The 57671-nt window shown below is 71.7% G+C and carries 51 protein-coding genes and 1 riboswitch (1 of these 52 cut by a window edge); of the genes, 34 read left to right on the top strand and 17 right to left on the bottom strand.

The window, feature by feature from the left end:
* On the top strand, positions 1 to 904 hold the 3' portion of the coding sequence (locus AB0937_RS05725; protein WP_366709685.1) for a 6-phosphofructokinase. Its footprint begins 125 nt before the window's first position; 904 of the gene's 1029 nt are visible here — the last part of the coding sequence; its start codon lies beyond the left edge, outside the window; the stop codon is at positions 902 to 904.
* 64 nt (positions 905 to 968) lie between these two features.
* Here AB0937_RS05725 and AB0937_RS05720 read toward each other — a convergent pair whose 3' ends face one another.
* Together AB0937_RS05720 and AB0937_RS05715 are read right to left on the bottom strand one after the other, a co-directional pair.
* Positions 969 to 2834: an anthranilate synthase family protein gene (locus tag AB0937_RS05720; RefSeq protein ID WP_366709684.1), complete on the bottom strand. Its 1866-nt coding sequence runs from the start codon at positions 2832 to 2834 to the stop codon at positions 969 to 971.
* A 96-nt stretch (positions 2835 to 2930) separates the two neighbouring features.
* The gene (locus AB0937_RS05715; RefSeq protein WP_078625594.1) at positions 2931 to 2987 is read right to left on the bottom strand and encodes a trp operon leader peptide; all 57 of its coding nucleotides are present in this window, start codon (positions 2985 to 2987) and stop codon (positions 2931 to 2933) included.
* Positions 2988 to 3083: 96 nt separating this feature from the next.
* Here AB0937_RS05715 and AB0937_RS05710 point away from each other — a divergent pair, with 96 nt between their 5' ends.
* The gene (locus AB0937_RS05710) at positions 3084 to 4436 is read left to right on the top strand and encodes a class II 3-deoxy-7-phosphoheptulonate synthase (protein WP_366709682.1); all 1353 of its coding nucleotides are present in this window, start codon (positions 3084 to 3086) and stop codon (positions 4434 to 4436) included.
* 165 nt (positions 4437 to 4601) lie between these two features.
* A complete protein-coding gene (locus AB0937_RS05705; protein WP_234750469.1) occupies positions 4602 to 4835 on the top strand; it encodes a bacterioferritin-associated ferredoxin in 234 nt (77 codons plus the stop codon).
* Positions 4836 to 4862: 27 nt separating this feature from the next.
* Here AB0937_RS05705 and bfr read toward each other — a convergent pair whose 3' ends face one another.
* Positions 4863 to 5339, bottom strand: coding sequence for a bacterioferritin (gene bfr, locus AB0937_RS05700; RefSeq protein ID WP_366709680.1), 477 nt, complete (start codon positions 5337 to 5339; stop codon positions 4863 to 4865).
* Between the two features lie 176 nt (positions 5340 to 5515).
* Between bfr and AB0937_RS05695 the strand changes: the two genes are divergently transcribed.
* On the top strand, positions 5516 to 6166 hold the full coding sequence (locus AB0937_RS05695) for a sulfite oxidase-like oxidoreductase (RefSeq protein ID WP_366709678.1): 651 nt from the start codon (positions 5516 to 5518) through the stop codon (positions 6164 to 6166).
* A 4-nt stretch (positions 6167 to 6170) separates the two neighbouring features.
* On the opposite strand, the gene AB0937_RS05690 is transcribed toward AB0937_RS05695, so the two are convergent.
* The 5 genes from AB0937_RS05690 to thiO all read right to left on the bottom strand — a co-directional run bounded on the left by AB0937_RS05690 (position 6171) and on the right by thiO (position 11336).
* Positions 6171 to 7049 (bottom strand): deoxyribonuclease IV, encoded by an 879-nt coding sequence (locus tag AB0937_RS05690; RefSeq protein WP_344457171.1) that lies wholly within the window; start codon positions 7047 to 7049, stop codon positions 6171 to 6173.
* 58 nt (positions 7050 to 7107) lie between these two features.
* Positions 7108 to 9042, bottom strand: coding sequence for a Stk1 family PASTA domain-containing Ser/Thr kinase (gene pknB / locus AB0937_RS05685; protein ID WP_366709677.1), 1935 nt, complete (start codon positions 9040 to 9042; stop codon positions 7108 to 7110).
* A 112-nt stretch (positions 9043 to 9154) separates the two neighbouring features.
* Positions 9155 to 9952 carry a thiazole synthase gene (locus AB0937_RS05680; protein WP_366709676.1) on the bottom strand — a complete coding sequence of 266 codons (798 nt, stop codon included), beginning with the start codon at positions 9950 to 9952 and terminating at the stop codon, positions 9155 to 9157.
* A 2-nt stretch (positions 9953 to 9954) separates the two neighbouring features.
* On the bottom strand, positions 9955 to 10155 hold the full coding sequence (gene thiS, locus AB0937_RS05675; protein ID WP_366709674.1) for a sulfur carrier protein ThiS: 201 nt from the start codon (positions 10153 to 10155) through the stop codon (positions 9955 to 9957).
* A complete protein-coding gene (gene thiO, locus AB0937_RS05670; RefSeq protein ID WP_366709672.1) occupies positions 10152 to 11336 on the bottom strand; it encodes a glycine oxidase ThiO in 1185 nt (394 codons plus the stop codon). Before thiO ends, thiS begins: the two co-directional genes overlap by 4 nt.
* Positions 11334 to 11445, bottom strand: a riboswitch (TPP riboswitch). (Overlaps the previous gene by 3 nt.)
* Positions 11446 to 11497: 52 nt before the next feature.
* Here thiO and AB0937_RS05665 point away from each other — a divergent pair.
* The 6 genes from AB0937_RS05665 to AB0937_RS05640 all read left to right on the top strand — a co-directional run bounded on the left by AB0937_RS05665 (position 11498) and on the right by AB0937_RS05640 (position 16691).
* A complete protein-coding gene (locus AB0937_RS05665) occupies positions 11498 to 11848 on the top strand; it encodes a hypothetical protein (protein WP_366709671.1) in 351 nt (116 codons plus the stop codon).
* A 32-nt stretch (positions 11849 to 11880) separates the two neighbouring features.
* Positions 11881 to 13122 (top strand): FAD-dependent oxidoreductase, encoded by a 1242-nt coding sequence (locus tag AB0937_RS05660; RefSeq protein WP_366709670.1) that lies wholly within the window; start codon positions 11881 to 11883, stop codon positions 13120 to 13122.
* A 110-nt stretch (positions 13123 to 13232) separates the two neighbouring features.
* A complete protein-coding gene (locus tag AB0937_RS05655; protein WP_366709669.1) occupies positions 13233 to 13598 on the top strand; it encodes an Rv2175c family DNA-binding protein in 366 nt (121 codons plus the stop codon).
* A gap of 422 nt (positions 13599 to 14020) precedes the next feature.
* A complete protein-coding gene (gene thiE / locus AB0937_RS05650; RefSeq protein ID WP_366709668.1) occupies positions 14021 to 14677 on the top strand; it encodes a thiamine phosphate synthase in 657 nt (218 codons plus the stop codon).
* A 98-nt stretch (positions 14678 to 14775) separates the two neighbouring features.
* Positions 14776 to 15699 (top strand): methylenetetrahydrofolate reductase [NAD(P)H], encoded by a 924-nt coding sequence (gene metF / locus AB0937_RS05645; RefSeq protein ID WP_366709666.1) that lies wholly within the window; start codon positions 14776 to 14778, stop codon positions 15697 to 15699.
* Positions 15700 to 15755: 56 nt separating this feature from the next.
* On the top strand, positions 15756 to 16691 hold the full coding sequence (locus AB0937_RS05640; protein ID WP_366709664.1) for a hypothetical protein: 936 nt from the start codon (positions 15756 to 15758) through the stop codon (positions 16689 to 16691).
* A gap of 31 nt (positions 16692 to 16722) precedes the next feature.
* Here AB0937_RS05640 and AB0937_RS05635 read toward each other — a convergent pair whose 3' ends face one another.
* From AB0937_RS05635 to AB0937_RS05620, 4 genes are all read right to left on the bottom strand, one after another.
* The gene (locus AB0937_RS05635; protein ID WP_366709663.1) at positions 16723 to 18213 is read right to left on the bottom strand and encodes an NAD(P)/FAD-dependent oxidoreductase; all 1491 of its coding nucleotides are present in this window, start codon (positions 18211 to 18213) and stop codon (positions 16723 to 16725) included.
* Positions 18214 to 18686: 473 nt separating this feature from the next.
* Complete coding sequence (locus AB0937_RS05630; protein ID WP_366709661.1) at positions 18687 to 19316, bottom strand: TetR/AcrR family transcriptional regulator; 630 nt, start codon at positions 19314 to 19316, stop codon at positions 18687 to 18689.
* Between the two features lie 47 nt (positions 19317 to 19363).
* Positions 19364 to 21448, bottom strand: coding sequence for a YhgE/Pip domain-containing protein (locus AB0937_RS05625; RefSeq protein WP_366709660.1), 2085 nt, complete (start codon positions 21446 to 21448; stop codon positions 19364 to 19366).
* Positions 21420 to 22310 (bottom strand): ATP-binding cassette domain-containing protein, encoded by an 891-nt coding sequence (locus tag AB0937_RS05620; protein ID WP_366709659.1) that lies wholly within the window; start codon positions 22308 to 22310, stop codon positions 21420 to 21422. Before AB0937_RS05620 ends, AB0937_RS05625 begins: the two co-directional genes overlap by 29 nt.
* Positions 22311 to 22477: 167 nt before the next feature.
* Between AB0937_RS05620 and AB0937_RS05615 the strand changes: the two genes are divergently transcribed.
* From AB0937_RS05615 to AB0937_RS05605, 3 genes are all read left to right on the top strand, one after another.
* Positions 22478 to 23041: an SAV_6107 family HEPN domain-containing protein gene (locus tag AB0937_RS05615; RefSeq protein ID WP_366709657.1), complete on the top strand. Its 564-nt coding sequence runs from the start codon at positions 22478 to 22480 to the stop codon at positions 23039 to 23041.
* A 179-nt stretch (positions 23042 to 23220) separates the two neighbouring features.
* A complete protein-coding gene (locus AB0937_RS05610) occupies positions 23221 to 24036 on the top strand; it encodes a methyltransferase (protein WP_366709655.1) in 816 nt (271 codons plus the stop codon).
* A gap of 279 nt (positions 24037 to 24315) precedes the next feature.
* The gene (locus AB0937_RS05605) at positions 24316 to 24714 is read left to right on the top strand and encodes a DUF3040 domain-containing protein (RefSeq protein WP_102912203.1); all 399 of its coding nucleotides are present in this window, start codon (positions 24316 to 24318) and stop codon (positions 24712 to 24714) included.
* Between the two features lie 132 nt (positions 24715 to 24846).
* Here the strand turns inward: AB0937_RS05605 and AB0937_RS05600 are convergent, their stop codons facing one another.
* The 4 genes from AB0937_RS05600 to AB0937_RS05585 all read right to left on the bottom strand — a co-directional run bounded on the left by AB0937_RS05600 (position 24847) and on the right by AB0937_RS05585 (position 30530).
* The gene (locus AB0937_RS05600) at positions 24847 to 27240 is read right to left on the bottom strand and encodes a DUF3488 and transglutaminase-like domain-containing protein (RefSeq protein ID WP_366709653.1); all 2394 of its coding nucleotides are present in this window, start codon (positions 27238 to 27240) and stop codon (positions 24847 to 24849) included.
* Complete coding sequence (locus AB0937_RS05595; RefSeq protein ID WP_366709652.1) at positions 27240 to 28601, bottom strand: DUF58 domain-containing protein; 1362 nt, start codon at positions 28599 to 28601, stop codon at positions 27240 to 27242. The genes AB0937_RS05600 and AB0937_RS05595 overlap by 1 nt, the downstream gene beginning before the upstream one ends.
* Positions 28601 to 29617 (bottom strand): MoxR family ATPase, encoded by a 1017-nt coding sequence (locus AB0937_RS05590; RefSeq protein WP_366709651.1) that lies wholly within the window; start codon positions 29615 to 29617, stop codon positions 28601 to 28603. The genes AB0937_RS05595 and AB0937_RS05590 overlap by 1 nt, the downstream gene beginning before the upstream one ends.
* Positions 29618 to 29978: 361 nt before the next feature.
* A complete protein-coding gene (locus AB0937_RS05585; RefSeq protein WP_366709650.1) occupies positions 29979 to 30530 on the bottom strand; it encodes a carbonic anhydrase in 552 nt (183 codons plus the stop codon).
* Positions 30531 to 30916: 386 nt separating this feature from the next.
* Here AB0937_RS05585 and rsmH point away from each other — a divergent pair, with 386 nt between their 5' ends.
* From rsmH to AB0937_RS05505, 16 genes are all read left to right on the top strand, one after another.
* A complete protein-coding gene (gene rsmH, locus AB0937_RS05580) occupies positions 30917 to 31873 on the top strand; it encodes a 16S rRNA (cytosine(1402)-N(4))-methyltransferase RsmH (RefSeq protein ID WP_366709648.1) in 957 nt (318 codons plus the stop codon).
* A gap of 31 nt (positions 31874 to 31904) precedes the next feature.
* Positions 31905 to 32354 carry a hypothetical protein gene (locus tag AB0937_RS05575; RefSeq protein WP_366709646.1) on the top strand — a complete coding sequence of 150 codons (450 nt, stop codon included), beginning with the start codon at positions 31905 to 31907 and terminating at the stop codon, positions 32352 to 32354.
* A 5-nt stretch (positions 32355 to 32359) separates the two neighbouring features.
* A complete protein-coding gene (locus AB0937_RS05570; RefSeq protein WP_366709644.1) occupies positions 32360 to 34318 on the top strand; it encodes a penicillin-binding protein 2 in 1959 nt (652 codons plus the stop codon).
* A 193-nt stretch (positions 34319 to 34511) separates the two neighbouring features.
* On the top strand, positions 34512 to 36032 hold the full coding sequence (locus AB0937_RS05565) for a UDP-N-acetylmuramoyl-L-alanyl-D-glutamate--2,6-diaminopimelate ligase (protein ID WP_366709643.1): 1521 nt from the start codon (positions 34512 to 34514) through the stop codon (positions 36030 to 36032).
* A 28-nt stretch (positions 36033 to 36060) separates the two neighbouring features.
* Positions 36061 to 37476: a UDP-N-acetylmuramoyl-tripeptide--D-alanyl-D-alanine ligase gene (murF, locus tag AB0937_RS05560; protein ID WP_366709641.1), complete on the top strand. Its 1416-nt coding sequence runs from the start codon at positions 36061 to 36063 to the stop codon at positions 37474 to 37476.
* The gene (mraY, locus tag AB0937_RS05555) at positions 37476 to 38567 is read left to right on the top strand and encodes a phospho-N-acetylmuramoyl-pentapeptide-transferase (protein ID WP_234845052.1); all 1092 of its coding nucleotides are present in this window, start codon (positions 37476 to 37478) and stop codon (positions 38565 to 38567) included. Before murF ends, mraY begins: the two co-directional genes overlap by 1 nt.
* A complete protein-coding gene (murD, locus tag AB0937_RS05550; RefSeq protein WP_366709639.1) occupies positions 38549 to 40000 on the top strand; it encodes a UDP-N-acetylmuramoyl-L-alanine--D-glutamate ligase in 1452 nt (483 codons plus the stop codon). The genes mraY and murD overlap by 19 nt, the downstream gene beginning before the upstream one ends.
* Before the next feature lie 135 nt (positions 40001 to 40135).
* Positions 40136 to 41500 (top strand): putative lipid II flippase FtsW, encoded by a 1365-nt coding sequence (gene ftsW, locus AB0937_RS05545; protein ID WP_366709637.1) that lies wholly within the window; start codon positions 40136 to 40138, stop codon positions 41498 to 41500.
* 6 nt (positions 41501 to 41506) lie between these two features.
* Positions 41507 to 42604 carry an undecaprenyldiphospho-muramoylpentapeptide beta-N-acetylglucosaminyltransferase gene (murG, locus tag AB0937_RS05540; protein ID WP_366709636.1) on the top strand — a complete coding sequence of 366 codons (1098 nt, stop codon included), beginning with the start codon at positions 41507 to 41509 and terminating at the stop codon, positions 42602 to 42604.
* A gap of 25 nt (positions 42605 to 42629) precedes the next feature.
* Positions 42630 to 43424 carry an FtsQ-type POTRA domain-containing protein gene (locus AB0937_RS05535; RefSeq protein WP_366709634.1) on the top strand — a complete coding sequence of 265 codons (795 nt, stop codon included), beginning with the start codon at positions 42630 to 42632 and terminating at the stop codon, positions 43422 to 43424.
* A 288-nt stretch (positions 43425 to 43712) separates the two neighbouring features.
* A complete protein-coding gene (gene ftsZ, locus AB0937_RS05530) occupies positions 43713 to 44906 on the top strand; it encodes a cell division protein FtsZ (RefSeq protein WP_030848227.1) in 1194 nt (397 codons plus the stop codon).
* Between the two features lie 10 nt (positions 44907 to 44916).
* Positions 44917 to 45648 carry a peptidoglycan editing factor PgeF gene (gene pgeF, locus AB0937_RS05525; RefSeq protein ID WP_366709633.1) on the top strand — a complete coding sequence of 244 codons (732 nt, stop codon included), beginning with the start codon at positions 44917 to 44919 and terminating at the stop codon, positions 45646 to 45648.
* Positions 45649 to 45654: 6 nt separating this feature from the next.
* The gene (locus tag AB0937_RS05520) at positions 45655 to 46374 is read left to right on the top strand and encodes a YggS family pyridoxal phosphate-dependent enzyme (RefSeq protein ID WP_366709632.1); all 720 of its coding nucleotides are present in this window, start codon (positions 45655 to 45657) and stop codon (positions 46372 to 46374) included.
* 129 nt (positions 46375 to 46503) lie between these two features.
* Positions 46504 to 47145, top strand: coding sequence for a cell division protein SepF (sepF, locus tag AB0937_RS05515; RefSeq protein ID WP_366709630.1), 642 nt, complete (start codon positions 46504 to 46506; stop codon positions 47143 to 47145).
* A 59-nt stretch (positions 47146 to 47204) separates the two neighbouring features.
* The gene (locus AB0937_RS05510) at positions 47205 to 47489 is read left to right on the top strand and encodes a YggT family protein (protein WP_030248691.1); all 285 of its coding nucleotides are present in this window, start codon (positions 47205 to 47207) and stop codon (positions 47487 to 47489) included.
* Between the two features lie 56 nt (positions 47490 to 47545).
* Positions 47546 to 48667, top strand: coding sequence for a DivIVA domain-containing protein (locus tag AB0937_RS05505; RefSeq protein ID WP_366709628.1), 1122 nt, complete (start codon positions 47546 to 47548; stop codon positions 48665 to 48667).
* Positions 48668 to 48853: 186 nt separating this feature from the next.
* Here AB0937_RS05505 and ileS read toward each other — a convergent pair whose 3' ends face one another.
* On the bottom strand, positions 48854 to 51997 hold the full coding sequence (gene ileS, locus AB0937_RS05500) for an isoleucine--tRNA ligase (protein WP_366709627.1): 3144 nt from the start codon (positions 51995 to 51997) through the stop codon (positions 48854 to 48856).
* Between the two features lie 611 nt (positions 51998 to 52608).
* On the opposite strand from ileS, the gene AB0937_RS05495 reads away from it, so the two are divergent.
* The 5 genes from AB0937_RS05495 to AB0937_RS05475 all read left to right on the top strand — a co-directional run bounded on the left by AB0937_RS05495 (position 52609) and on the right by AB0937_RS05475 (position 57484).
* On the top strand, positions 52609 to 53592 hold the full coding sequence (locus AB0937_RS05495) for a TraR/DksA family transcriptional regulator (protein WP_366709625.1): 984 nt from the start codon (positions 52609 to 52611) through the stop codon (positions 53590 to 53592).
* 89 nt (positions 53593 to 53681) lie between these two features.
* Positions 53682 to 54350, top strand: coding sequence for a signal peptidase II (lspA, locus tag AB0937_RS05490; protein WP_366709623.1), 669 nt, complete (start codon positions 53682 to 53684; stop codon positions 54348 to 54350).
* A 43-nt stretch (positions 54351 to 54393) separates the two neighbouring features.
* Positions 54394 to 55338 carry an RluA family pseudouridine synthase gene (locus tag AB0937_RS05485; RefSeq protein WP_366709622.1) on the top strand — a complete coding sequence of 315 codons (945 nt, stop codon included), beginning with the start codon at positions 54394 to 54396 and terminating at the stop codon, positions 55336 to 55338.
* The gene (locus AB0937_RS05480; protein ID WP_366709621.1) at positions 55335 to 55802 is read left to right on the top strand and encodes a GNAT family N-acetyltransferase; all 468 of its coding nucleotides are present in this window, start codon (positions 55335 to 55337) and stop codon (positions 55800 to 55802) included. Before AB0937_RS05485 ends, AB0937_RS05480 begins: the two co-directional genes overlap by 4 nt.
* A gap of 95 nt (positions 55803 to 55897) precedes the next feature.
* Entirely contained in the window at positions 55898 to 57484 is a 1587-nt protein-coding gene (locus AB0937_RS05475) for a Na+/H+ antiporter (RefSeq protein WP_366709619.1), read from the top strand.
* Positions 57485 to 57671: the final 187 nt, after the last annotated feature.

Genomic DNA, 57671 nt, shown 5'->3' with positions numbered 1-57671 from the left:
AGGAGTCATGGAAGGCGACACCGTCCGGCTCGACATCCCCGCCGTACGCGGCATCCTGCCCCGCGGCGGCACGATCCTCGGCTCCTCGCGGACCAATCCGCTGAAGGCGCGAAACGGCATTGGCCGCATCGGGGAGACCCTGGCCGGGCTGGAGGTGGAGGCGCTCATCGCCATCGGCGGCGAGGACACCCTGGGCGTGGCCGCCCGCCTGTCCGACGAACACGGCGTGCCCTGCGTGGGCGTGCCGAAGACCATCGACAACGACCTGTCCGCCACCGACTACACCTTCGGCTTCGACACCGCCGTCGGCATCGCCACCGAGGCCATCGACCGGCTGCACACCACCGCCGAGTCCCACATGCGGGTCCTGGTCGTCGAGGTGATGGGCCGGCACGCCGGCTGGATCGCCCTCCACTCGGGCCTGGCCGGCGGCGCCAACGTCATCCTCATCCCCGAGCAGCGCTTCGACGTCGAGCAGGTGTGCGCCTGGGTGACCTCCCGTTTCCGGGCGTCGTACGCGCCGATCGTGGTCGTCGCCGAGGGCGCGATGCCGAAGGACGGAGACATGGTCCTCAAGGACCAGTCCCTGGACTCCTTCGGGCACGTCCGGCTGTCCGGGGTCGGGGAGTGGCTCGCCAAGGAGATCGAGAAGCGCACGGGCAACGAGGCCCGCACCACGGTCCTGGGACACGTCCAGCGCGGCGGCACCCCCAGCGCCTTCGACCGCTGGCTCGCCACCCGCTTCGGCCTGCACGCCATCGACTGCGTCCACGACCGCGACTTCGGCCGGATGGTCGCCCTGCGCGGCACCGACATCGTCCGCGTCCCCATCGCCGACGCCACCGCCCGGCTGAAGACGGTCGACCCCGCGCTGTACGAGGAGGTCGGGGTCTTCTTCGGCTGAGTTCTCCGGCTGACCACCGGGCAGCCGCTGCCGGCCGGGGCCGTACGACCCCGGCCGACCCGCACTACACCGACGGCGCGTTCGTCCCCCGCAGCTGCCGCACCAGCTCCCGCACGATCGCGGCCCCGTTCAGCGTCAGCACCGACTCCGGGTGGAACTGGACCCCGGCGAAGCGCGGGCCGCGCAGCGCGTGCACCTCACCGTTCTCGGCGCGCGAGACCTCGACGCCGTGCGCCGACAGCTCGGTCGCCGCCTCGTCGTCGCAGCGCGCCACGAAGCTGTTGTAGAACCCGACGGTCTCCCGCCGCCCGAACAGCTCGATCTCCGTCTGCGCCCCCTGGTACGGCACGTCCTTGCGCACGATGTCCAGCCCCAGCTCGGCCGCGATCAGCTCGTGCCCCAGGCAGACGCCCAGCACGCCCTGCCGTTCACCCCTGATCACCTCGGTGGTGAGGGAGCGCAGGAACCGCATCTTCGGATCCGCCAGGTCGGACGGGTCTCCGGGCCCGGGCCCCAGCACCACCGGACCGTCGTGCCCGAGCACCACCTCCCGCAGCCCCGGCTCGTCGTACCGCCGCACGCTCACCGCCAGTCCGCCGGCTCGCAGCAGGTGCGCGAGCATCGCCGTGAAGGTGTCCTCGCCGTCGACGACCAGGGCGTGTCCCGCCGGTTCCGGCGAACGCTCCTGCATCCGCAGCCAGAAGGGCGCGAGCGAGGCCCGGCGTCCGTCCAGCGCCGCCCGCACCCGAGGGTCGTCGGCGAGGCGCGGCCGCGTCCGCTCCGCACGCGGCCGGGACGGCCCCACCCCCAGAGCCGCCAGCACACCCGCCGCCTTGGCGTGGGTCTCGGCCACCTCGCTCGCCGGGTCGGAGCCGCGCACCAGCGTCGCGCCGACCGGCACCCGCAGCCGTCCGCCCGCGTCGACGTCGGCGGTGCGGATCAGGATGGGGGAGTCCAGGGTCTGGAGCCCGCCCGCGTCCCGGCCGATCAGGGCCAGGGCCCCCGCGTAGTACCCGCGCCCTCCGCTCTCGTGCCGTTCGATCACCCGGCAGGCGTTCTGCACCGGCGAGCCGGTGACGGTCGCCGCGAACATGGTCTCCTTCAGCACCTCCCGCACGTCCAGGGTCGACCTGCCGCGCAGCTCGTACTCGGTGTGCGCGAGGTGCGCCATCTCCTTCAGCCGGGGGCCGACGACCACTCCGCCCATGTCGCCGACGGTGCACATCATCTTGAGCTCCTCGTCGACGACCATCGACAGCTCCTCGATCTCCTTGCCGTCGGCGAGGAAGTCCAGCAGGTGCTCGGGCGTCGGCCCCTCGGCGGGGTAGCGGTAGGTGCCGCTGATCGGGTTCATGACGACCGTGCCGCCGGACATCCGCACGTGCACCTCGGGGCTGGCCCCGATCAGCGTGCGGTCCCCGGTGTGCACGACGAACGTCCAGTACGCCCCGCGCTCGCCCTCCAGCAGCCGCCGGAACAGCGCCAGCGCGTCGGCCCGGCCGAAGCCGGGGATCTCGCCCGCGTACGTCCGGCGGATCACGAAGTTCGCACCCGCGCCCTGCCCGATCTCCTCGCGCAGCACGCGCCCGACGATCTGCGCGTACTCCTCGTCGGCGACGTCGAAACCACCGCCCTCGACGCGTACCTCGTGCGCCGGGAGCTGCGCCAGGGCGTCAACCAGCGGGACGCCGTACGACTCCTCGGGTGTGAGTGCCAGCAGGGGCGTGCCGTCGTCGCGGACGTCGAAGCCGCGCTCGCGGATCTGCCGGAAGGGCACCAGCGCCAGGCTCCGGTCGGGGAGGTCGGCGAGCCGGTCGTACGAGGCGACCGGGCCGATCAGGACCTCGACCACATCGTGGTCGTGGCCCGGGGTGCGGCGGCGCAGCAGGGCGAACGGACGGGAGTCGTCCGGCAGGCCGAGCAGGTTCATGGGTCCGTACTCCATCTCGGTGGGAGAGGAACGGACCCCGGGAAACACCGAAGGCCGCCCCTCGGGCGGCCTTCGCGAAGTCTTGAGTACGCGCAGTCAGCGGGCCGCCGGATGAGCGGTCCACCACCAGGTCTGGGTCGAATGCGCGAACATGCGACGCACCCTACCCCATGTCCGAGGGGTGTTCGGGGTGTCTCACTTGCTGGGCATGGGTCAGGACGCCCGACACGACCCCGTAGTGTTGGTGGCGTGACCGTGAACGCTAAGACCAGCGCGAGTGCTGGCAACACCTGGCGAAACCTGCCCGCGGCGCAGCAGCCCGAGTACCCCGACCCCGAGGCTCTGCGCGCAGTCGTTGCGGACCTCGAGTCGTATCCGCCGCTCGTCTTCGCGGGCGAGTGCGATCAGCTGCGCGCCCGGATGGCTGCCGTCGCCAAGGGAGAGGCGTTCCTCCTCCAGGGCGGCGACTGCGCCGAGGCCTTCGACGCGGTGTCCGCCGACCACATCCGCAACAAGCTCAAGACCCTGCTGCAGATGGGCGCCGTGCTGACGTACGCCGCGTCCGTGCCGGTGGTCAAGGTCGGGCGCATCGCCGGCCAGTACTCCAAGCCGCGCTCCAAGCCGACCGAGACCCGCGACGGCGTGACGCTGCCGACCTACCGCGGTGACTCCGTCAACGGCTTCGACTTCACCGAAGAGGCCCGCGTCCCGGACCCCGAGCGGCTGAAGCGGATGTACCACGCCTCCGCCTCCACGCTGAACCTGGTGCGCGCCTTCACCACCGGCGGCTACGCCGACCTGCGCCAGGTGCACGCCTGGAACCAGGACTTCGTGAAGTCGTCCCCGTCGGGGCAGCGCTACGAGCAGCTGGCGCGCGAGATCGACAACGCGCTGAACTTCATGCACGCCTGCGGGACCGACCCGGAGGAGTTCAAGACGGTCGAGTTCTACGCCTCGCACGAGGCGCTGCTGCTCGACTACGAGTCCGCGCTGACCAGGGTCGACTCGCGCACCGGGCAGCTGTACGACGTCTCCGGCCACATGGTGTGGATCGGTGAGCGCACCCGGCAGCTGGACCACGCGCACATCGAGTTCGCCTCGAAGATCCGCAACCCGATCGGCATCAAGCTGGGTCCGACGACGACGGCCGAGGACGCGCTGCAGTACATCGAGCGCCTCGACCCCGAGCGTGAGCCGGGCCGGCTGACCTTCATCGTCCGCATGGGCGCCGACAAGGTCCGCGACAAGCTCCCCGAGCTGGTGGAGAAGGTCACCGCCTCGGGCGCGACCGTGGCCTGGGTGACGGACCCGATGCACGGCAACACCTTCGAGGCGGCCTCCGGGCACAAGACCCGCCGCTTCGACGACGTGCTCGACGAGGTCAAGGGGTTCTTCGAGGTCCACAAGGCCCTCGGCACCCACCCGGGCGGCATCCATGTGGAGCTCACCGGCGACGACGTCACGGAATGCGTGGGCGGCGGCGACGAGATCTTCGTCGACGACCTGCACCAGCGCTACGAGACGGCCTGCGACCCCCGGCTCAACCGCAGCCAGTCGCTCGACCTGGCGTTCCTCGTGGCCGAGATGTACAGGGACCAGTGATGTACAGGGGCCAGTGACGGGTCCGCCTGTTACCGGGGCAAGGACTGGGGCGCGGATCACACGATCCGCGCCCCGCTCCACTTTTGTGCTCCGGACCCGACGGGTAAGGTTAGGTTAGCCTCACCGATCAACGGGGACGGCAGCACAGATCAACCCCGTCGGGAGGTGAACCGCGTGTACGTCTGCAGTTGCTTCGGGATCACCGAGCAGCAGGTCAAGCAGCACGCGGACGGCGGTGCCTGCACTCCCCGCCAGATCGCCTCCGCCTGCAAGGCGGGTACGGACTGCGGCTCCTGTGTGCGCCGTATCCAGGCGATCCTCGGCAGGGGTTCCTGCCCGCGCCGCGATCTGGCCGACCGCGGTGAGCCGGTCCTCGCGGAACTGGACGACGCCGCCTGACGGCAGCCGGGACTCTGCGGACACGACCTAGCTCGGCTGCTCGATCTGCTGCGCGATGTACAGCGCCTCGCCGAGCTTCTCGATCAGGTCCAGCTGTGTGTCCAGGTAGTCGATGTGGTGCTCCTCGTCCGCGAGGATGTCCTCGAAGAGGTTCGCGGACGTGATGTCGCCCTTGGTGCGCATCACCTCGATCCCGCGCTTGAGCCGGTCGATCGCCTCGACCTCGACCTGCCGGTCCGCCTGGAACATCTCGGTGACCGTCTGGCCGACACGTACGTGGAAGAGGCGCTGGTAGTTCGGCAGGCCGTCCAGCATGAGGATGCGCTCGGTGATCCTGTCCGCGTGCTTCATCTCGTCGATGGATTCTTCACGCGTGTACTTGGCGAGTTTGGTCCAGCCGTTGTTGTCCTGGATCCGGTAGTGCAGCCAGTACTGGTTGATCGCCGTCAGCTCGCCGGTCAACTGCTCGTTGAGGAATTCGAGGACCTCGGGGTCGCCCTGCATCGCAGAGGCTCCTTCCGCGCGGGGGGAACTGGCAGGTTGCGCCGCATGATTCCACTGGCGGAGAAGATCGTCCAGTAAGTGTTCACTTAGTAAGTAAGGGCATGCTTAGTCCATTTTGTGCAGCTCTGGGATGGCCTCGGTCAGGGGCACCACCCCGGGTCTGTCAGGATGGAGTCATGGGTCAGCCGCTGGAACACGAATCGGGAGAAGGGCGCGATCCAGCAGGAGCGACGCAGCCGGAGCTGCCCCCGGGACAGCGGTTGCAACGCGGCTGGCCGGTCACGCACTACGGGCCCGTGCCCAAGTTCCGGCCCGAGCGCTGGGAGTTCCGCGTCTTCGGCGCCACCGCCGACGGCGGCAAGCACTGCTGGAGCCACGAGGAGTTCACGGCCCTGCCGCACACCACCGTCGTGGCCGACCTGCACTGCGTCACGAAGTTCAGCATGCTGGGCGCCGAGTGGGGCGGCATCCCCGCGCGCACGCTGCTGGACCTCGCACCGCCCGCTGACGATGTCACCCATGTGATGGTGTGGGCCGAGTACGGATTCAGCTCCAACCTCCGGCTGTCCGACTTCGCCGACGAACGTGTCCTGTTCGCCACCCACAAGGACGGCGAACTGCTCACCGCCGAGCACGGCTTCCCGCTGCGCCTGATCGTCCCTCACCTCTACGCCTGGAAAGGACCGAAGTGGGTCCGCGGCGTGGAGTACATGACCGCCGACCGGCGGGGTTTCTGGGAGGAGCGCGGCTACCACAACATCGGCGACCCCTGGCGGGAACAGCGCTACTCCTACCAGGAGGAGCCCGGGGACGGCCCCGACCTCTGAGGCGTCAGCCGTCGCGCAGCTTCTTCAGCCGTTCCACGTCGGCCGCGTGCCCCTGCTTACCGCCCGGCGTCTCGATGATCAGCGGCACGCCCGCGGTCGCGGGGTGCGTCATCAGCGCCCGGAACGGGTCCTCACCGATGTGGCCGACGCCGATGTTCTCGTGCCGGTCCTTGTGCGCGCCCACCACGTCCTTGGAGTCGTTGGCGTGGATCAGCTTCAGCCGGCCCTCGCCGACCGTGTCCACCAGCAGGTCCAGCGTCTGGTGCATACCGCTCGGGCCGGTCAGGTCGTGCCCGGCGGCGTAGATGTGGCAGGTGTCCAGGCACACGCCCAGCATCGGATGGGCGTCCAGCGCCTCGAAGTACGGGCCGAAGTCCCACGTCCGCGAGCACAGCGAGGCGCCCTGGCCCGCCGTCGACTCCAGCAGCAGGAACGGGTCGTCGTCATGGGTCAGCTCGTCCAGCAGCGGCAGCAGGTGCTCCCGTACCTGCTTCAGCGCCACCGACCGCTCCCGGCCGCCGGTCGCGCTGCCGGTGTGCACGACCACGCCCAGCGCCCCGATCTCCCGCCCGCGCCGCAGGGAGTGCCGCAGCGACTCCACCGACCGCTCCACGGTCGCCTCGGTGTGCGAACCGAAGTTGATCAGATAGGGGGCGTGCACGTACGCCGGGATCGACCCGTCCGCGCACGCCGCGCGGAACGCCTCGTCCTGCTTCGGGTTCCCGGTCGGTGTGGCCCAGCCCCGCGGGTTGGCGACGAAGACCTGGACGGCCTCCGCCTCCAGATCACGGGCGTACGACAGACCGACGGAGTGGAGCCCACCGGCGACGGGGACGTGGCCGCCCACCGGGTTGCGGGAGGGGCCGGACAGCTGACTGTTCACCCGTTCAGGGTGTCATGCGTCCGGCCCTGCCCCGTCCACGGGCTCCCGCCCGCCGTCGTCACCTGATCTTGATGGTGATCGTGGAGCCCTTGGGCGCGGTCTGACCGCCCTCGACGGACTGGCTCTTGACCTCGTCGCCGAAGATGCCGAGCAGGCCGCGGTCCTCGTCGACCTCGAACCCGGCGCCCTCCAGCGCCTGCCTGGCGTCGTCGACGCTGTCACCGACCACGTCCGGGACCTCGATCATCTCGGGACCCTTCGACAGCGTCAGCGTCACCGTGTCGCCCTCGGCCGCGGTGCCGGACGCCGGTGTCTGCCGGACCACCTGGCCCTTGTCGTACTCGGAGGAGTTGACCCGCTCGGTGGCGATCTTCACCTTGAGGCCGGCCTCCGTCAGCTCGGTCCGCGCGTCGGCCTCGTCGGAGCCGGTGACGTCGGGGATGTCGATGGGGGCGCCCTTGCTGACGACCAGCTCGACGGCCGTGCCCGCGCGCACCTTCGTGCCGTCGGCCGGGCGCGCGGAGACCACCGAGCCGCGCGGTACGTCTTCGCTGAACCGCCGGGTGACCATGCCCGGCTCCAGCCCGCCCTCCCTCAGCTGGTCCTGCGCCTTGTCCAGCTTCTGGCCGGCCAGCGCGGGCACGCGCACGGTCTCGGGACCGTCGGAGATGGTGAACGACACGGAATCGTTGACGCGGATCCGGGCGCCCGGCTCGGGGTTGGTGCTGATGATCGTGCCGCGCTTGACGGTGTCGCTGTGGGCGTGGCTGACCTTGCCGACCTCCAGACCCGCGTCCTGCAGCCGGTCCTCGGCCTCGTCCTGGGTCTTCGCCAGCAGCGGCGGGACCTTGGTGAACTGGCCGGAGTTGATGTACCAGACGCCGGCGCCGAGGCCGAGCACGAGCAGGACGGCGACGACGATCGCCGCCGGGCCGCGCCGGATGCCCGGGCGGCGCCGGGACGGCGGGGGCGGCGGCGGGGACGCGAAGCGGCTGGTGCGGTTGAGGGCGGGCCCGGAAGCGTCGTCCTCCCCGTCGGCCGGCAGCGGGCGCGGCGTCGTCAGGGCGCGCGGGATCACGGTCGTCCGGTCGTCGCCGTTGTCGTGGTCCACCGCGAGCGCCTGGGGCGGCACCGCGTCCAGCTGGTCCTCGTCCAGCCGGGCGCGCCCGTCCCGGACCTGCGCGAGCAGCGCCACCGCGTCGTGCGGGCGCACGGCCGGGGTGCGGGCCGTCGCCGAGGCCACCATCGCGTCCAGCTCGTACGCCATACCGGGCACGGTCGCCGACGGCGGGGGCACGTCCTCGTGCAGGTGCTTGTAGAGGATCACGGCGGGGGAGTCCCCGTCGTGCGGCTTGTCGCCGGTCAGCATCTCGTACAGCATCACGCCGCACGCGTACACGTCGACGCGGGGATCGGCGGTGCCGTTCTCTATCTGCTCCGGGGCGAGGTACGAGACCGTGCCGAGCACGGTGCCGGTGGTGTTCGTCACCGTGTCGACGGCCCGGACGAGCCCGAAGTCGGCGACCTTCACCCGGCCGTCGTCCCCGATCAGGACGTTCTCGGGCTTCATGTCGCGGTGCACGAACCCGGCGCGGTGCGCCGCGCCCAGTGCGGCCAGCACCGGCTCCAGGATGTCCAGGGCGGCCCGCGGCTGCAGGGCCCCGCGCTCGCGCAGCACGTCCCGCAGGGTGCAGCCCGCGACGTACTCCATCGCCAGGTACACGTACGAGCCGTCGGTGCCCTGGTCGAAGACCTGCACCACATTCGGATGGGCCAGCCGGGCCACGGACTTCGCCTCGCGGATGAACCGCTCGACGAACGAGGCGTCGACCGCGAGCGAGGGGTGCATCACCTTGAGCGCGAGGACCCGGTCGAGCCGGGTGTCCACGGCCCGGTAGACCGTGGCCATCCCGCCGACCGCGATCCGCGCGTCGATGCGATACCGGCCGTCGAGCACCTGCCCGACCAAGGGGTCCTGAAGGGTCGTGTCCACGCAGGCGAGTGTACGAGCCACGACCGACAGCCCCGTCCCCCCGGCGGATTCCGGGGCGGGACTGCAGCCGACCTGTGACGTGTCTCCCGGGCCTTGTGACGTGCCCCCGGCCCTACCGGAAGGCGGGCCGCTCCGGATCCAGCACGGCCATGCCCTCGGCCGGCGACGACGCCTCGGCGAAATGCCGCCGGGGGATCCGCCCCGCCCGGTACGCCAGCCGCCCCGCCTCCACCGCGTGCCGCATGGCGTCGGCCATCAGCACGGGTTCCTGCGCCCGCGTCACCGCCGAGGCGAGCATCACACCCGCGCAGCCCAGCTCCATCGCCAGCGCCGCGTCCGAAGCCGTCCCGGCCCCCGCGTCCAGGATCACCGGCACGCGCGCGTGCTCCACGATCAGCTGGAAGTTGTGCGGGTTGCGGATGCCGAGCCCGGAGCCGATCGGGGAGCCGAGCGGCATGATCGCCGCGCAGCCCACGTCCTCCAGCTTCCGCGCCAGCACCGGGTCGTCGTTGGTGTACGGCAGCACCGTGAACCCGTCGTCGACGAGGGTCTCGGCCGCCTCCAGCGTCTCGATCGGGTCCGGCAGCAGCGTGCGCTCGTCGGCGATGACCTCCAGTTTGACGAGGCCGGTGCCGAGGGCCTCGCGCGCGAGGCGGGCCGTGAGGACGGCCTCGCCGGCGGTGAAGCAGCCCGCCGTGTTGGGCAGCACCCGGATGCCGAGCTTGTCCAGGACGGACAGCACCGAGCCGTGCACCGAGGCGTTCACCCGGCGCATCGCGACCGTCGTCAGCTCGGTCCCGGACGCGGCCAGCGACCGCTCCAGCACATCGAGGCTGGGCGCCCCGCCGGTGCCCATGATCAGACGGGACGTGAAGGACGTACCACCGAGGACGAACGGATCGTCGGCCATGGTCAGCCTCCTTGGACGGCGGTGAGGACTTCCACGCGGTCTCCCTCGGAAAGGGGCGTGGAGGGCCACTGGGTGCGCGGGACGACCGTTTCGTTGAGGGCGGCGGCCACGCCCGAGGGCGAGGCGGTGAGCGACCTCACGACGGTGTCGAGAGCCGTGCCGGGCCGGACGTCCCGGGGCTCCCCGTTGACGGAGATGTTCATGCGGGCTGCTCCGAGAGTGCGGTCGCGGGACTGAAGCGCTCCGGGGTGAAGGGGCGGGCCTCCTCGGGGAGTTCGCCCGTCGCCAGGACGTGGGCCAGGGCGTCGCCGGTCACGGGTGTGAGCAGGACGCCGTTGCGGTAGTGCCCGGTCGCCAGCAGCAGGCCCTCCAGACCGGTCGGGCCGAGCAGGGGCGCGTTGTCGGGGGACCCGGGCCGAAGGCCGGCCCGGGTCTCGGTGAGCGGCAGCTCGGTGATGCCCGGGACCAGCTCGTGCGCGTCCCGCAGCAGCTCGTACACGCCGCCCGCGGTCACGGTGGTGTCCCAGCCCAGCTCCTCGCTGGTGGCCCCGACGACGAGCTCGCCGCTCGCGCGCGGCACCAGGTAGACGTGGCTGCCGCGCACGACCGCGCGCACGGTCCGGCTCAGGAACGGCTGGTGCCGCTGCGGCATGGTCAGCCGCAGGACCTGCCCCTTCACCGGCCGCACGGGAGGCAGCACGTCCTGCGGGACGCCCGCGAGCCGCCCGCTGAGGCTGCCCCCGGCGAGCACCACCTGCCCGGCCGTCGCCTCCGTTCCGTCGGCCAGGACGGCGCCCGCGGCCCGGTCCCGGACGACGGCGAGCCGCTCCGCCCACGTCCGGTGGAAGACCACGCCCGTCCGCTCGCACGCGGCGACCAGCGCCCCGGCCAGCCGCCGGGGGTCGATCTGGTGATCGCCGTCGACCCGCAGCCCCCCGCGCACCCCTGGCGCGAGCATCGGCTCCAGGCGCCGGCACTCGCGCCCCGACAGCCACTGCGACTGAAGCCCCGACTGCTGCTGCAGGGCGTGCAGTTCGCGCAGGTGGGCCCGGTCGTCGGCGTCCAGCGCCACGGCGAGCGTGCCGCAGCGGCGGTAGCCGAGGTCCCGGCCGGTCAGCTCGGTGAGCTCGGCGGCGAAGTCCGGGTAGCGCCGGGCGGAGGCGAGGTTCAGGCCGAGCAGGGTCTGCTCGCCGTAGTGCAGTTCCGTGACGGCGGCCAGCATCCCGGCGGCCACCTGTGCGGCTCCGCCGCCCGGCTCGGGGTCCACGACGGCCGTGGCGAACCCGCGTTGCGCGGCCCGCCAGGCCGTGACCAGGCCGATGATCCCGCCCCCGATGACCAGGACGTCTGACGACACGGACGTGGATGTGGCCGTAGGCGACATGGGCGTCCAGCCCCTCCCTTCGCCGGCATGACCCGGATCAGGTTCGTACGGTCGGAGGCCGCCAGCCTCCCTCTCAGCCCGGTGCGTCCGGGCTCCCGCGAGTGCTTTACGTTGGCCACCCTAGCCCGATGCCCCGTCCCGCAGTAAGGGAGCCTCGTCCCATGGCCCGATCCCTCGACGGTCTCGTCCTCGCCCGGGTCGCCGACCAGGCCCCGGGCCAGGTGGGCACCCGCACCCGGTTCACCTACCACGAGCGGCAGGGCGAGATCTGGGCCGAGTACACCGGCGGCGACGTCGTACGCGGGCACCTCGTGGGTACCCGCAAAGGTGACCGGCTGGACTTCCGCTACGTCCAGCTCAAGCAGGACGGCACCACGTCCTCCGGGCACTGCGTCTCCTCGGTCGTGGAGCTGCCCGACGGGCGGGTGCGGCTGGAGGAGACCTGGGAATGGGAGTCCCAGCGGGGCAACGGCACGAGCGTTGTGGAGCAGGTCACGGCGCATGAGCACTGACTGACAGAACGTCAGGTGTCTATGGTGATCAGGTGAGCGAGCAGACGCAGGATCCAGGGTCGTCCGCGCCGCGGCGCGTCGTCGTGGCGGGTGCGGGCATGGCCGGGGTGCAGACCGCCGTCGCGCTGCGCGAACGGGGCTTCACCGGTGACGTGATCCTGATCGGCGCCGAGCCCCACCAGCCCTACGACCGGCCCCCGTTGTCCAAGGCCGTCCTGCTCGGCAAGTCCGAGGGCTCCGCCTTCGACGTCGACTTCGAAGCCCTCGGCATCGAACTGCGGCTCGGCTGCGAAGTGCTGGGCCTGCGCCCCGCCGACCACGAGCTGGACACCGAGGACGGGCCCGTGCCGTACGACGTCCTGGTCGTCGCGACGGGCGCGGAACCCGTCCGGCTGGCCGGCACCGAGGGCGTGCCGGGCGTGCATCTGCTGCGCACCCTGGACGACGCCGAGCGGCTGCGGCCCGTGCTGGCCCGCCGGCACGACATCGTGGTCGTCGGCGCGGGCTGGATCGGTGCGGAGTTCGCCACGGCCGCCCGCGAGGCGGGTTGCGCGGTGACCGTGGTGGAAGCCGCGGAACGCCCGCTCGCCGGGGCGCTGCCCGCCGAGGTCGCCGCCCCCATGGCCGGCTGGTACGCCGACGCGGGCGCGGTCCTGCGGACGCACGCGCGCGTGGAGCGCGCCGAGCCCGGTGTCGTCGTCCTCGACGACGGCTCGCGGCTGCCCGCGGGCGCGGTCGTCGTCGGCATCGGCGCCCGCCCCGCGACGGCCTGGCTGGCCGGCTCCGGGATCGCGCTGGGCACCCACGGCGAGATCGTGGCCGACGAGCACCTGCGCACGGCCGTGCCGGACGTGTACGCGGTCGGCGACTGCGCCTCCTTCCCCTCCGGGCGCTACGGCGAGCGCCTGCTGATCCACCACTGGGACAACGCGCTCCAGGGGCCGCGCACGGTCGCCGTGAACATCGTCGGCGGGGCCACCGGGGAGCCGTCGGCGGTGTACGACCCGGTGCCGTACTTCTGGTCCGAGCAGTTCGGGCGGTTCGTCCAGTACGCGGGGCACCACGCGGCCGCGGACACGACCCTGTGGCGAGGTGACCCCTCCGGTCCGGCCTGGACGGTCTGCTGGCTGCGGGGCGAGCGGCTGGTCGCGCTGCTGGCGGTGGGCCGGCCCCGGGACCTGGCGCAGGGCCGCCGTCTGATCGAGTCGGGCACCCCGATGAATCCGGTGCTGCTGGCGGATCCGGCCAGGCCCATGAAGGCGGCGGCGGCGTAGGCGGCCCCGCCCGGGGGAGGGCCGCGGTGCGGTGCCGCGGGGACCGGCGCGTCCGCCCAGGTGGACCGCCCGGCTTCCGACTGTCAGTGGCAAATGGCAGGCTGGTTTCCGTGACCGAGATTGACGCAAAGATCGATGCTCTCGTCCCCGCCTGGCTCACCCTCCCCGACATCGCCGAACAGCTCGGCGTCGAGGTGACGCGTGTGCGGCAGCTGGTCAAGGACGGCCAGCTCATCGCCGTACGCCGAGGTGAGAACCGCGCACTGCACGTCCCCGCCGACTTCATCGACGGGGACAAGGTCGTCAAGGGCCTGTCCGGGACCCTGACGCTGCTGCGGGACGACGGCTTCACGGACGAAGAGATGCTGGAGTGGCTCTTCACACCGGACCCCAGCCTGCCTGGCACCCCCGCGCAGGCGCTCAGCGAGAATCGCGGCACGGAGGTGAAGCGCCGCGCCCAGGCGCTCGCGGTCTGACCCGGCCGCGACCGGACAACCGTCCGGCTCCGCACGCGCGGGGCCGGACCTGAACAACCGCCCGACGTGGGGCCGTGGCCCGTGGGGCCACGGCCCGGGGGCGCCTCGTGCCCGTGCGGGCTCCGGACCTCCGGGGCGGTGACCCGCGGCCGGGCTGCGGACCCTTCCGGCCGAGCGGCGGATCCGTGCAGGGCGGTGGCCCGCGCGTCCGGGTTGCGGGCCGTTCCGGGCGGACCGGCGGATCCGTGCAGGGCGGTGGCCCGCGCCCGGGCTGCGGACCGTCCCGGGCGGAACCGGTGCATCGGGGCCGGGCCGGGGGCAGGCGTAAGGTGCCCGGGGCGCTCGCGGCCGGACCGGGGTATTCCCGCGCCGCACGACGCCCACGCGGACACCCGTACGCCACGACACCCAGGGGGACACGTATGACCGGCACCGCCGCCACCGCACGGGCCCAGCTCGCCGACGCCCGGGTCTACCTCTGCACCGACGCGCGCAAGCGGCAGGGCGACCTGCCGGAGTTCCTCGACGCCGTGCTGGCCGGCGGGGTCGACATCGTGCAGCTGCGGGACAAGGGCATGGAGGCCGGTGAGGAACTGGAGCACCTGGCCGTCCTCGCCGAGGCCTGCGCCCGGCACGGCAAGCTCCTGGCGGTCAACGACCGTGCGGACGTCGCCCACGCCGCCGGCTCCGACGTGCTGCACCTCGGCCAGGGCGACCTCCCCGTTCCCTCGGCCCGTGCCCTCCTCGGCGACGATGTCCTGATCGGCCGCTCCACTCACGCCGAGTCCGAGGCCGCCGAGGCCGCCGTCCAGCAGGGCGTGGACTACTTCTGCACCGGCCCGTGCTGGCCGACGCCGACCAAGCCCGGCCGTCACGCACCCGGCCTGGAACTCGTCCGGTACACGGCCGGCCTCGGCACCGACCGCCCCTGGTTCGCCATCGGCGGCATCGACCTCTCCAACCTCGACCAGGTCCTGCAGGCCGGAGCCCGGCGCGTCGTCGTCGTACGGGCGATCACCGAGGCCGACGACCCGGGGGCCGCGGCGGCCGAGTTCGCCCAACGGCTGCGGGAGGCGTAGTTACGGCGGTTTGTCCAAGGGATGGACAACAAGCGGACAATCCCGGCAAAAGTCGGCCTGCGGTTGGGGGACCGACGGCCCCTGGCTAACCTGCCGGTATGGCCCTCGGCACCGCATCCATCAGGTCGGACCACGCGCGCACCGTCCGCGACATGCTCGCAGCCGGCAAGACGACGTACTCGTTCGAGTTCTACGCCCCCAAGACCCCGAAGGGCGAGCGGAACCTGTGGAACGCGCTGCGCCGGGTCGAGGCGGTGGCGCCCGACTTCGTCTCCGTGACCTACGGCGCGGGCGGTTCCACCCGCGCGGGCACGGTCAAGGCGACCGAGGCGATCGCCTCCGACACCACCCTCACCCCGATCGCCCACCTCACCGCGGTCGACCACTCGGTGGCCGACCTGCGCAACATCATCGGCCAGTACGCCGACGCCGGGATCCGCAACATGCTCGCCCTGCGCGGTGACCCGCCAGGCGACCCGATGGGCGAGTGGGTGCCGCATCCGCGGGGCCTCGCCTACGCCGCCGAACTCGTCGAACTGATCAAGGCCTCCGGCGACTTCTGCGTGGGCGTCGCCGCCTTCCCGGCGATGCACCCGCGCTCCCGCGACTGGGACACCGACGTCCGCCACTTCGTCGACAAGTGCCGGGCGGGCGCGGACTACGCCATCACGCAGATGTTCTTCCAGCCCGAGGACTACCTCCGGCTGCGCGACCGGGTCTCGGCCGCCGGCTGCGACACCCCGATCATTCCCGAGGTCATGCCGATCGCGAGCGTGAAGACGCTGGAACGGATCGGTTCCCTCACCAACGCCGCGTTCCCGGCTGCCCTGAAAGAGCGGATCCTCACAGCAAAAGACGATCCGGCCGCTGTACGCTCCATTGGGATCGAATTCGCCACGGAGTTCTGTGCGCGGCTGCTCGACGAGGGCGTGCCCGGCTTGCACTTCATCACGCTCAACAACTCCACCGCGACACTGGAGATCTACGAGAACCTGGGCCTGCACCACTCATCGCAGGCCTAGACCGTTCGCACCGGTATACGACACACTGCGTAGCGGCCACTGTGAGAGGGGCGTACATGGGCTGGGCGGTCCTCTACATCGCGTTCGGCATCGTCGCGCTGTGGCTGCTGGGCGAGGTGCTGCTGCAGTACAAGGCGCGGCTGCGCTGGCGCCTGCTGGCCTTCGCCGGGTTCCTCGGCGTCGTCGTCGGTGTCCTGATCCCGTCGGTCGTCGTGATCGGACTGGGCGCGGCCGCCTTCGCGGTCGGGCAGACCTACGTCACCCTGTCGTTCCGCAGCGGCTTCGCGGCCGGCTGGGCGATGAACGCGCCCGCGCTGGGCGGCAGCAAGCGCCGCCGCGGTGAGCGCGGCCGCCAGGAGCCGACCCTGGAGGTGTCCGGGCTCGAGGCCGAGGACGGCTACGACGACGGGGCGGCCGCCTACCGCCGCGACCCCGCTCCCCACGGCCGGGACGACGACTACGACGGGGACGACGTCTTCACCCCCGCCCGCCCGGCGCAGCCGACGTCCGCCGAGACCACCGCCGTCTACGAGCCCCAGCCCATGCCCGAGGACAGCGGTTCGTACGGTGTCTACGACACCGGGTACCAGGCCGGCGGACAGCAGTCCCACGATCAGTACGCCGCCCAGGCCGCCGACCAGGGCTACGCCTACGACTACTCCGGCTACGGCCAGCAGCAGGGCTACGACGCCACCGGTCAGCAGCAGTACGCCGCCTACTCCGACCCGTACATCGGCTCGTCGACCTACGGCCAGGGCTCGTACGACGGCACCTACGGCGACCAGCAGTACTACGGCCAGCAGATGTACGGCCAGGAGCAGTACGCCGGCACCTACGGCGGCGAGAGCCCGCCCGGCGGGGTGTGGGTCCCGCAGCAGCGCAACACCGACGAGTACGGGCAGGAACTGCCGCCCGAGCAGCAGCCGTACCCCTACCACGGGGGCGGGCAGCAGCCGCAGGGCAACGGCTTCGACGAGCAGTACCGTTTCTGAGGACTGACCTGGCTCCGCGGCGGCGGAGTGCTCACTGCGAGCCGCGGAACTCCGGCCCCTCCACGATCAGCCCCGCCACCAGCGCGCCCGACATCCCCGCGTGCGGCAGCCCGCCGCCGGGGTGAGCCCAGCCGCCCACGGCGAACAGACCCGGCACCCGCGTGCCGTTGGCCGGATGCAGCAGCCGCCCGCCGCCCGCCGCGAGGGCCGGCACGGGGACCGCTCCACCCTCCGCGCCCGTCGCGTCCGCGATGTCGTCCGGGGTGCTCACCTCGTGCCAGAGGAGACGGTCGCGCAGACCGGGGACGGCACGTTCGGCGGCGGTGATCATGTGGTCGGCGAGGTCGTCGTGGGGCCGGCCGGGACGCGCGGGCACCACCGTGGTGAGGGTGACCGCCTCGTGGTCCGCCGGGGCCGGGCCCGGGTCGTCGGGCCGCAGGACCGTCACCGTGGGACGGGAGGTCCCGGCCGCCGTGCCGAACAGGGCCTCCAACTCCGCCTCGCGGTCCTCGGCGTGCACCACGGTGCGGTGCGCCGTGCCCTCTGGGCGGGCGCCGCGCAGGGCCAGCAGGACCGTCAGCCGGGAGGCCGCGGCCGGCTGCGGCGGCACCTCGCCGTCCCCCCGTACGACGGTGCCCGCCGTCATCCGGGCCAGTGCGCCGGGCGCGACCCCGGCGACCACGAAGTCCGCCTCCGCCACCGACCCGTCCGCGAGCTCCACCCCTGACGCCCGGCCGTCCTTCTCCAGCACGCCGGTGACATCGGCGCCGAAGTTGAACTCGACCTTGCGGGCGAGACACCGCTCATGGACGGCCCGCGCCAGCTCGCGCAGCCCGCCGCGCACGTACCAGGTGCCGAAGGCGTGCTCCATGTACGGCAGTACGGCCGCGCTCGCCGGGGTGACCCTGGGGTCCAGGCCGTGACCGAGGGCATGACTCTCCAGGAGGGCCGTCAGCCGGGGGTCGCGCAGCTCCCAGGCGCCGATCTCGGCGAGGGTCCCGGCCCGGCGAGTGCGCAGCAGCCGCTTGTGGGGCACCGACGGGTAGGGCTCGCGCTCGGCCAGCACCTGCCAGTTCGGCCACAGCGGCTCCTCCAGCAGCGGCCTGCGGGTCCGGTCCCAGGCCTCGCGGGCCCGGACCAGGAAGTCGCCCCAGCGCTTCCCGGCGCCCGCGCCGAGCCCCTCGTCCAGGGCGGCGACGACACCCGCGCGCGAGGCGTTCGGCAGCGACACCTCGGTGCCGTCCGCGAACACGTGCCGGGCCGACGGGTCGACCTGGACCAGCTCGACGCAGGACTCCAGCGGTTCCTTGCCGGTCTTCACGAACAGGTCGCGGTACACGGCGGGCAGCGGCAGCAGGGCGGGGCCCGTGTCGAAGGAGAACCCCTCACGCTCGAAGCGGCGCACAGCTCCGCCGTAGGTGTCCGTCCGTTCGTACACCGCCACCCGGTGGCCCGCGACGGCCAGCCGGGCGGCAGCCGCCAGCGCGCCCATCCCGGCGCCGATCACCGCAATCCGTGCCATGCCGGCGACTTTATCGGCCCCCACCGACAGCCCCGGCCCGCGGCCTGCCGAGTACGGGCGCGGACGTCGTGGTGACCAGGCGGCGACGGGCGGCGTGGGGCTCCGTGCGCAGCACTGAGTACGTATACCTAGCCGGGGAGTTGAGTATGCGCGCGGATGGGGGCCGACCTGCGCTGACGAGAGAGTGGAGGCACGGAGAGGGGCACGGCTCCGGCACCGGCGACACGGGGCGCCGGAACGGAGCCGGCCCGCGATCCGCTCCTTCCGCCGACGGCGTCGGCGGGAGCGAGACACGGGGGAGAACCGGGCAACCGGGGAAAACCGGGGGACGACCGGATGGGGGTCCTGCCGGGGGACGCACGGGGGAGCAGGAGAAGGAAAAACGGGGGAGTGGGGAAGGCGCCGGTTCGAGGTGGCCCGCGGGGGACGCGGCCACACCGGACCGGCGCCTTCACGTGTGCGGAGCGGTTCGCTCAGCGGCAGCCGCTGACCCGCCCCTGGAGGAGCCGGGACAGCGCTGCGTGGACATCGTCCAGGGAGCGTTCCGCCTGGAACGACTTCCAGTCCAGGGCGGCCACGAGCACCATGCCGACCAGCGCGGACGCCGTCAGCGAGATGTCGATCTCCTCGCTGAACTCCCCGCCCGCCACACCGTCGCGCAGCACGTCCTCCACGACGGCGACGGCCTGCTGCCGGACCACCATCAGCGTGGACTGCCAGGTCCGGTTGGTGCGCCACAGCTCGGCCACGTACAGCTGCGTGAAGGCCGGGTAGCGGTCGATGAAGACCAGCCCCGCGCGGATCATCGCGTCCAGGGCGTCGACTTTGCTGCCGCCCTCGGCCGCGGTCCGCTCGGCCGCCTCCCGCAAGGAGGCGGTCAGCAGACCCACTCCGTGCCGCAGCAGCTCCTCGAAGAGGACGGACTTGCTCGCGAAGTTGTAATAGACCGTGCCCTTCGCGACCCCGGCACGCTCGGCGATCTCGTCCACGGTCGTGGCGGAGAACCCCTGCTCGGCGATGAGCGTGACGGCCGCCTCATAGAGCTTCTGCCGGGTGGCCTCGCGGCGCGTGCTGCCGCCCGACGCGGCACTGCTGCTTTCCATGGCCCCGATTGTCACAGGAACCCTCCCGGTGGAAGCGACGGTGGGGCTCACAGGCTCAGCTCCGGGTGCAGCCGGTCCAGCGTCCACACCTGGCGCCGACGGGCCGCCACGGCGGTCAGCGCGAGGGCGCCCGCGGTGAACGCCGTCAGCACCACGCACGCGTGTCCCACCGGTTCGAGTCCACCGCCGGTGATGAGCCGCCTGAGCGCCTCGACGACGTAGCTCATCGGAAGGAACGGGTGGAGGGCGTTGAAGAACCCCGGACTGGTCTGGACGGGGTACGTACCGCCCGCCGAGGTCAGCTGGAGCATCAGCAGCGCGAGGACGAGGATCCGGCCCGCCGCCCCGAAGCGCGCGTTCAGCCACTGCACGATCGCCGCGAAGCACGCCGTCACCAGGAACAGGAAGCCCACCGTCCCGGCCGCTCGGGCCATCTGCAGGCCGACCGCCCAGTGCAGCACCGACATCAGCGCCACCGTCTGCAGCACCCCGATCGCCACCACCGGCAGCCAGCCCGCCAGCGCGACCCGCCACGCCGGCGCACCCGCGGCGAGCGCCCGCCGGTTCATGGGCGCGATCAGCATGTACGCCACCATCGCACCCACCCACAGGGAGAGCGGGATGAAGTACGGGGCGAAGCCGGTGCCGTAGTTGGGTGCCTTGTGCAGGTCATGGGAGGCGAGCCGCACGGGGTCGGCCATGACCTCGGTGCGCCGGTCGCGGTCCTGCTCGTCGTAGTCGGGGATCTTCTCCGCCCCGTCGTGCAGGCCGCCGGCGAGCTTCCCGGAGCCGTCGACGAGCTTGTAGATCCCGCCGTTGAGGTCGTCCGCGCCCGTCTTCAGCTTGCCGAGGCCCTTGTCCAGGCCGACCGCACCGGTCTTGGCCGTGCCGATCCCCTTGTGCAGCTTCTTCGCACCGGCGGCGACCTCGGCCGCACCGTCGTTCAGCGCGTTGATCTTCTTGACGGCGTCGGTGAGGTCCTCGGAGAGGTGCGGTGCCCGGTTCGCGAGCGCCTGGGACTGCTTCTGCAGGGTGGCCAGGTTCTTGTCGAGCTTGTCCAGGTCGCCGTCCTGGTCCGCGATCAGCGTGTTGAGGTCGTCCGCGATGATGGTCACGTCGGCGGCCGCGTCCTTGGCCGTCTTCAGGTCGGAGCAGGCCGCGTCCGGCAGGACCGGATCGTCGCAGCGCCGGGCGTAGACGTCGTTCAGCGTGCCGGATGCCGCGCGGGCACCCTTGGCGGCGGTCGGGGCCGTCTTCACCAGGGTGTCCAGGTGCTTGCGGATCACCTTGGAGGAGTCGGCGACCAACTGGGCGGTGTCACCGATGGTCTTCTCGTTGCCCTTGAGGAACGGGCCGACCTTGTCGGCGGTGCCGTTGACCCGGTCGGCGAGCTTCTGCGTGCCCTCCGCGACCTGCTTCGAACCGTCCTCCAGGTCGCCCGCGCCGGTGTGGAGCTTCTTCAGGCCGGTGGCCAGCCTGCCGCTGCCGCCCTTGGCGTCCTTCAGGCCGTCGGCGAGGTCCTTGGAGCCCTTCTCGGCCTTGTCGATGCCGCCGTTGAGCCGGTCGGCCCCCTTGGCCGCCTTCACGGTCTTGCCGTGGATGTCGGAGAACGACACGAAGATCTTGTCCAGGAAGGACCGGGACGTCTTCGTGGACGCCGCCTGCCGCACCTCGCTGAAGACCGTCCGGGAGATCTGCCCGACGATGTAGTTGTTCGCGTCGTTCGTGCGCACCTGGAGGGCGCCGGTCTCCGGGGTGTTCCCCGAGCTGGAGGCGATCCGCTCGCTGAAGTCGGCGGGCAGCGTGAGCGACAGGTAGTAGCTGCCGTCCTCGACGCCCCTGCGGGCCTCGGCGGCGCTCACCTCCCGCCAGTCGAAGGTCTTGCTGTCGCGCAGGCCCTTCGTGATGTCGTCACCCGCCGTGATCTTCTTGCCGTCGGCGGTCGCTCCCTTGTCGTCGTTCACCAGCGCCACCGGGATCTTGTCCAGACGGCCGTACGGGTCCCAGAACGACCACAGGTACAGCGCGCCGTACAGCAGCGGCAGCACCAGCAGTGCGACCAGCGCGGCGCGCGGCAGCTTCCCCCGCCCGAAGCGGCGCAGCTCAAGCGCGGCGAGTTTCGGCGACCGCATCGGCCTTCTCCTCTCCCTGACCGGCCTCGTCGGCCTCGTCCGCCCGGTCCGCCGCGTCCTCGTGGTCTGCGTGGTCCGCGTGGTCGGACGGGCCTGCCCGGTCTGCCTGTTCGGTGTCGCCCGCCTGGCGGGTCTCGTCGGCTTCGGCTGCCCGCTCTTCGGCGCTCTGCGCGGTGGAGATCCTCACGGCGCCCTCGGGGGCCTCGCTGCACACCGCCACGACCGTCGTCCCGGCGTCGGCCAGGGACCTGAGCAGTGCCTGGACCTCCTCGCGCTCACCGTCCGACAGCTTGAGGTCGGCGTCGTCGACGCCGAGCAGCCGCGGCTCGCCGACCAGGGCGAGGGCGATCGACAGCCGCAGCGCCTCCAGGCGCTCCAGGTCCCGTACCGCCGTGCGCGGTCCCTTGGGCAGGGCCTCCAGGTCGAGCCCGGCGGCTTCGAGCGCGGCGTCCACGCGCCGCCGGGCCTCGGCCGCCCGCTCGCCGCGGGGCCGCAGCAGTGCGCGCAGCGAGGCGCCGAACCGCTGCTGGAGCAGTGCCCGCTCGTGCAGGTGCTCGCCCACGGTCAGCGCCGGGTCGAGGTCGGTGACCCCCGGGACGTGCGCCAGCGCACTGATGCCGCGCACGGCCGCCATCTGCTTGGGCAGCCTCGCGTCGCCCACGACGGCCGTGCCCTGCGAGACCTTCATCCGGCCCGTCAGCGCGAGCAGCAGGCACGTCCGGCCCGTCCCGGACGGGCCCACCACCGCGACGAGCGCCCCCGGCTCCGCGTCGACGGAGATCCCGCGGACCGCCCACCCCCGTGGCCCCTTGATCCCGAGGCCGTCGGTGACGATCCGCACCCCTCCTGTCTGTTCCCCCACGCGCTTCCCCTGAATTTGAACTGACTGGTCAGTGCAAAAACTACTCCGAACCTGCGAGCGAAGCAAAACGGCAGGTCAGAACGGATTGTCAGTGCCATACCTCACGATGGGTCACATACGGCACTCCGTGACGTGACGTGCCGTCAACTGACGACAGGAGGTTCGTCATGGCCAGCTATCACGCAGCAGCCGCCCGCCGGCGCCGCGCCACCGGCCCTGCCCCCTCACTGACCGGCCCGGCGAGCGACGTGCACCCCGTGCTCCGCCGGGCCACGGCCCCGCCCGCCGCCCTCGACCTCCTCGCCCAGGCGCGCGCGAGCCTCGACGAGGCCACCACTCTGGAAACACCGAACGAGCGCTACGCGACGGCCCACCTCGCCGCCCTGCGCACCGCCGCCGCAGTGCTCGCCGCCCGCGGACGCCCGGAGACCTCGCCCCGGGCCCGGGCCAAGATCCGGAGCGCCTGGGAAGTGCTCCCCGAGATCGCACCCGAGCTGACCGAGTGGAGCGCCCTTTTCGCCGCCGGTGCCCGGCGCCGCGCCCGGGCCGAGGCCGGCATCGAGGGCGCGGCCACCGGCCGGGACGCCGACGACCTGATACGCGACGTGGCGATGTTCCTGCGCCTCGTCGAGCGAACGCTGGTCCTGCAGCCGGTCCTCCCGCAGCCCCGCCCGGACCAGGACCAGCCGGAGGGGCCCCGCGCGGGGAGTGACATGCCGGACGCGGGCTGACCGCCGCCCGGGCCCGCCCGGCCCGCGTGGCCTCCTGGGACCGGGGCATCCGGACGTGGCGGCCGAGGCAATAGGGTGGGGGACGCCTGAAGTCTTCCCTCCCCGTGGCCGGGGCCGGGGGAGACGCCCCGTTCGCGCCGCCGTGCAAGAGGCGGTGCCGCGCCGAGGAGTCAACTGACGTGTCGGACCCGATGCGCCCCCGCGCCTCACTCCGTACCGCCGTGGTCTGGGAGGTCCTCCAGGACGCCCTGGACCGCCGGGTCAAGGTCACGGGTCGGGAGTCGCTGGACGTCCTCGACACCGGAGGCGGCAGCGGCAACTTCGCCGTGCCCGTCGCCCGCCTCGGCCACCGGGTCACCGTCGTCGACCCCAGCCCCAACGCGCTGTTCGCCCTGGAGCGCCGCGCCGCAGAGGCCGGTGTCGCCGACCGCGTCAAGGGCGTCCAGGGTGACGCCCACGGCCTCTTCGACGTGGCCGAGCGCGGTGGCTACGACGCGGTGCTGTGCCACGGCGTCCTGGAGTACGTGGACGACCCGGCCGAGGGCGTCCGCAACGTGGTCGCGGCCCTGCGCCCGGAAGGCGTCCTCAGCCTGCTCGCCGCCGGGCTGGGCGGTGCGGTGCTGGCCCGGGCCCTCGCCGGCCACTTCAAGGAGGCCCTCCAGGCGCTCGACGACCCGAACGGACGATGGGGCACGGGTGACCCCGTACCGCGCCGCTTCACCGCCGAGCAGCTCACGGAACTGGTCGAGGGCGCGGGCCTGCGCGTCGGTGCCGTGCACGGCGTGCGGGTCTTCGCCGACCTCGTGCCCGGCGTCCTCGTGGACACCGAGCCCGGAGCCCTGGAAGCGCTGCTGAAGCTGGAGGAGGCCGCGGCCGAGCTCCCCGCGTTCCACTCGGTGGCCACCCAGCTGCACGTCCTGGGCGAGACCGGCGGGGCCCCTGGGACCGGTGGGACTGGTGGGGCCGACGATGCCGATGCGGCGGCCGGGGCCTGAGCCCACTCCTGAGGCACCACCGCTGATCAGCGCCTTGGCTGCGCATGGAGTACGCCACAGGCCCCCCGAATGGGTGCGGCGCGCCGTATGATCGAGGGAGACCGTTCCGGCATGACGGATCGGCCGCCGGGGAATGGAAGCCTCAGCGAGCCGCGACGCCCATGGCGGGTTCCGGTTGGTCAATTGGCGCAGAGGGGCGGGTTTCACGGGGGCGATTCCCTGCCTATCCTGAAGGGACCCCCCGGGTCGCCCCGGCGACTGCACGATGAGGAGGACTCCGTGCCGCTCTCGGAGCACGAGCAGCGCATGCTCGAGCAGATGGAGCGAGCGCTGTACGCCGAAGATCCCAAGTTCGCGACAGCGCTTGAGGGAAGCGGGCTGCGCACGTACACCCGGCGACGGGTCTACCAGGCGGTCGCGGGCTTCCTCGTAGGTATCGCGCTCCTCATGGCCGGAATGGTCGCCAAGCAGGTCTGGCTCAGCGTCGTGGGCTTCCTCGTCATGCTGGGCTGTGCGGTGCTCGCCGTGACCGGCTGGCGCAAGGCCCCTAAGCCGGGTGAGCAGGCGGCCGGTGCCGCCGGGCCCCAGGCGCGTCGACAGGGCCGGCAGCGCCGCTCCGTCATGGACCGCATCGAGCAGCGCTGGCAGAAGCGCCGCGACGAACAGGGCGGGCATTAGCCCCCCGCGTAGCCTCGCCATGCCCAATTGAACACGCAGCTCCCCGATGAAAACGCAGGTCAGGGGGTGACCACCGAGTCGGTGGTCACCCCCTGACGTTTGTCCCTTCCGCTGTTCAGCTCCGCGGAGTCCTCAGCTCTGCTGACCCGACGTCTTCCGCCAGGTCGGACGCAGTGCCACGGCGCGCTCCCGGACCCTCGTCCACCAGGCCGACAGCGCCCACACCACCCGCGTGGTGGAGCGGGGAGCGACGAGCGCGCGGAGCCTGGCCGGGCGGCCGGCTGCCGCGCCGAGCCCTGCCGTGGCACGACGGACGTCCTCCGTGAGGCCGGCCACCGGGCGGGGGTGCGGGGCGTACAGGACCTGCTCCACCGCGTTCGCCACCCGATGCACCGAGGCCGCGGCCGTCGCGTCGAGATCGCCGAGGCGGACCATGCGGGCCGCCGCCTTGCGTGGTGTCTGCGACTCGTCCGGCGCGATGCCGAAGTCCCACGCCGTGTCGGTCAGCTCCTGCCAGACGGCCAGGGTGTGCGGCACCGTGTCCGCCTCGCTCCGGCCGTGTGCCCCGAGCCGGGCCGAGCGGGTCCGCAGCCGCCACAGCATCGGTGCCAGCGGGAGCGCCAGGACGGCGAGGCCGGCCAGGGCCCACACCAGGAACGCGTACCACCGGGGGCCGCCGTCGTCCGTGGGCAGCGCCGCCTGCGGCGATTCACTCGCGCAGCCACCGTCCAGCTTCTTCTGCTCCGGCGTGCAGGTCTCGCTCGCCGAAGGCGTCGCGGACGGCGCGTTGGACGCCGACTGGGAGGGACGAGCGTCGTTCGGGACCGAACTGCCCGGGTTGTCGGGCAGCGTGTACGACGGTATCGAGCCGCGGTTGGGAGTCGGCTCGAAGCGGGTCCACCCCACGCCCTCGAAGTACAGCTCGGGCCACGCGTGCGCGTCCCGCAGCCCCACCGACACGGAGCCGTCCGCCTGCGGGGAGCCGGGTGCGAAGCCCACCGCCACCCGGGCCGGTATGCCCAGTGAGCGGGCCATCGCCGCCATCGAGAAGGAGAAGTGCACGCAGAAGCCCTGCTTGTCCTTCAGGAATCGGGCGATCGCCTGCGAGCCGCTGCCCACCTGCACCTGCGTGTCGTACTGGAAGCCGCCGGTCACGGCGAACCAGTCCTGGAGCTTGACCGCCTGGTCGTACGGGTTGGCCGCGCCCGCGGTGACCTTGCGGGCGGTGCGGGACACCACCGACGGGAGCGAGTCGGGGAGCTCCGTGAACGCGCGCTCGATGTCCGCGGGCGCCGGTGCCGCCGAAGCGAGCTGCTGCGCCGTCGGGCGCACGTCCAGGCTCTTGACCCGGTACGTCAGGCCCCGCGTGTTCTGCCCGTGATCGCCGACCAGCGTCATGCCCTGCGGCTCGTACCGCCAGTTGCCGCTGATGCGCACGCCGCTCGGCGGGTACGGCATGGGCAGCCAGTCCTGGGCGTACCAGCCGGCCGCCGTGATCGTGGTGTCGAATTCCGTGCGCTTGACGTCCGGGCTGAGTCCGACCGGGTCCGGGAAGGTGCCGTCGGGGACGGCGGTGATGGACCGCCGGGACGGCTTCCACGTGGTGCCGTCGAAGTCGTCGAGGGACACGATCCGCAGATACAGGTCCGAGACGTCTTCCGCCTTGGTCCGCACGGACAGGACCTGCTGGTCCTCGTCCGCGTTGAGGCTGTCCCGCAGGGAGACCAGCGGGTTCACGGCGGAGATGGTGCCCCCGCCGCCGGATCCGCCGCCCGCCCCCGCTCCCACCGAGTCCAGCAGGCCGCCGTTCATCGTGGGCAGGGCGAGCGGCACCACCAGGGCGATGCCCAGCGCGACCACGCCGATGCGCCTGCCGGTGCGGACCGGGGCGACCACGCCGCTCGACTCCCCGCCCGCCGTGCGCCGGTCGCCGCCGAAGACCCGCCCCCACTGCGAGAGGCGGTCCCGCCCCTCGGCCAGCAGCAGCATCAGATAGCCGGCCGCCGCCACCAGGAACCACAGCCAGTCCGCGCCCCCGTCCGACAGCCCCGCCGCCACCGAATACAGGGCGAGCAGGGGCAGCCCGGCCGGAGCGGCGCTGCGGAAGGTCACCGCGAGGGTGTCCACCAGAAGCCCGATGACCAGGACCCCGGCCAGCAGCATCAGCCGGATGCCGTCGGACTCCAGGGGAGCCGGGATGGCGTACCGCGCGATGTCGTCACCGCCCTGCCGGAGCAGCAGCGCGAACCGGTCGAAGGCCTGCGGCCCGGGGATCACCCCGGCCAGGGCCTGCTCACGGGCGAACACGAAGGTCAGCAGGGCCACGGTGACCACGGCCTGTGCCGCCACCGTCAGCGGCCGGGCCAGCGGCACTCTGCGGGCGGCGGCTCCCACACCCGACTGAAGCGCCAGCAGGAAGGCCGCCTGCACGATCCACGTGGCCGGTCTGACGAGGGGCAGCAGGGCACACGCGGCCATCAGCGTGGCCGCCCAGGAGCCCAGGGTCAGTCGTACCCGCCCGCTCATCACGGTCCCTCCCCGCCGCTCGCGGCGGCCACGCCCCTGCGCTCCCGGTCGGCCAGCCGCCACAGCTCGTCCATGGCAGCGCCACGCGGCACGCGCAGGGCCGTCCAGCCCGCCTCGCGCAGCATCCGCAGCCGCTCTCCGCTCCTGTCCGACGGGCCGGCCACATCACTCGGTTCCCGCATCCAGGTGCCGCTGTCCAGCACGAAGGCGACTGCCCCCGGGCTGCGCTGCCGCATCCGGCCCAGTACGGCGGCCTGATCCTCGTCCAGGTCGCCGAGGAAGGCCACCAGCAGCCCCTCGTTCCCTCCGCGTAGTACGTCGTAGGCCCGGGACAGGCCCGCGCCGTCGGAGTGGTCGATCACCGCGAGGGTGTCCATCATCAGCCCGGCCGCGTCCGCCGACTCCTGGCTCGCGCCCGCGAAGCCGTCAGCGCCCTCGCCGGGCACCACGTCGCCGGTGTCGGTCAGCAGCCGCACCGAGTAGCCCCGTTCGATCATGTGCACCAGCACCGAGGCGGCACCCGACACCGCCCACTCGAAGGGCGAGTCCGGCCCCGCGCCCTGGTAGGCGATGCCACGGGTGTCCAGCAGCACCGTGCACCGGGCGCGCTGCGGCTGCTCCTCGCGGCGCACCATCAGCTCGCCGTAGCGGGCGGTGGAGCGCCAGTGCACGCGCCGCAGGTCGTCGCCGTAGCGGTAGCCGCGCGGGATGACGTCGTCGTCGCCGGCCAGCGCGAGCGACCGCTGCCGCCCGTCGCCGTACCCCTGCGCCTCGCCGCCGAGGCGCACCGGCGCCAGCGACTCCACGCGCGGGATGACCGTGAGGGTGTCGTACGTCGAGAAGGACCTGGTCAGCTCGCACATGCCGAACGGGTCCGTCAGGCGCAGCTGCAGCGGGCCCAGCGGGTAGCGGCCGCGCAGGTCGGAGCGCACCCGGTAGGACACCTCGCGCCGGCCGCCCGCCTCCACCCGGTCGAGCACGAAGCGGGGCCGGGGACCGAGCACGTAGGGCACCCGGTCCTGGAGCATCAGCAGGCCCGTGGGCAGCCGCGAGACGTTGTCCATCCGCAGGTGGACCCGGGCCTCGCTGCCGGCGGGCACGCGCGCGGGGGAGAGCCGGCGACTGCCCGCGACCCGGTAGCGCGTGCGGTACAGCACCGCAGCGCACACCAGGGGCAGCACCGCCAGCAGCAGACCCACGCGCAGCAGGTCGCTCTGGCCGAGCACGTAGGAGCAGATCGCGGCCGCGACGCCGGCGGCCAGGAAGGAGCGTCCGCGGGTGGTCAGACCGGCCAGGGCGGTGCGGATGCCGCCCTTCTCGCCCCGGTCGGCCTCCGCCCGCCCCGCCCCCGCGGTGGTCATCACAGCCTCCGCGGCGGCTGCTGGGGATACGCCGGCGCCGTACGGCCCAGGCCGCCGAAGCCGCTCTGCTGCTGCGGACCGGACGGCACCGGGGTGCGCTGCAGGATCTCCTCGACGACCTGCTCGGCGGTGCGCCGGTTGAGCTGCGCCTGGGCGGTGGGCAGCAGACGGTGGGCCAGGACGGCGACGGCGAGGGCCTGCACGTCGTCGGGCAGCGCGTACTCCCGGCCGCTCAGGGCCGCGGACGCCTTCGCCGCGCGCAGCAGGTGCAGCGTCGCACGCGGCGAGGCGCCGAGTCTGAGGTCGGGGTGCGTGCGCGTCGCGCCGACCAGGTCGACGACGTAGCGCCGGACCGGCTCGGCGACGTGCACCCCGCGCACCGCCTCGATGAGCTTGAGGATCTCGTGCGCGTGGGCCACGGGCTGGAGGTCCTCCAGCGGCGAGACGCCGCCGTGCACGTCCAGCATCTTCAGCTCGGCCTCCGCGTTCGGGTAGCCGACCGAGACCCGGGCCATGAAGCGGTCGCGCTGGGCCTCCGGAAGCGGGTAGGTGCCCTCCATCTCGACCGGGTTCTGCGTCGCCACCACCATGAAGGGGCTGGGCAGCTCGTAGGTGGTGCCGTCGCTGGTGACCTGACGCTCCTCCATCGACTCCAGGAGCGCGGACTGCGTCTTGGGCGAGGCGCGGTTGATCTCGTCGCCGATCACCACCTGGGCGAAGATCGCGCCCGGCTTGAACTCGAAGTCACGGCGCTGCTGGTCCCAGATGGACACACCGGTGATGTCCGACGGCAGCAGGTCGGGTGTGAACTGGATGCGCCGCACCGAGCAGTCGATGGACCGCGCCAGTGCCTTGGCCAGCATCGTCTTGCCGACACCCGGGACGTCCTCGATCAGCAGATGTCCCTCGGCGAGCAGGACGGTCAGCGAGAGCCGTACGACCTCGGGCTTGCCCTCGATCACGCCTTCCACCGACTCCCGCACGCGCTCCACGACGGCGGTCAGGTCATCTCCCACCCGCGAGAAATCTCGCGCGGGGGGACCCCCATGGCTCGCTCGATCGTCATAGGTCGTCACCCGGCGCTCCTCGGCCTTTCCCGTGCTCAGAAAGCACGGGATACCCCATTTTCCCGGGCCGACGCCGCATGACGCGGGCCGGCCCACCCCGAACCACGGACACCACGCGTGAAAGGTTCCGCGTGACGCCACTTCCGCATTCTTGCTGCCGTTACCGATTCGTGTCACTCGACTGTGGACAACTGGCCGCGATATGTCGGTCTTACGGCCATTCGAACGTGTGACTGACAGGATGCCGACAGCTACAGCAGGTGGCCTTCCGGGGCGAGCGGCCCGCGAAGCCCTGGCCGGCGGGCCGGGATCAGGAGGCCGGGTCGACCTCGCGCAGCAGGCCGGTCTGCACGTCGAACACGAATCCGCGCACGTCGTCGGTGTGCGGCACGAACGGCGAGGTGCGCACCCGCTGCATCGACTGGCGCACGTCCTGGTCGACGTCCCGGAAGGACTCCACGGCCCACGCCGGGCGCTGGCCCACCTCGGCCTCCAGCTCGTTGCGGAAGTCCTCGGTGAGGCTCTCCAGGCCGCAGCCGGTGTGGTGGATCAGCACCACGCTGCGGGTGCCCAGCTTGCGCTGGCTGATGGTGAGGGAGCGGATCACGTCGTCGGTGACGACACCGCCCGCGTTGCGGATCGTGTGGCAGTCACCCAGCTCCAGGCCGAGCGCCGCGTGCAGGTCGAGGCGGGCGTCCATGCAGGCCACGACAGCGACGTGCAGCACGGGCCGGGCGTCCATCCCCGGGTCGGTGAAGGCGTCCGCGTACCGGGCGTTCGCCGCCACGAGACGGTCGGTGACCGTGCCGCCGGCCTTTATGGCGCTCTCCGAACCTGTGGGAACCGATGCAGAAGTCGTCATAGGTATGACGTTACTGGTCACACCCCGTCCAGGCCTCCTGTGGAAGTGAACAAAGAATGCCGTCGAGTGACGTGTGTGAGGTAACCCACAAGGGTGCCGCCCCGGCTCTCCGTGCGAACGGCGGCGACGCGCAGGCCGGTTGATTGACCGGGCGACACGGTGGACTAAAGTGACGCGAAGCGGGAGGCGAGACTCTCCCCGCTGGACTGAATTCTTCGGAGACCCCGGCCACGACCGGAGATCTCCCCGCGTGCGCGGCGCGTACGTACGGCTCGGCCTCCTCCCGCTCCCGGTCGGCTGACGCTTCCGGCGCCGGCAGGCCTCCCCTTCACGAGCGGGCGGGGACCCGGCGGTGCGGACGGCCGCGCCGGATCTGAGAGGGCCCCTTGAGCGAGAGTCGACACGTCCCGGTGATGCTCCAGCGGTGCCTGGATCTGCTGGCACCCGCGCTCGAGGGCCCGGACGCCGTGGTGGTCGACTGCACCCTCGGCCTCGGCGGTCACAGTGAGGCACTCCTGGCGAGGTTCCCCGGCACCCGGCTCGTCGCCCTCGACCGCGACAAAGAGGCCCTGCGCCTGTCCGGCGAGCGCCTCGCGCCCTACGGTGAGCGCGCCACCCTGGTCCACGCCGTCTACGACGAACTCCCCGAGGTGCTGCGCCGGCTCGGCATCGCGCGCGTGCAGGGCGTCCTGTTCGACCTGGGCGTGTCCTCCATGCAACTCGACGAGGCCGACCGGGGATTCGCCTACGCCCAGGACGCCCCCCTCGACATGCGCATGGACCAGACGACCGGCGTCAGCGCCGCCGAGGTCCTCAACACCTACCCGCCGGGCGAACTCGTGCGCATCCTGCGGGCCTACGGCGAGGAGAAGCAGGCCAAGCGGATCGTCGGCGCGATCGTGCGCGAGCGGGAGAAGGAGCCGTTCAGCAACAGCGCGCGGCTGGTCGAGCTGATCCGCGACGCCCTGCCGCAGGCCGCCAAGCGCACCGGCGGCAACCCGGCCAAGCGCACCTTCCAGGCCCTGCGCATCGAGGTCAACGGCGAACTCTCCGTCCTGGAGCGCGCGATCCCCGCCGCCGTGAAGGCGCTCGACGTGGGCGGGCGGATCGCCGTGCTGTCGTACCACTCGCTGGAGGACCGGCTGGTCAAGCAGGTCTTCGCGGCGGGCGCCGCCACCACCGCGCCGCCCGGGCTGCCCGTCGTACCCGAGCGCTACCAGCCGCGGCTCAAGCTGCTGACCCGGGGTGCCGAACTCCCCACCGAGGAGGAGATCGCCGAGAACCGGCGGGCGGCACCGGCGCGGCTGCGCGGAGCCGAGCGCATCAGGGAGGACGTCGAGTGAGGCGTGTGCAGGCCGGACCGAGGGAGCGTGCGTGAGCGGCAAACCCGAACTGAAGGGGAGGGCGGCCCGACTCGCGCGGCTCCTCCCGGCCGGCCCCGGGCAGGCGGCCCGCACGCCCTTCGTCTTCCTGGTCGTCCTCCTCCTCGGCGGCGGTCTGATCACCCTCTTGGTGCTGAACTCGGCGCTCAGCGAAGGCGCCTTCAAACTCGACGACCTCCAGCGCGGGACCAAGAACCTCACCGACGAGGAGCAGGCCCTTCAGCGGGACATCGACGCCTACTCCGCCCCTGACGCCCTGCAACGCCGTGCCCGCGAGCTCGGCATGGTGCCCGGCGGCGACCCCGCCTTCCTCGGCCCCGACGGCAAAGTCAAGGGCGTCCCCAGCGCCGCTCCCGGTGTCCGGCAGCCCGCGGCGCACACCCCCCTGGTCCTCGCTCCCGAGGCCATGCCCAACGGCCTCGCCCCGACCCCCGGCAGGTGACGGAAGTGTCCGACAGGCAACCGCCGCGTCGCCGTGTGCCCGGCCCCGCCAGGCCGGTCCGTCCGGACGCCCGGCGCCGCCCCGGCCCCGGTGCCCGTCCGGCCCGGCGTCCGGGGCAGGCCCGCCCGGCGGCGCCCAAGCCGCTGCGGCTCGGCAGCCCCCGCCCTCGTCTGCGCCTGGTCGGACTCGCGCTGACCCTGGTGCTGACCGCCTTCGTCGTGCGGCTGTTCCAGGTGCAGGCCGTCGACGCGAGCACCTACGCCGCCAAGGCCGAGCAGAACCGGTACGTCGGGCAGGTGCTGGCCGCGGACCGGGGCGAGATCACCGACCGCTCCGGGGTGGCGCTCGCGACCAGCGAGGACGCCTACGACATCACCGCCGACCCCACGATGTTCGCCCCGAAGATGCTGAAGATCGGCGACGGACCCGAGCAGGCGGCCGCACTCCTCGCGCCGATCCTCGGCCAGGAGCAGGAGGACCTGGTCAGGAAGCTGCGGCCGAAGAACACAGCCCTGCGCTACGTCAAACTGGCCTCCCGCCAGACCCCGCAGGTCTGGAAGCAGATCAAGGACCTCAAGTCGGCGCTCGCCACGAAGGCGGAGACGGACAAGTCCACGCCCAACGTGCTCTCGGGCGTCTTCTCCGTCGCCACCAGCAAGCGCGTGTACCCGGGCGGCGACCTCGCCGCCGGGATACTGGGCTGGGTCAACGGCGAGGGCAAGCCCGGCGGCGGCATCGAGCTGCAGCTGGACAAGCAGCTCGCCGGCAAGGACGGCAAGATCCGCTACGCCCAGTCCGGCGGCCGCCTCGTGCCCACCGCGGGCTCCACCGAGACACCCGCCGTGCCCGGCAGCGACGTCGAGCTCACCATCGACCGCGACATCCAGTGGGCGGCCCAGAACGCCATCGGCGAGCAGGTGAAGAAGTCGGCGGCCGACCGTGGCTACGTCATCGTCCAGGACACTCGCACCGGACAGGTCCTGGCCATGGCGAACTCGCCCGGCTTCGACCCGAACGACCTGTCCGACGCCGACCCGGCCGCCCTCGGCAACGCCGCCCTCCAGGACGCCTTCGAGCCCGGCTCCACCGCCAAGGTCATGTCGATGGCCGCCGTCCTCCAGCAGAACGTCGCCACCCCCGGGACCCACGTGGTCGTGCCCAACCGGCTGCACCGCGGCGACCGGCTGTTCAAGGACGACATCGACCACCCGACCTGGTACCTCACGCTCAACGGCGTCCTCGCCAAGTCCAGCAACATCGGCACCATCCTCGCCACCGGACAGCTCGGCAAGACCCAGGCCCGGGCCAACAAGGTCCTCTACGACTACCTGCGCAAGTTCGGCCTCGGCAGCTACACCGGGCTCGGCTTCCCCGGCGAGACCAAGGGCATCCTGGCTCCGCCCGACAAGTGGTCGACCTCGCAGCAGTACACGATCCCTTTCGGCCAGGGCGTCTCCATCAACGCCATGCAGGCGGCCTCCGTGTACTCGACCATCGCCAACGGCGGCGTGCGGATCGAACCCACCCTCGTGCGCGGCACCCGAGGCCCCGACGGACGGTTCACACCCGCCCCGAAGCCCGAGAAGACCCGGGTCGTCAGTGACAGGACGGCGAAGACCCTCGCCCACATGCTGGAGTCCGTGGTGGACGACGAGGAGGGCACCGGCACCAAGGCGCGCATCCCCGGCTACCGCGTCGCGGGCAAGACCGGCACCGCCAACCGCGTGGATCCGGCCACCGGCAAGTACCACGGCTACACCTCGTCGTTCGCCGGGTTCGCGCCCGCCGACAAGCCCCGCGTCACCGTCTACTGCGCCATCCAGAACGCCACCCAGGGCAGCTACTTCGGCGGGCAGATCTGCGGCCCCGTGTACAAGAAGGTCATGGAGTTCGCACTGAAGTCCCTCCAGGTCCCCCCGACCGGCGCCAAGGCCGCGAAGCTGCCCGTCTCCTTCCAGCAGTGACCAGGGCCGACCCGCCCTGATCAGCACTCAGCCCCACCGACCCACCAGGACCGCCTCCGTGACAACGATCACCCCCGAGCCCGGCAACCAGAGCAGCCCCGGCCCCTCACTTCGCCCGGAGGCGGGTGCGCCCGGTACGCTCACCGCCGTGCCACACGCTGATCAGTCCCAAATCACCCAGAAGGGCCATCCCGTGACATACCCCGGGCCGCCCAGGCCGGCGCACGTCTCCGCCACACCCCTCGCGGAACTCGCCGATCAGCTGGGTGCTTCCACGCCGGAGAGCGACGCCGAGGTCACGGGCATCACCCACGACTCGCGCGCCGTGCGCCCCGGCGACCTGTACGCCGCCCTCCCGGGAGCCCGGCTGCACGGTGCCGACTTCGTCAACCAGGCCGCGGGCCTCGGTGCCGCCGCCGTGCTGACCGACCCGACCGGCGCCGAGCGCGCCGCCGCGTCCGGGCTGCCGGTCCTGGTCGTCGACGACCCGCGCGCGCAGATGGGCGAGCTGGCCGCCACGATCTACGGCCACCCCGGCCGGGACCTGCTCCAGATCGGCATCACCGGTACCTCCGGCAAGACCACCACGGCCTACCTCGTCGAGGGCGGCCTGAAGACGGTTCGGTCCACCGGCTTGATCGGCACGGTCGAGATGCGCATCGGCGACGAGCGCATCAAGTCCGAGCGCACCACCCCCGAAGCCACCGACCTCCAGGCCCTGTTCGCCGTCATGCGCGAACGCGGTGTGGACGCGGTCGCCATGGAGGTCTCCAGCCACGCCCTGGTCCTCGGCCGGGTCGACGGCTGCGTCTTCGACATCGGCGTCTTCACCAACCTCAGCCCGGAGCACATGGAGTTCCACTCCGGCATGGAGGACTACTTCCAGGCGAAGGCGCAGTTGTTCACCCCGAACCGGGGCAAGCTCGGCGTGGTCAACGTCGACGACGAGTACGGCCGCAGGCTGGCGAAGGAAGCCACCGTCCCGGTCGTCACCTACTCCGCCGAGGGCCACCCCGACGCCGACTGGCGCGCCGAGGACGTCCAGGTCGGCCGGCTGGACTCGACGTTCACCGTTGTCGGCCCCAAGGGCGAGCGGATCGCCGCCAGGTCGCCGCTGCCGGGCCCGTTCAACGTGGCCAACACCCTCGCCGCGATCGTCGCCCTCGCCGTCGCCGGGCTCGACCCGCAGGCGGCCGCCGACGGCGTCGCCGCCGTCCCGGGTGTGCCGGGCCGCCTGGAGCGCGTGGACGCCGGGCAGCCCTACCTCGCGGTCGTCGACTACGCCCACAAGACCGACGCCGTCGAGTCCGTGCTGCGCGCCCTGCGCAAGGTCACCGAGGGCAAGCTGCACATCGTCCTCGGCTGCGGCGGCGACCGGGACAGGACCAAGCGCGAACCCATGGGCGCCGCGGCGGCCCGGCTCGCCGACACCGCCACACTGACCTCCGACAACCCCCGCGGTGAGGACCCCCTCGCGATCCTCGCCACGATGCTCCAGGGCGCGGCGTCCGTGCCCGCGCACGAGCGCGGCGAGGTGCAGGTCTTCGAGGACCGGGCCGCCGCGATCGCCGCCGCCGTCGCCCGCGCCGAACCCGGCGACACCGTGCTGGTCGCGGGCAAGGGCCACGAGCAGGGCCAGGACATCGCCGGTGTGGTCCGTCCCTTCGACGACCGCCAGGTGCTCCGCGAAGCCATCCAGAAGACCCAGGGATGAAAATCCAGAAGACCCAGGGGATGAACTTGTGATCGCCCTCTCCCTCGCCGAGATCGCAGAAGTCGTCGGCGGGCAGACGCACGACATACCGGATCCGTCCGTCCAGGTCACCGGCCCGGTGGTACGGGACTCCCGAGAAGCGGGGCCGGGCAGTCTGTTCGTGGCCTTCGCCGGCGAACGCGTGGACGGCCACGACTTCGCGGCGGCGGTCGTCGAGGCGGGCGCGGTGGCCGTGCTCGGCACCCGGCCCGTCGGCGTCCCCGCGATCGTCGTGGACGACGTCCAGACCGCCCTCGGCGCCCTCGCCCGGCACGTCGTGGCCCGCCTCGGCGCCACGCTCGTCGCCCTCACCGGCTCGGCGGGCAAGACCAGCACCAAGGACCTCATCGCGCAGGTGCTGCAGCGCAAGGCGCCGACGGTGTTCACGCCCGGCTCGCTCAACAACGAGATCGGGCTGCCGCTGACCGCGCTCAGCGCCACCGAGGAGACGAGGTTCCTCGTCCTGGAGATGGGTGCCCGCGGCATCGGGCACATCCGCTACCTCACCGGCCTGACGCCCCCGAAGGTCGGTCTCGTCCTCAACGTCGGCAGCGCCCACATCGGCGAGTTCGGCGGCCGCGAGCAGATCGCCCAGGCGAAGGGCGAACTCGTCGAGGCCCTGCCGTCCGAGGCCGAGGGCGGCACCGCGATCCTCAACGCCGACGACCCCTATGTACGGGCCATGGCCTCCCGTACGAAGGCGAAGGTGCTCTTTTTCGGAGAGTCCGGCGAAGCGGACGTTCGCGCCGAGAACGTGCGACTCACGGACACCGGACAGCCTTCGTTCAGGCTTCACACACCCTCCGGTGCAAGCGATGTGACCATGCGCCTGTACGGTGAGCACCACGTGTCGAACGCGCTCGCCGCGGCCGCCGTCGCCCACGAGTTGGGCATGTCCGCTGACGAGATCGCCGTCGCGCTCTCCGAGGCGGGCTCCCTCTCCCGCTGGCGGATGGAGGTCACCGAGCGCCCGGACGGCGTGACGGTCGTCAACGACGCCTACAACGCGAACCCCGAGTCGATGAAGGCCGCGCTGCGCGCGCTCGTGGCCATCGGAAAGGGGCGTCGTACGTGGGCGGTGCTCGGCAAGATGGCCGAGCTCGGGGACGAGGCTCTCGCCGAGCACGACGCGGTCGGGCGGCTCGCCGTCCGGCTCAACGTCAGCAAGCTCGTCGCGGTCGGTGGCAGGGAAGCCGCCTGGCTGCAACTGGGCGCATATAACGAGGGTTCGTGGGGTGAGGAGTCGGTGCACGTGTCCGACGCACAGGCGGCGGTCGACCTGTTGCGCAGCGAGCTGCGCCCGGGGGACGTCGTGCTCGTGAAGGCGTCCCGTTCGGTCGGGCTGGAGAGCGTGGCGCAGGCGCTCATCGAGACCGGTGCCGAGGGTGAGGTTTCCGCCCGATGATGAAGCAGATCCTGTTCGCAGGAGTCATTGGCCTCTTCCTCACGCTGGTCGGCACCCCGCTGCTGATCAAGCTGCTCGCCCGCAAGGGCTACGGCCAGTACATCCGCGACGACGGCCCGCGCGAGCACGCCAGCAAGCGCGGTACGCCGACCATGGGCGGTATCGCCTTCATCCTGGCCACGGTCGCCGCGTACTTCCTGGCCAAGGTGATCACGGGCTATCTGGACCCGGACGTCGACGCGGCGCCGACCTTCTCGGGCCTGCTGGTGCTCGGCCTGATGGTCGGCATGGGCCTGGTCGGCTTCCTCGACGACTACATCAAGATCGTCAAACGGCGTTCGCTCGGTCTGCGCGCCAAGGCGAAGATGGCCGGCCAGCTGATCGTCGGCGTCAGCTTCGCGGTGCTGTCGCTGCAGTTCGCGGACAACCGCGGCAACACCCCGGCCTCCACCAAGCTGTCGTTCATCACGGACTTCGGCTGGACGATCGGCCCCGTGCTGTTCGTGGTCTGGGCGCTGTTCATGATCCTCGCCATGTCGAACGGCGTGAACCTGACCGACGGTCTGGACGGTCTGGCCACCGGCGCCTCGGTGCTAGTCTTCGGCGCCTACACCTTCATCGGTGTCTGGCAGTTCCAGGAGTCCTGCGCCAACGCGCAGACGCTGACCAACCCGGGCGCCTGTTACGAGGTGCGGGATCCCCTCGACCTCGCGGTGGTCGCCTCCGCGCTGATGGGCGCCTGCCTCGGCTTCCTGTGGTGGAACACCTCGCCGGCCAAGATCTTCATGGGTGACACCGGTTCGCTCGCGCTCGGTGGTGTGCTCGCCGGCCTCGCGATCTGCTCGCGCACCGAACTGCTGATGGCCATCCTCGGCGGCCTCTTCGTCCTGATCACCATGTCCGTGGTGATCCAGGTCGGCTCGTTCCGCCTCACCGGCAAGCGCGTCTTCCGGATGGCGCCGCTCCAGCACCACTTCGAACTCAAGGGCTGGTCCGAAGTGCTCGTCGTGGTCCGCTTCTGGATCATCCAGGGCATTTGTGTCATCGTCGGACTCGGCCTCTTCTACGCAGGATGGGCAGCGGACAAGTGACCACCTCGGAGCCCTTCGACTTCCAGGGCAAGCACGTCACCGTCGCGGGACTCGGCGTCTCCGGCGTCCCGGCCGCCAAGGTGCTGCACGGCCTCGGCGCACTCGTCACCGTCGTCAACGACGGTGCCGACGAGCGCGCGCGGGCACAGGCGGCCGACCTGGAGGCGCTCGGCGTCACCGTGCGCCTCGGCGACGGCGAGACGCTGCCGGAGGGCACCGAGCTGATCGTCACCGCGCCCGGCTGGCAGCCGGACAAGCCGCTGTTCGCGGCGGCGGAGCGGGCGGGCGTCCCGGTCTGGGGCGACGTCGAACTGGCCTGGCGCCTGCGCGGCCCCGACGCCGCCGACTGGCTCGCCGTCACCGGCACCAACGGCAAGACCACCACCGTCCAGATGCTGGCGTCGATCCTGACGGCGGCGGGCCTGCGCACGGCCGCCGTCGGCAACATCGGCGTCTCCCTGCTGGACGCGGTCCTCGGCGAGGAGCAGTACGACGTCCTGGCCGTGGAGCTCTCCAGCTACCAGCTGCACTGGGCGCCCTCCCTGCGCGCCCACTCGGCCGCGGTGCTCAACCTCGCCCCGGACCACCTCGACTGGCACGGCTCCATGGAGGCGTACGCCGCCGACAAGGGCCGCATCTACGAGGGCAACCGCGTCGCCTGCGTCTACAACGTGGACGCCACCGACAAGCCGTCCACCGAGGACCTGGTCCGCGAGGCCGACGTCGAGGAGGGCTGCCGTGCCGTCGGCTTCACCCTCGGCACCCCGGCGCCGTCCCAACTCGGCGTCGTCGAGGGCATCCTGGTGGACCGCGCCTTCGTCGAGAACCGGCAGAAGAACGCCCAGGAGCTCGCCGAGGTCGCCGACGTCAACCCGCCGGCCCCGCACAACATCGCCAACGCCCTCGCCGCGGCGGCCCTCGCCCGCGCCTACGGCGTGCCCGCCAGGGCCGTACGGGACGGCCTGCGGGCCTTCACCCCGGACGCGCACCGCATCGCCCACGTCGCGGACGTGGACGGGGTCGCGTACGTCGACGACTCCAAGGCCACCAACACGCATGCGGCACAAGCCTCGTTGGCGGCCTACGACCCGATCGTGTGGATCGCGGGCGGGCTCGCGAAGGGCGCGACCTTCGACGAACTGGTCGCCAAGTCGGCGAAGCGCCTGCGGGGCGCCGTGCTGATCGGCGCGGACCGCGCCCTCATCCGGGAAGCCCTGGCGCGACACGCCCCGCAGGTACCGGTCGTCGACCTCGACCGGACCGACACTGGGGCGATGCGCGCGGCCGTCCAGGAGGCGCGGAAACTCGCTCAGCCGGGCGACACGGTGCTGCTGGCTCCGGCCTGTGCCTCCATGGACATGTTCGCCAACTACAACAAGCGCGGGGACGCCTTCGCGGACGCCGTCCGTGAACTCGGCTCCGCCGACGGCTGACCCGGGTCCGCCTCGCCCGGCGGCGGTGCCGGGCGTACCTGGGAGGGACGCGTGACACGGATGTGGCTGGTGCCCGAGCGGCGTGGGGGCGTGCACCGCGCGACGTCCCCCTCCGGCACGGCAGGGTGAGCGGCGATGCCCACCAGCCGCACCGGACGGCCGCCGACCCCCCGTGCCCCCAGGCGCCCCGCCGCGCCACGGCTCGCGCGTGAGAACGGCGTCCTGAGCCTCTACATCCGCGCCCGCAAGGGCTGGGACCGGCCGCTGACCGCGTACTACCTGATCCTCGGCGGCAGTCTGCTGATCACCGTGCTGGGCCTGGTGATGGTCTACTCGGCCTCCCAGATCACCGCGCTGCAGATGTCGCTGCCGGGTTCGTACTTCTTCCGCAAGCAGTTGCTCGCGGCGGGCATCGGCACCGGTCTGCTGTTCGCGGCCTCACGGATGCCGGTACGGCTCCACCGGGCGCTCGCCTACCCCATCCTCGCGGGCGCCGTCTTCCTCATGGCTCTCGTGCAGGTCCCGGGGATAGGGATGTCGGTCAACGGCAACCAGAACTGGATCTCCCTGGGCGGCTCCTTCCAGATCCAGCCCAGCGAGTTCGGCAAGCTCGCCCTGGTGCTGTGGGGCGCCGACCTGCTCGCCCGCAAGCGGGACAGGAAGCTGCTCAACCAGTGGAAGCACATGCTGGTGCCGCTGGTCCCGGCCGCCTTCATGCTGCTCGGCCTGATCATGATCGGCGGCGACATGGGCACCGCGATCATCCTCACGGCCATCCTGTTCGGCCTGCTCTGGCTGGCCGGGGCCCCCACGCGTCTGTTCGCCGGGGTGCTGTCGATCGCGGCCGTCCTCGGCCTGATCCTCATCAAGACCAGCCCCAACCGCATGGCCCGCCTCCAGTGCCTGGGCGCCACCGAACCCCAGTCGGGGCCCGTCGACTGCTGGCAGGCCGTGCACGGGATCTACGCTCTCGCCTCCGGCGGAATCTTCGGCTCCGGGCTGGGTGCCAGTGTGGAGAAATGGGGCCAACTCCCCGAAGCCCACACCGACTTCATCTTCGCCGTCACCGGTGAGGAATTGGGCCTGGCGGGGACGCTGTCGGTACTCGCCCTCTTCGCGGCTCTAGGCTATGCGGGTATCCGCGTGGCCGGACGCACGGAGGACCCCTTCGTCAGGTATGCCGCGGGAGGCGTGACCACCTGGATCACGGCCCAGGCCGTGATCAACATCGGTGCGGTGCTCGGTCTGCTGCCGATCGCCGGCGTCCCCCTCCCGCTGTTCTCCTACGGGGGATCCGCCCTGCTGCCGACCATGTTCGCCATCGGGCTGCTGATCGCCTTCGCGCGTCAGGACCCCGCTGCGCGGATGGCGCTTGCGATGCGGCAACCCCGCTTTGGTAGAAAGCGGGGGGCGAGGGGCACCGGTTCCGGCCGGAGTCCCCGGAGATGGAACACGATGCGACGGCGTGCCTCGGTGGCACGCTCGTCCGGAGAGCGGTGAATTTCGGTGCATGTCGTACTCGCCGGCGGAGGAACCGCGGGCCACATCGAGCCCGCGCTCGCCCTCGCGGACGCCCTGCGCAGGCAGGACCCGAGCGTGGGCATCACGGCCCTGGGCACGGAGCGCGGCCTCGAGACCCGGCTCGTACCCGAGCGCGGATACGAACTCGCGCTGATCCCCGCCGTTCCGCTGCCGCGCAAGCCCACCCCCGAGCTGATCACCGTCCCGGGCCGGCTGCGCGGCACGATCAAGGCGACCGAGCAGATCCTGGAGCGCACCAGAGCGGACGCCGTGGTCGGCTTCGGCGGCTACGTGGCCCTGCCCGGCTACCTCGCTGCCAAGCGTCTGGGCGTGCCGATCGTGATCCACGAGGCCAACGCCCGCCCGGGTCTGGCCAACAAGATCGGCTCGCGGTACGCCAGCCAGGTCGCCGTCTCCACGCCCGACAGCAAGCTGCGGGGTGCCCGCTACATCGGCATCCCGCTGCGCCGCTCCATCGCGACCCTGGACCGGGCCGCCGTACGCCCCGAGGCCCGGGCCGCGTTCGGCCTCGACCCGAACCTGCCCACGCTGCTGGTCACCGGCGGCTCCCAGGGCGCCCGGCGCCTGAACGAGGTCGTCCAGCAAGTCGCGCCCTGGCTCCAGCAGGCGGGAATCCAGATCCTGCACGCGGTCGGCCCGAAGAACGAACTGCCGCAGGTCCACCAGATGCCGGGAATGCCACCCTATGTACCGGTAAGTTACCTGGACCGGATGGACCTCGCGTACGCCGCGGCCGACATGATGCTCTGCCGTGCGGGCGCGATGACCGTCGCCGAACTCTCCGCCGTGGGGCTCCCGGCCGCCTACGTCCCGCTGCCCATCGGCAACGGCGAACAGCGGCTCAACGCCCAGCCGGTGGTCAAGGCCGGCGGCGGACTGCTGGTCGACGACGCGGAGCTGACTCCCGAGTGGGTCCAGCACAACGTCCTGCCCGTGCTCGCCGACCCGCACCGGCTGTACCAGATGTCCCGCGCCGCTGCCGAGTTCGGCCGCCGGGACGCCGACGACCTGCTCGTCGGAATGGTGTACGAGGCGATCGCCGCCAGTCGTGCACACCGATAGGACTGTATGACGGAAGGCAGGGAGCGTGGCCGGATCGACCACCGCCGAGCGCGGTGAACGCCAGCAGGAGTCGTCCGGCCCGCCGCCCCGTCTGCGGTCGCGACGCGCCCGGCTGCGCGCACTCGTCCTCCTGGGCCTCGCCCTGGTCTTCCTCGGCATCCCGACGGTCTGGCTGTTCTACGGCTCCGACTGGCTGCGCGCCGAGCGGGTCTCCGTCTCCGGTACCCGCGTCCTGACGCCGGCTCAGGTCGAAGCGGAGGCCGAGGTTCCGCTGGGGAAGCCGCTGATTTCCGTCGACACCGATGCGATCGAGGCACGACTGCGCCGGAAATTGCCCCGAATTGACTCGGTTGACGTGGTCCGTTCCTGGCCCCACGGAATCGACCTGAAAGTGGTTGAGCGGACTCCGGTTCTGATTGTCCAAAAGGGCGGAAAGTTCGTCGAAGTGGACGATGAAGGTGTCCGCTTCGCCACGGTTTCCGAGGCCCCGAAAGGCGTCCCCGCGCTGGAATTGACGCTCTCCCGGTCCGGCTCCGCCGCCGCGAGCCTGCGCCGCTTCGGCGAGGCGCGGCTGGTGCGCGAGGCCGTCGGCGTCGCCCGCAAGGTTCCGGCCGCCGTCGCGCGCGAGACACGGACCGTCAAGGTCCGTTCCTATGACGACATCTCGCTGGAGCTGAGGGGCGGCCGCACGGTCGCCTGGGGGAGCAGCGAGAAGGGCGCCGCGAAGGCCCGTTCTCTCACCGCCCTGATGAAAGCAACGCCCGATGCGGGGTACTTCGACGTGAGTGTGCCCACCGCCCCGGCGTCATCCGGGAGTTGACGCACATCAGCGCAGGCCAGCACCCTGGTTGGGCAGTGCTACGGCTGATCACATAGGGTGAAAAGAAAAACGGGAGGTTCGGCGTGTTCGTTGAACGTGCGCCACTTGTCGACTTAGTGTCCTGTTCAGAAGACTCCAAGGAACGGACACACTGGTAACCCTAAACTTCAGGGTTAGGGTTCGGGTCGGCGATATGAACCGTCCCATTCGGCATCAGTCGTCGGGTCACGGGGCGCAGGGCGTCACGATGATTCGGCGACACGTAACTCGAGGCGAGAGGCCTTCGACGTGGCAGCACCGCAGAACTACCTCGCAGTCATCAAAGTCATCGGTGTCGGCGGCGGTGGTGTCAATGCCATCAACCGGATGATCGAGGTCGGTCTCAAGGGCGTCGAGTTCATCGCCATCAACACCGACGCGCAAGCCCTGTTGATGAGCGACGCCGACGTCAAGCTCGACGTCGGCCGTGAACTCACCCGCGGACTCGGCGCCGGAGCCAACCCGGCCGTCGGCCGCAAGGCCGCCGAGGACCACCGCGAGGAGATCGAGGAGGTCCTCAAGGGGGCCGACATGGTCTTCGTGACAGCCGGAGAAGGCGGCGGCACCGGCACCGGCGGCGCGCCCGTCGTGGCCAACATCGCACGCTCGCTCGGCGCCCTCACCATCGGTGTGGTCACGCGCCCGTTCACCTTCGAGGGGCGGCGCCGCGCGAACCAGGCCGAGGACGGCATCGCCGAACTCCGCGAAGAGGTCGACACCCTCATCGTCATCCCGAACGACCGGCTGCTGTCCATCTCGGACCGCCAGGTCTCGGTGCTCGACGCCTTCAAGTCGGCCGACCAGGTCCTGCTCTCCGGTGTCCAGGGCATCACCGACCTCATCACCACCCCGGGCCTCATCAACCTCGACTTCGCCGACGTCAAGTCGGTCATGTCCGAGGCCGGCTCGGCCCTGATGGGCATCGGCTCGGCGCGCGGCGACGACCGCGCGGTGGCCGCCGCCGAGATGGCGATCTCCTCGCCGCTCCTCGAGGCGTCCATCGACGGCGCCCGCGGTGTCCTGCTCTCCATCTCCGGCGGTTCCGACCTCGGCCTGTTCGAGATCAACGAGGCCGCCCAGCTGGTCAGCGAGGCCGCCCACCCCGAGGCCAACATCATCTTCGGCGCGGTGATCGACGACGCCCTCGGCGACGAGGTGCGGGTCACCGTGATCGCGGCCGGCTTCGACGGCGGCCAGCCGCCCGCCAAGCGGGACAACGTCCTCGGCTCGTCCTCGGCCAAGCGCGAGGAGCCGGCTCCGGTCCGGCAGGCCGAGAGCCGCCCGTCCTTCGGTTCGCTCGGCAGCGTGACCCCGAAGGAGGACCCGGAGCCCGCGCCCGAGCCGGTCAAGGACATCCCGGTCGCGCCGCCGGTCCCGCCGGCGCCGCGGACCTACTCGGACAGCGCGGCCGAGGAACTGGACGTACCGGACTTCCTCAAGTGATCCTTCAGTCGTGATAGGACAGCGCGAAAGCGCGAGCGGCGCGCACTTCGGCTTCACCGACCGGTGGGGCGGGGTGAGCGCCGCTCCGTATGAGGAGCTCAACCTCGGGGGAGCGGTCGGCGACGATCCCGAGGCCGTGCGCACCAACCGGGACCTGGCCGCCAAGTCCCTCGGTCTCGAAACGGACCGGGTCGTCTGGATGAACCAGGTGCACGGGGCCGGCGTGGCGGTGGTGGACGGGCCGTGGGGATCTTCGGCCCCGGTCCCGTCGGTCGACGCGATCGTCACCACGCGCCGGGGGCTCGCCCTCGCCGTGCTCACCGCCGACTGCGTGCCGGTGCTGCTCGCCGACCCCGTCGCCGGGATCGCCGCCGCGGCCCACGCGGGCCGCCCGGGCATGATCGCCGGGGTCGTCCCGGCCGCGGTGCGCGCGATGACGGAACTGGGCGCCGAGCCCTCCCGGATCGTCGCCCGCACCGGGCCCACCGTCTGCGGCCGGTGCTACGAAGTGCCCGAGGCGATGCGCGCCGAGGTGTCCGCCGTCGAGCCGGTGGCGTACGCCGAGACGAGTTGGGGCACACCGGCGGTCGACGTGAGCGCCGGAGTGCACGCCCAGCTGGAACGGCTCGGGGTGCGCGACCGGGAGCAGTCGCCGGTGTGCACGCTGGAGTCGCGCGATCACTTCTCGTACCGCCGCGACCGCACCACCGGTCGGCTCGCGGGTTATGTGTGGCTGGACTGATAGGGCATGACGGACCGTAAGGACGAACTCGCCGCGAATCTGGCGAAGGTGGAACGGCGTATCGCCGACGCGTGCGCGGCCGCGGGGCGGGCACGCGACGAGGTGACCCTGATCGTGGTCACCAAGACCTATCCCGCGAGTGACGTGCGGATCCTCGCGGAACTCGGCGTGCGGCACGTCGCCGAGAACCGCGACCAGGACGCGGCTCCCAAGGCCGAGGCATGCTCGGATCTGCCCCTCACCTGGCACTTCGTGGGTCAACTTCAGACCAACAAGGTGCGTTCGGTGGCCGGTTACGCGGATTTCGTGCAGTCCGTCGATCGTTCCAAGCTCGTCACAGCTTTGTCGAAGGAGGCCGTCCGGACCGGACGCGAACTGGGATGCCTCCTCCAGGTCGCGCTCGACGCCGGTGAGAGTGCCCGGGGCGAGCGGGGCGGAGTCGCGCCCGACGGGATCGCGGCGCTGGCCGATCTCGTGGCCGGGTCGCCGGGGCTCCGGCTCGCCGGGCTGATGACCGTCGCGCCGCTCACCGGCGAGTACGCCGGACGCGAACTGGCTGCCTTCGAGCGGCTGATGGTTTTGTCGACCGACCTGCGCCGGAGTCACCGGGCTGCCACCATGGTCTCGGCAGGGATGAGTGCGGACCTCGAACAGGCCGTGACGGCCGGAGCGACACATGTGCGCGTCGGCAGCGCGGTACTCGGAGTCCGCCCCAGGCTCGGGTAACGTCGCCAAGAAGTCGGACCACAGCAGAAAATATGGTCATTGCCGCCGATAGGCGGATTCAAGGACCACGTGGATCGCGGGCACTTGGCAGTCGTCAGCCGATCCACCACAGAGCGGAGGACTCAGAGCATGGCCGGCGCGATGCGCAAGATGGCGGTCTACCTCGGCCTCGTGGAGGACGATGGGTACGACGGCCGCGGATTCGACCCCGACGACGACTTCGAACCCGAACTGGACCCCGAGCCCGAGCGGGACCACCGACGGCACGAGCCGTCCCACCAGCCGCACGTCTCACATCAGCCCCAAAGGGACGAAGAGGTGCGAGTCGTACAGCCATCCGCGCCTCGCGAACCGGCCCCCCGCTCCGCTTCGCTACCCGCGGAATCCAACCGCCCGGCGCGCATCGCGCCCGTGGCATCCATCACACAAGAACGCGCAAGTCTGGAGAAGAACGCACCGGTGATCATGCCCAAGGTCGTGTCCGAACGAGAGCCTTACCGGATCACCACGCTTCACCCACGGACCTACAACGAGGCCCGTACCATCGGGGAACACTTCCGTGAAGGCACCCCGGTGATCATGAATCTGACTGAGATGGACGACACAGATGCGAAGCGACTTGTCGACTTTGCGGCCGGTTTGGTGTTTGGTCTTCACGGCAGTATCGAGCGGGTGACGCAGAAGGTGTTCCTGTTGTCGCCTGCTAACGTCGATGTCACGGCGGAGGACAAGGCCCGCATCGCAGAGGGCGGGTTCTTCAACCAGAGCTGAGACGCACCACCGGAACAGCAGTACCGAGCAGGGCACAGGGGAGAGGGAAGCAAGAGGTCATGAGCGTGGTTTTGGATGTCGTCTACATCGCGCTGATGTGCTTCCTCATCGTGCTCATCTTCCGACTGGTCATGGACTATGTCTTCCAGTTCGCCCGCTCATGGCAACCCGGCAAGGCGATGGTGGTCGTTCTTGAGGCCACCTACACTGTCACCGATCCACCGCTCAAGCTTCTGCGGCGGGTCATTCCGCCGCTGCGTCTCGGGGGCGTGGCGCTAGACCTGTCCTTCTTCGTACTGATGATCATCGTCTACATCCTGATCTCGATCGTGAGCCGGCTGTGATGAGCGATGTGACCTACCGTCTTGCCGAATGCCGACGACTACGTTGAGGTGAAGAGATGCCGTTGACCCCCGAGGACGTGCGGAACAAGCAGTTCACGACCGTCCGCCTCCGAGAAGGCTATGACGAGGACGAGGTCGATGCCTTCCTCGACGAGGTCGAAGCCGAACTGACCCGCCTGCTCCGTGAGAACGAGGACTTGCGCGCCAAACTGGCCGCGGCCACGCGCGCTGCTGCGCAGAACCAGCAGAACATGCGCAAGCCTCCGGAGCCGCAGCAGGATCAGCAGCAACAGCAGCAGGGCATGCGTGGTCCCGGCGGTCCTGTCCCCGCCGGCATATCGGGCCCGCCGCAGCAGCAGATGGGTGGCCCCATGGGTGGTCCGCCCCAGCTGCCGAGCGGTGCCCCGCAGCTGCCCGCCGGTCCCGGCGGTCAGGGTGGACCCCAGGGTCCCGGCCCCATGGGCCAGGGTCCGGGTCCGATGGGCCAGCCCCCGATGCAGCAGCAGATGGGCGGCCCCATGGGCGGCCCCGGCCCGATGGGCGGCCCGATGGGCGGCCCCGGTCAGGGAGGCCCCGGTGGCGACAGCGCCGCCCGTGTCCTCTCGCTGGCCCAGCAGACCGCCGACCAGGCGATCGCCGAGGCCCGTTCCGAGGCCAACAAGATCGTCGGCGAGGCGCGTTCGCGTGCCGAGGGTCTTGAGCGTGACGCCCGTGCCAAGGCCGACGCCCTGGAGCGGGACGCGCAGGAGAAGCACCGCGTCGCGATGGGCTCCCTGGAGTCCGCCCGCGCCACGCTGGAGCGCAAGGTCGAGGACCTGCGCGGCTTCGAGCGCGAGTACCGCACGCGCCTGAAGTCGTACCTGGAGTCGCAGCTGCGCCAGCTGGAGACGCAGGCCGACGACTCGCTGGCCCCGCCGCGCACTCCGGCGACCGCGTCCCTCCCGCCGTCCCCGGCGCCTTCCATGGCTCCGGCCGGCGCGAGCGCCCCGTCCTACGGCGGCGGCAACCAGACGATGGGCGGCGCCCCCTCGCAGTCCGCTCCGTCCTACGGCGGTCAGCAGCAGATGTCGCCGGCGATGACCCAGCCGATGGCTCCGGTGCGGCCGCAGGGCCCGTCCCCGATGGGTCAGGCGCCCTCGCCGATGCGGGGCTTCCTGATCGACGAGGATGACAACTGACGGCCTGATGGCCAGTAGTACGGCATAGACGTCGGCAGCGTTCAGGGCGAGGCCCCGGGTTCCCACCCGGGGCCTCGCCCTTTCGCGCTGTGTCGTGCCACGAGTGTTCGTGCGTACGCAACGCCGAAGGCCCGGTCCCGCCAAGATCTTTGGCGGGACCGGGCCTTCGGACCGTACGGGCCGGGGTTACACCTTGCGGAGGCGGAACGTCAGGGACAGGCCCTCGTCGGTGAAGGGCTCGCCGTAGGTGTCGTCCGCCTCGCCCTGGGCGAAGTCGCTGCCTAGCACCTCGTCTGCGATCAGGCCGGCGTGGTCGGTCAGGGCCTCGACCGTCGCCTGGTCCGTGGCCGCCCAGCGCAGTGCGATGCGGTCGGCCACGTCGAGGCCGCTGTTCTTGCGGGCCTCCTGGATCAGGCGGATCGCGTCACGGGCCAGGCCCGCCCGGCGCAGCTCCTCGGTGATCTCCAGGTCCAGGGCGACCGTGGCGCCCGCGTCGGAGGCCACCGACCAGCCCTCGCGGGGGGTCTCCGTGATGATCACCTCGTCGGGGGCGAGCGTGATGGTCTCGCCGTCGACCTCGACCGACGCCGTACCCTCGCGCAGGGCCAGGGACAGGGCGGCCGCGTCCGCGTTCGCGACGGCCTTGGCCACGTCCTGCACCCGCTTGCCGAACCGCTTGCCCAGCGCGCGGAAGTTGGCCTTCGCCGTGGTGTCGACCAGGCTGCCGCCGACCTCGCTCAGCGTCGCCAGGGACTCGACGTTCAGCTCCTCCGTGATCTGCGTGCGCAGTTCGGAGTCCAGAGCGTCGAAACCGGTCGCCGCGATCAGCGCGCGGGACAGCGGCTGACGCGTCTTGACGCCCGACTCCGCGCGCGTGGCCCGGCCCAGCTCCACCAGGCGGCGCACCAGCACCATCTGCTTCGACAGCTCCGGGTCGATGGCACCGAGGTCCGCCTTCGGCCAGGACGAGAGGTGGACCGACTCGGGAGCGCCCGGGGTGACCGGGACGATCAGGTCCTGCCACACCCGCTCGGTGATGAACGGGGTCAGCGGGGCCATCAGCTGCGTGACCGTCTCGACGACCTCGTGCAGCGTGCGCAGGGCCGCCTTGTCGCCCTGCCAGAAGCGGCGACGGGAGCGGCGCACGTACCAGTTGGACAGATCGTCGACGAACGCGGAGAGCAGCTTGCCGGCGCGCTGGGTGTCGTAGGCGTCCAGTGCCTGGGTCACCTGGTCGGTGAGCGCGTGCAGCTCGGACAGCAGCCAGCGGTCCAGGACCGGGCGATCGGCCGGGGCCGGGTCGGCCCCGGACGGGGCCCAGTTCGAGGTACGGGCGTAGAGCGCCTGGAAAGCGACCGTGTTCCAGTACGTCAGGAGCGTCTTGCGGACGACCTCCTGGATCGTGCCGTGGCCCACGCGGCGGGCCGCCCAGGGGGAACCGCCGGCCGCCATGAACCAGCGGACCGCGTCGGCGCCGTGCCGGTCCATGAGCGGGATCGGGTCCAGGGTGTTGCCCAGGTGCTTGGACATCTTGCGGCCGTCCTCGGCGAGGATGTGCCCGAGACAGACCACGTTCTCGTACGAGGACTTGTCGAAGACGAGCGTGCCGACCGCCATCAGCGTGTAGAACCAGCCGCGGGTCTGGTCGATGGCCTCGCAGATGAACTGCGCCGGGTAACGGGCCTCGAACAGCTCCTTGTTCTTGTACGGGTAGCCCCACTGCGCGAACGGCATCGAACCCGAGTCGTACCAGGCGTCGATCACCTCGGGCACGCGCGTGGCCGTCTTGCCGCAGCCGCCCTGCGGGCACGCGAAGGTGACCTCGTCGATGAACGGGCGGTGCGGGTCCAGGCCCGACTGGTCCGTGCCGGTCAGCTCGGACAGTTCCGCGAGGGAGCCGGCGCAGGTGAGGTGGTCGTCCTCGCAGCGCCAGATGGGCAGCGGGGTGCCCCAGTAGCGGTTGCGGGACAGCGCCCAGTCGATGTTGTTGTTCAGCCAGTCGCCGTAGCGGCCGTTCTTGACCGTGTCCGGGAACCAGTTGGTGCCCTCGTTCTCCGCGAGGAGGCGGTCCTTGATCTCCGTGGTGCGGATGTACCAGGAGGGCTGCGCGTAGTAGAGGAGCGCGGTGTGGCAGCGCCAGCAGTGCGGGTAGCTGTGCTCGTACGGGATGTGCTTGAAGAGCAGGCCGCGGCCGGCGAGGTCTTCGGTGAGCTCCTCGTCGGCCTTCTTGAAGAAGACGCCGCCGACGAGGGGGACGTCCTCCTCGAAGGTGCCGTCCGGGCGGACCGGGTTCACGACCGGCAGGCCGTAGGAGCGGCAGACCTTGAGGTCGTCCTCACCGAAGGCGGGGGACTGGTGCACCAGACCCGTGCCGTCCTCGGTGGTGACGTACTCGGCGTTGACCACGAAGTGGGCCTCGGCCGGGAACTCCACCAGCTCGAAGGGGCGCTGGTACGTCCAGCGCTCCATCTCGGCGCCGGTGAAGGTCCGGCCGGTGGTCTCCCAGCCCTCGCCGAGGGCCTTGGCGAGAAGCGGCTCGGCGACGACCAGCTTCTCCTCGCCGTTCGTCGCCACGACGTAGGTGACCTCGGGGTGGGCGGCGACGGCGGTGTTGGACACCAGGGTCCACGGGGTCGTCGTCCACACCAGCAGGGCGGCCTCGCCGGCGAGCGGGCCGGAGGTGAGGGGGAAGCGGACGAAGACCGAGGGGTCGACGACCGTCTCGTAGCCCTGTGCCAGCTCGTGGTCGGACAGGCCCGTGCCGCAGCGGGGGCACCAGGGGGCGACGCGGTGGTCCTGGACCAGCAGGCCCTTGGTGAAGATCTCCTTCAGCGACCACCAGACCGACTCGATGTACTCGGGGTCCATCGTGCGGTACGGGTCCTGGAGGTCGGTCCAGTAGCCCATGCGGGTCGTGAGCGCCTCGAAGGCGTCCGTGTGCCGGGTCACCGACTCGCGGCACTTCGCGTTGAACTCGGCGATGCCGTACGCCTCGATGTCTTGCTTGCCGGAGAAGCCGAGCTCCTTCTCGACGGCGAGCTCGACCGGGAGGCCGTGGCAGTCCCAGCCGGCCTTGCGGGCGACGTGGTAGCCGCGCATGGTGCGGAAGCGGGGGAAGACGTCCTTGAAGACGCGCGCCTCGATGTGGTGGGCGCCGGGCATGCCGTTGGCGGTGGGCGGGCCCTCGTAGAACACCCACTCGGGGCGGCCCTCGGACTGCTCCAGGCTCTTGGCGAAGATCTTCTGCTCGCGCCAGAAATCGAGCACGGCGTGCTCGAGGGCGGGCAGGTCGACCTGGGCGGGTACCTGGCGGTACGTCGGCGATGTCATCAGCGGGCTTCCTCCGGCGGACTTGCTGCCTTCCGTCCGGAGGGACGAGAGCTACGTCTGCCTGCGCCGCCTTCGGCGCGCTCCCGCGGTACCACCCTCCTTGGCCCTCCGGCACGGGGTGTGCGCCGGCGAGCCCCCTCATTGGGGTCGCGATGCCGGGTCTACCGGCCGTCGCTCACTGGCTCCGGCTTTCTTCCGGCGGCTCCGGGGTGATCTTCACGTCGCGCTCGCCCCCGGGCTTCCACCGTCCCCGGGTCGCTCTGGGCTGCGTACGCCGCTACTCGTCCCCATCCACGCTTTTCGCTCCGCCCAGTGTACGGCGCCGCGCGGGCGGCGGCCGACCGGTTTTCCCGGCCGTCGGGGGTGGGGCCGCGTGGTGGTCGATATGGGTTTCATGACCCGAATAGCACGGTATAGGTGTTCGGATCCTGGGACGTCCGGCTCGGCGGATTACCGGGCGGGGAGCTGGGCACAACGGATGCAGGTTCGCCGCGCGGCGTGCGCGAGGCGGGCGAATCGGGCGGTGTGCCCCGTTGCCGCGGGACTCGAGTCGATTTATCGTCCCAGCACGATGCGCGAGCAAGATCACAATATGTGAAGGGGCCGCGGCCATGGTGGCGAAGAAGACCGCCGTACAGCAGCCGGCGTCCGGCAGGTCCGCGAAGGCCTCCGGCGGCGCTGCGAAGGACGTGGGAGGGAAGAAGTCCGCGCGGGCCTCGGCGGGGCATGCGGCCAAGGCGGGCGAGGGGAAGACGGCCGGGACGAGGGCGCCCGGGAGGAAGACGGCGGCCAAGACGGCGGTGGCCGGGGAGACGGGTGGCGGGAGGGCCGCCGGTGGGGCGGCGGGTAAGAAGACCGCCGGGAAGAAGGCCTCGGGTGGGAAGGCCGCCGGCGGGACTGCGGAGGGCAGGGCGGTAGAGGCGAAGGCGGCCGGGAAGAAGCCCGCCGCCAAGAAGGCCCCGGCCGGGAAGGGCGCCGGAGGCAGGAGCACCACCACGAAGAGCGCTGCCGGGAAGGGCACTGCCCGGACCGGCGCGGTCACACAGGACACGGCCGCGACCAGCACGGCCAAAAAGGCGGGTGCGGCCCAGGCCGCGCAGCAGACGGGAGCGACGACGGTGGGTGCGAAGAAGACTCCTGGCCCGGCCACGGCGGCGAAGACCGCCGTTCCGAAGGCACGGGTCGCCGCGGCGGAGCCCGGCGAGCTCGCGGTCCGTCCCGGTGAGGACCCCTGGACGGCGGAGGAGGTCGAAGAGGCGCGGTCCGAGCTGACGTCCGAGGAGACCCGGCTGCGTGAGGAGATCACGTCGTCGGAGCGGTCCCTCGCGGGCCTGATGCGGGACTCCGGGGACGGCGCGGGCGACGACCAGGCGGACACCGGCACCAAGAACATCACCCGCGAGCACGAGCTGGCCCTGGCCGCCAACGCGCGCGAGATGCTCCTGCAGACCGAGCGCGCACTGGACCGCCTGCACGCGGGTACCTACGGCCTGTGCGAGAACTGCGGCAACCCCATCGGCAAGGCCCGCATGCAGGCCTTCCCCCGGGCCACGCTCTGCGTGGAGTGCAAGCAGAAGCAGGAGCGCCGGTACTGACCGGCCGCCGAATGCCTCCTGAACACGTGGGACGCGCAGGCCGTGCCGTACCCTCGTCCTCAGTCAGGCACCTAGGTTGAGGGACTCACGTGGCAGAGGCGGAGCGCATCATCGGTACGCCGGACACACCGGACGCGGCCGGGAGCGGCAAAGAGCGGCCCGACGCCGAGGGCTCCCCGGCCGGGGAGCCCGGCACCGACCCTGCAGCCCCGCCGGCCCCGGCGGGAGCGCCCGGTGCCGGCGAGCCGGATGCCACCGCCGGGCGGCCCCGCGGCAGGCGCCGGATCGCCGTGCTGTTCGCCGTCGCCGCGTTCGCCTACGTCCTCGACCTGGTCAGCAAGCTGATCGTGGTCGCCAAGCTGGAGCACCACCCGCCCATCGAGATCATCGGGGACTGGCTGAAGTTCGAGGCGATCCGCAACGCGGGCGCGGCCTTCGGCTTCGGCGAGGCCTTCACGGTGATCTTCACCATGATCGCGGCGGCGGTGATCGTGGTGATCGCCCGCCTCGCCCGCAAGCTGTACAGCCTGCCCTGGGCGATCGCGCTCGGCCTGCTGCTCGGCGGTGCGCTCGGCAACCTCACCGACCGGATCTTCCGGGCCCCGGGCGTCTTCGAGGGCGCGGTCGTGGACTTCATCGCGCCCAAGCACTTCGCCGTCTTCAACCTCGCCGACTCGGCGATCGTGTGCGGCGGCATCCTGATCGTGCTGCTCTCCTTCCGGGGCCTCGACCCGGACGGGACCGTCCACAAGGACTGAGCGCGCGTACGGACCCGTCGTAACCGTCCGGCATACTCGACGGGTGAGCACGCTTCCCGAGATCCGTACCCTGCCCGTGCCCGACGGCCTGGAGGGCGAGCGCGTCGACGCCGCCATCTCCCGCATGTTCGGCTTCTCCCGCACCAAGGCGGCCGAGCTCGCCGCCGCGGGGAAGGTCACGGTCGACGGGTCGGTGGTCGGCAAGTCGGAGCGCGTGCACGGCGGCGCCTGGCTGGAGGTCGAGATGCCGCAGGCGCCCGCTCCGGTGCAGGTGGTGGCCGAGCCGGTCGAGGGCATGGAGATCGTGCACGACGACGATGACGTGGTCGTGATCGTCAAGCCCGTCGGCGTGGCCGCGCACCCGTCTCCGGGCTGGACCGGGCCGACCGTCATCGGAGGCCTGGCCGCCGCCGGGTACCGGATCTCCACCTCCGGCGCCGCCGAGCGCCAGGGCATCGTGCACCGGCTCGACGTGGGCACCTCGGGCCTCATGGTGGTCGCCAAGTCGGAGCGCGCCTACACCTCGCTCAAGCGCCAGTTCAAGGAGCGCACGGTCGACAAGCGGTACCACACGCTCGTCCAGGGCCACCCCGACCCGACCAGCGGCACCATCGACGCGCCCATCGGCCGGCACCCCCAGCACGACTACAAGTGGGCCGTCACCGCCGAGGGCAAGCCGTCCGTCACGCACTACGACCTCATCGAGGCGTTCCGCGCGGCGTCCCTGCTCGACGTGAAGCTGGAGACCGGCCGCACACACCAGATCCGCGTCCACATGGCCGCCCACCGGCACCCCTGCGTCGGCGACCTCACCTACGGCGCCGACCCGACGCTCGCCAAGCGCCTCGGCCTGACCCGGCAGTGGCTGCACGCGGTGCGGCTCGGCTTCGAGCACCCCGGGGACGGGCAGTGGGTGGAGTTCTCCTGCGACTACCCGGAGGACCTGCAGAAGGCCCTGGCGCAGGTCCGCGAGGAGACATACGCGTGAGCAGCCCGTACCTGGTGCGGGTCGCCGAGGACCCGGCCGACCGTGAGGCGTGCTTCGCGGTGCGCAAGGAGGTCTTCGTCGTCGAGCAGGGCGTGCCGGAGGACGTGGAGTACGACGAGCACGACGCCGGCGCGGTCCATGTGCTGGCGATCCGGGAGGACGGCCTGCCTCTCGGGGCCGGGCGGCTGCTGCACGGGGAGGCGGCCGTGGCGCGAACCGGCGCCGGCCCGTCCGTGGGCTCCCTCGGCCGGCTCGCCGTGACGGGCTCCGTGCGCGGACTCGGCGTCGGTGCCGCCCTGGTACGGGCCATCGAGGACGCGGCACGCGCGCGGGGGCTCACGGCCGTGGACCTGCACGCACAGACGCACGCGCGGGGCTTCTACGAGCGGCTCGGCTACGAGCCGTACGGGCCCGAGTACTTGGAAGCGGGCGTTCCGCACCAGGGGATGCGGCGTTCGCTTTAGCCCTCCATGGGGGGTGCCGAAACGGTTTGTCCCGGGAGTCGCGTGGCAGGCTTGAGGTCAGTCGTGTGAACATTTGACCTTCCGGAGCGCTGACCGTGGATCAGTTGGCCCTGCTGTTCGTGCTGCTGCTCGGGGCCGTGATCAGTGTGCCCGTGGGGGACCGGTTCGGATTCCCCGCGCCGGTGCTGATGACGCTCCTCGGGATAGTCCTCGCGCTGCTCCCGTTCGTCCCCAACGTCGAGATCCCGCCGGACCTGATCCTCCCGCTGCTCCTGCCGCCCCTGCTGTACGCCGCCGTACGGCGCACGTCCTGGCGGCAGTTCGCGGCGAACCGGCGGCCGATCTTCCTGCTCGCCGTGGCGCTGGTGTTCGTCACCATGGCGTGCGTGGCCGCGGCGGCCGACGCCATCGTGCCGGGGCTGCCGCTCGCGGCGGCGTTCGCGCTGGGCGCGCTGGTGGCGCCGCCGGACCCGGTCGCGGCGACCGCCGTGGCCGGGCAGCTGGGGCTGCCGCGCCGGCTGGTGTCGATCCTGGAGGGCGAAGGGCTGTTCAACGACGTGACGGCCATCGTCCTCTACCACGTGGCGATCGCCGCGGCCGTCAGCGGGACGTTCTCGCCCTGGAAGGCCGGGCTCGATCTGGTGCTGTCGGCCGTGGTGGCGGTGGCCGTGGGCCTCGCGCTGGGCTGGGGCGCGAACAAGCTGATGGAGGTGCTCGGCGACCCGACGCTGCAGATCGGGCTGACCCTGCTGGTGCCGTACGCCTCCTACGTCATGGCCGAGGAACTGCACGGATCCGGTGTGCTCGCCGTGCTCACCACCGCGCTGTTCCTCGCGGAGTACGGCTCGGACGCCGACGACGTCATGACCCGGCTGGCCGGGCACACCTTCTGGAACATCGTCGACACGCTCGTCACCGGCGTCGCCTTCGGGCTGGTCGGGCTGGAGCTGCACAACGCCATCCGCACGGCCTCCGGCCGGTGGGGCGAGCTGCTCTGGTGGGCGGCGGTGGTGGTGGCCGTCGTCGTGCTCGTGCGGCTGCTGTGGCTGCTGCCGGCGACCTGGCTGACCAAGCGGCTGCACGCGCGGCGGGACTACGACGAGGACATCCCGGTGAGCTGGCGCGAGACCGTGGTGATGTGGTGGTCGGGGATGCGCGGGGTGGCCTCGGTCGCCCTGGTGCTGGCGATCCCCCTGGAGACCGACGCCGGGTCGCCTTTCCCCAGTCGGGACGAGATCATCTTCATCGCGTTCGGGGTGATCATGGCGACGCTGGTGCTGCAGGGCCTGACGTTGCCGTGGCTGGTGCGCCGGCTCGGGGTGAAGGCCGACACGGACCAGGAGAGGGAGTTCGCGAAGGCACTCGCGATCCGGGCGGCCAAGGCGGCGAAGCAGCGGCTGCGGGAGATCGAGGGGGACGAGGAACTGCCGGAGGAGCTGTCCGAGCAGATGCTGCGGCGGGCCTACGACATCGGCGTGCGGATCAGCCCCGAACTCGCGGAGGACGAGCGCCGGGAGGTGTACCGGGAAGGGGCGCGCCGGGTGAAGCGGGTGCGGCGGATCCAGCAGGAGATGCTGAGTGCGGCGCGGCACGAGGTGCTGGCGGCACGCAGTGAGCCGGGCGCCGACCCCGAGGTGGTGGACCGGGTCCTGCGGCACCTCGACGTGCGCAGCCTGCGCTGAGCCGGCGGCCGGAGCTTCGGCTTGATCACGGCGGCGGCCCGGAAGTTGTCGGATGGACGGTGGGCGGCCGTGGCTGTCGGTCCGACTGCGGCCGGCCAGGGCTGTTGATGCGACGGCGGGCGGCCCCGGCCAGGGCTGTTGATGCGACGGCGGGCGGCCCCGGCCAGGGCTGTTGATGCGACGGCGG

It is taken from the genome of Streptomyces sp. NPDC047880 (assembly GCF_040706515.1).
Taxonomy (GTDB): Bacteria; Actinomycetota; Actinomycetes; order Streptomycetales; family Streptomycetaceae; genus Streptomyces.
Note: the sequence above shows the minus strand (reverse complement) of the source record. Positions and strands in the feature narration are given on the sequence as shown.

Excerpts from the sequence above, each read along its gene's own strand:
- AB0937_RS05495 (WP_366709625.1), top strand. The coding sequence starts at position 52,609 with ATGGTGGCGAAGAAGACCGCCGTACAGCAGCCGGCGTCCGGCAGGTCC.
- AB0937_RS05615 (WP_366709657.1), top strand. The coding sequence starts at position 22,478 with ATGGCCAGCTATCACGCAGCAGCCGCCCGCCGGCGCCGCGCCACCGGC.
- AB0937_RS05505 (WP_366709628.1), top strand. The coding sequence starts at position 47,546 with ATGCCGTTGACCCCCGAGGACGTGCGGAACAAGCAGTTCACGACCGTC.
- AB0937_RS05720 (WP_366709684.1), bottom strand. The coding sequence starts at position 2,834 with ATGAACCTGCTCGGCCTGCCGGACGACTCCCGTCCGTTCGCCCTGCTG.
- metF (WP_366709666.1), top strand. The coding sequence starts at position 14,776 with ATGGCCCTCGGCACCGCATCCATCAGGTCGGACCACGCGCGCACCGTC.
- thiS (WP_366709674.1), bottom strand. The coding sequence starts at position 10,155 with ATGAACATCTCCGTCAACGGGGAGCCCCGGGACGTCCGGCCCGGCACG.
- sepF (WP_366709630.1), top strand. The coding sequence starts at position 46,504 with ATGGCCGGCGCGATGCGCAAGATGGCGGTCTACCTCGGCCTCGTGGAG.
- mraY (WP_234845052.1), top strand. The coding sequence starts at position 37,476 with ATGAAGCAGATCCTGTTCGCAGGAGTCATTGGCCTCTTCCTCACGCTG.
- AB0937_RS05520 (WP_366709632.1), top strand. The coding sequence starts at position 45,655 with ATGACGGACCGTAAGGACGAACTCGCCGCGAATCTGGCGAAGGTGGAA.
- thiE (WP_366709668.1), top strand. The coding sequence starts at position 14,021 with ATGACCGGCACCGCCGCCACCGCACGGGCCCAGCTCGCCGACGCCCGG.
- AB0937_RS05585 (WP_366709650.1), bottom strand. The coding sequence starts at position 30,530 with ATGACGACTTCTGCATCGGTTCCCACAGGTTCGGAGAGCGCCATAAAG.
- AB0937_RS05680 (WP_366709676.1), bottom strand. The coding sequence starts at position 9,952 with ATGGCCGACGATCCGTTCGTCCTCGGTGGTACGTCCTTCACGTCCCGT.
- AB0937_RS05695 (WP_366709678.1), top strand. The coding sequence starts at position 5,516 with ATGGGTCAGCCGCTGGAACACGAATCGGGAGAAGGGCGCGATCCAGCA.
- murD (WP_366709639.1), top strand. The coding sequence starts at position 38,549 with ATGGGCAGCGGACAAGTGACCACCTCGGAGCCCTTCGACTTCCAGGGC.
- ftsW (WP_366709637.1), top strand. The coding sequence starts at position 40,136 with ATGCCCACCAGCCGCACCGGACGGCCGCCGACCCCCCGTGCCCCCAGG.
- thiO (WP_366709672.1), bottom strand. The coding sequence starts at position 11,336 with ATGTCGCCTACGGCCACATCCACGTCCGTGTCGTCAGACGTCCTGGTC.
- AB0937_RS05665 (WP_366709671.1), top strand. The coding sequence starts at position 11,498 with ATGGCCCGATCCCTCGACGGTCTCGTCCTCGCCCGGGTCGCCGACCAG.
- AB0937_RS05600 (WP_366709653.1), bottom strand. The coding sequence starts at position 27,240 with ATGAGCGGGCGGGTACGACTGACCCTGGGCTCCTGGGCGGCCACGCTG.
- bfr (WP_366709680.1), bottom strand. The coding sequence starts at position 5,339 with ATGCAGGGCGACCCCGAGGTCCTCGAATTCCTCAACGAGCAGTTGACC.
- AB0937_RS05595 (WP_366709652.1), bottom strand. The coding sequence starts at position 28,601 with ATGACCACCGCGGGGGCGGGGCGGGCGGAGGCCGACCGGGGCGAGAAG.
- AB0937_RS05510 (WP_030248691.1), top strand. The coding sequence starts at position 47,205 with ATGAGCGTGGTTTTGGATGTCGTCTACATCGCGCTGATGTGCTTCCTC.
- AB0937_RS05625 (WP_366709660.1), bottom strand. The coding sequence starts at position 21,448 with ATGCGGTCGCCGAAACTCGCCGCGCTTGAGCTGCGCCGCTTCGGGCGG.
- AB0937_RS05635 (WP_366709663.1), bottom strand. The coding sequence starts at position 18,213 with ATGGCACGGATTGCGGTGATCGGCGCCGGGATGGGCGCGCTGGCGGCT.
- ileS (WP_366709627.1), bottom strand. The coding sequence starts at position 51,997 with ATGACATCGCCGACGTACCGCCAGGTACCCGCCCAGGTCGACCTGCCC.
- AB0937_RS05630 (WP_366709661.1), bottom strand. The coding sequence starts at position 19,316 with ATGGAAAGCAGCAGTGCCGCGTCGGGCGGCAGCACGCGCCGCGAGGCC.
- AB0937_RS05640 (WP_366709664.1), top strand. The coding sequence starts at position 15,756 with ATGGGCTGGGCGGTCCTCTACATCGCGTTCGGCATCGTCGCGCTGTGG.